This is a genomic window from Pseudomonas sp. ARP3, from assembly GCF_001029595.1.
In the GTDB taxonomy this organism is placed as follows: domain Bacteria; phylum Pseudomonadota; class Gammaproteobacteria; order Pseudomonadales; family Pseudomonadaceae; genus Aquipseudomonas; species Aquipseudomonas rhodesiae.
Map to the genome: position 1 here is coordinate 1 of NZ_LEKF01000023.1, position 57,671 is coordinate 57,671.

Here is a 57,671-nt window from a genome sequence, read left to right on the forward strand (position 1 = left end):
CTCCATCGGGGGCAAGCCCCCTCCCACAGTTTTGTTCCCTGTACATTCGCGGCAACGGCGGCTGCAAGGTGTGGGCCGTGAGAACCATAAGATGATGCTGGACCACTACCAGCAGACCAAGAACCTGTTGGTGAGCTACGACATCAACCCGTTGGGCTTCTTCTGATCCTCTAATTGCAATGCGATCAAGTGTGGGAGGGGGCTTGCCCCCGATAGCGGTGGGTCAGTGGCATAAATGTTGACTGACCCACAGCCATCGGGGGCAAGCCCCCTCCCACAGTATTGTTCCCTGTACATTCGCGACTAATGCAGTGCGGCATTTACTTCGAAAGTAGCATTCGCCCCCCCCAACCCCCCATGTATTAATGCCTTTACCGGAATCTTCCGGCACAACAAGAGGACTCTCCCATGTGGACCAAACCCGCCTTCACCGACCTGCGTATCGGCTTTGAAGTGACCATGTACTTCGCCAGCCGTTGATTCAACAGCCGGCCAGCCCAGTGCTGGCCGGTGCGCTATTGGGAATGACCCTTTGGTCTGATTGCAAACGCCTGCGGATCGGTTAGTGTGGAGCGCATCTTCCAAAAATAATAAGAACAGGCTTTCCAATGAGCCCAAACCTGAGCCTCCTGCGTAAATTCGTCTCGCCTGAAATCATCTTCGGTGCCGGTTGCCGGCATAACGTCGGCAACTACGCCAAAACCTTCGGTGCGCGCAAGGTGCTGGTGGTCAGCGACCCCGGTGTGATCGCCGCCGGCTGGGTCGCCGATGTGGAAGCCAGCCTGCAGGCCATCGGCATTGACTACTGCCTGTACAGCGCCGTATCGCCCAACCCGCGCGTGGAGGAGGTGATGCTCGGCGCCGAGGTGTACCGGGAAAACCATTGCGACGTGATCGTCGCCATCGGCGGCGGCAGCCCCATGGACTGCGGCAAGGCCATCGGCATCGTGGTGGCCCACGGGCGCAGCATTCTGGACTTCGAAGGCGTGGACACCATCCGCGTGCCCAGCCCACCGCTGATCCTGATCCCTACCACCGCCGGGACCTCGGCGGATGTGTCGCAGTTCGTGATTATTTCCAACCAGCAGGAACGCATGAAGTTCTCCATCGTCAGCAAGGCGGTGGTGCCGGATGTGTCGCTGATCGACCCGGAAACCACCGCCAGCATGGACCCGTTCCTGTCCGCCTGCACCGGCATCGACGCCTTGGTGCATGCCATCGAGGCGTTCGTCTCCACCGGTCATGGCCCGCTCACCGACCCCCATGCCCTGGAGGCCATGCGGTTGATCAACGGCAACCTGGTGCAGATGATCGCCAACCCCACGGACATTGCCCTGCGCGAGAAGATCATGCTCGGCAGCATGCAGGCCGGCCTGGCGTTTTCCAATGCGATCCTTGGCGCGGTGCATGCCATGTCCCATAGCCTCGGCGGCTTTCTCGACCTGCCCCATGGCCTGTGCAACGCGGTGCTGGTCGAGCATGTGGTGGCGTTCAACTACAACTCGGCGCCGGAGCGCTTCAAGGTGATTGCCGAGACCTTCGGCATCGACTGCCGGGGCCTGAACCATCGGCAGATCTGTGGGCGCCTGGTGGAACACCTTATTGCCCTGAAACACGCCATTGGCTTCCATGAAACCCTCGGTTTGCATGGCGTGCGCGTGGCGGATATTCCGTTCCTGTCCCAGCATGCGATGCACGACCCGTGCATCCTCACCAACCCGCGCGAGTCGAGCCAGCGTGACGTCGAGGTCGTGTATGGCGAAGCTCTCTGACGACCAGCAGCGCGCCCTCGCCGGGTTGCTCGGGCTGGGCGACCAGTCGGCGCGCAAGAGCCACTACCCCGAACTGACGGCACGCCTGGACGAACTGGAAGCCGAGCGTCGGCGCTATATCCGCCTCAACGATGAACTGGAACAGCGCGTGGCCGCGCGCACCGATGAATTGCTGGAGGCCAACCGCAACCTGCAACAGCAGATCGCCCAGCGTGAACAGGTGGAACGGCAACTGCGCGATGCCCGCGACGCCGCCGAGGCCGCCAACCGCAGCAAGGACAAATACCTCGCCGCCGCCAGTCACGACCTGCTGCAACCGCTGAACGCCGCGCGCCTGTTGATCGCCACCCTGCGCGAGCGGGCGTTGCCCAGTGTCGAGCAGGTGCTGGTGGAGCGGACCCATCAGGCCCTGGAAGGCGCCGAGGACTTACTCACGGATCTGCTCGATATCTCGCGGCTCGACCAGGCGGCGGTCAAGCCGGACGCGGCGGTGTATCGCCTGGAGGAACTGTTCGCACCGTTGATCTCGGAGTTTCAGTCGGTGGCCCAGGCGGCCGGGTTGAACCTGCGTGCGCGCACCGGGGGGTATGCGATCCATACGGACCTGCGTTTGCTGACGCGGATCTTGCGCAACTTCCTGAGCAACGCCTGCCGCTATACCGACGAAGGCTGCATCCTGCTCGGCGCCCGCCGTCGTGGCGATCGTCTGCGCTTGGAGGTGTGGGACACCGGGCGCGGGATCGCCGCCGACCGGCTGGAAGCGATCTTCCTGGAGTTCAACCAGCTCGATGTCGGCCGCGCGTCGGAACGCAAAGGTGTGGGCTTGGGGCTGGCGATTGTCGAACGCATCGCCGAGATTCTCGGCTACCCGGTGGCGGTGCGGTCATGGCCGGGGCGCGGTTCGATGTTCAGCATCGAGGTGCCCATCAGCGCAGAGATGCCACCCGCGATCAGCCAGTTGCCCACCCTGCCCACCACCGGTAACCCATTGCCGGGGCGGCGTTTGCTGGTGATCGACAATGAGATCAGCATCCTCGACAGCATGCGCGCGCTGCTGGGCCAATGGGGTTGCGACGTGGTCACCGCCACCGACCAGGCCGGCGCATTGCAGGCGCTGCAGGGCAGAGCGCCGGAGTTGATTCTGGCGGACTACCACCTCGACCACGGGGTGGTGGGCTGCCTGGTGGTCAAGCAGTTGCGCGAGCATTTCGGTCACAAGATCCCCGCCGTGATCATCACCGCCGACCGCACCGACCAATGCCGCCGCGCGTTGCGCCGGCTGGATGCACCGTTGCTGAACAAACCGGTCAAGCCCGGAAAGTTGCGCGCGGTACTCAGTCAATTGCTGGCCTAGAAGCTTGATACCTGTCAACACGTTGCAGCGGGCGTTACGGCAAGCTAAGGCCTGATCTAGAGGCCTGGAGTACGCCATGACCGCTGCACCTTTCAAATTGCCCCTGGGCCTGGTGATCGCCGTGTTGGCGATGGCCGGCGTGCTGCTGTTGCCGCTGCCCGCCGACCTGCCGGTGGCCGGGCAGCGCATGCTGGCGATCCTGGTGTTTGCCGTGGTGGTGTGGATCACCGAGGCGGTGTCCTATGAGGCCAGCGCGATCATGATCACCTCGCTCATGGCCTTTCTGCTCGGCACGGCACCCTCGCTGCAAGACCCCACGCACCTGATCGGCTCCAGCCCAGCCATCAGCATGGCGCTCACCGGCTTCGCCAACCCGGCGCTGGCGCTGGTGGCAGGGGCGCTGTTTATCGCGGCGGCCATGACCCATACCGGCCTGGATCGGCGCATCGCCCTGGTGACGCTAAGCCGTATCGGCACCAGCACTCGGCGCATCCTGCTGGGGGCGATCGCGGTGACGATCCTGCTCAGCCTGGTGGTGCCCAGCGCCACGGCGCGCAGTGCGTGTGTGGTGCCGATCATGATGGGGGTGATCGCCGCGTTCGGCGTGGACAAGCGCTCGAATATCGCCGCCGGGATCATGATCGTGGTGGCCCAGGGCACCAGCATCTGGAACGTCGGCATCCAGACCGCCGCGGCGCAGAACCTGCTGACCGTCGGTTTTATGGACAAGATGCTCGGCCAGCGCGTGTCATGGCTCGATTGGCTGATCGCCGGCGCGCCGTGGGCGCTGATCATGTCGGCGGTACTGCTGCTTCTGGTGCTCAAACTGCTGCCGCCGGAAACCGACAGCATCCCCGGCGGCAAGGAAGCCGTGGCCCAGTCCCTGGTGGAAATCGGCCCCATGACCGGCCCGCAGAAACGCTTGTTGGCGGTGTCGGTGCTGCTGCTGTTGGCGTGGGCCACAGAGGGGCGCCTGCATCCTTTCGACACCACCTCGACCACCTATGCCGGGTTGGTGTTCCTGTTGTTGCCGGGCATCGGTGTGATGACCTGGAAAGACGTGCAATCGCGCATTCCGTGGGGCACGGTGATTGTGTTCGGCGTGGGCATCAGCCTGGGTACGGCGCTGCTGACCACCCAGGCCGGGCAGTGGCTGGGTGCTGCGGTGGTGGCCCACACAGGCTTGGACCAGGTCGGACCGCTGGGGGTGTTTGCGATCCTTGGCGCGTTCCTGATCCTGATCCACCTGGGCTTTGCCAGCGCCACTGCATTGACCTCGGCGCTATTGCCGATCCTGATTGCGGTGCTGCAAACCTTGCCCGGCGAATTCAGCCGCTTGGGCATGACCCTGTTGCTGGGGTTTGTGATGAGCTACGGGTTTATCCTGCCGATCAACGCGCCGCAGAACATGGTGTGCCTGGGCACCGGCACATTTACCGCGCGCCAGTTTGCCAAGGTGGGGATTCTGGTGACGTTGATCGGGTATGGGCTGATGTTGGTGTTGGCGGCGACTTACTGGAGTTGGCTCGGTTGGATTTGATCTGGAGCCTGCCTCTAGATGCACTTGAGATCCAATGTGGGGGAGGGCTTGCCCCTCCCACTTTCTGACCCTACCCGCTTCAGACCTCCATTCCACCCCAAGATGGCAAGATGAACTCCGCTCAGGTTTACTGTTCTCTGAGTAGAGGTATTACCGACGCCCCCGTCGGGTCATCTAGGTCATTGAATGGACAAATACACCCCCCGCGCCTGGCAACCCCACGAACGCCCGAGCCTGCCCGGTTCGCCGTCGACGCCCTGGCACCCGACCTATAAGCGCTGGCTGTTCGCGATGGTCGGTGTGCTGGTGGCGATCACCGGCGGGCTGGGCAATTCGTTGGTGATCGCTAATCTGCAATACCTGCAAGGCGCGCTCGGTGCGACCACCGCGGAAATGGCCTGGCTGCCCGCCGCCTACGTAATGACCAACGTGTGCATGAACCTGCTGCTGGTGAAGTTTCGCCAGCAGTTCGGTTTGCGGGCCTTCACCGAAGTGTTTCTGGTGCTGTATGCGCTGGTGACGTTCGGCCACCTGTTCGTCAACGACCTCAACTCGGCCATCGCCGTGCGCGCGGCCCATGGCATGGTGGGCGCGGCCCTCAGTTCGTTGGGCTTGTATTACATGATCCAGGCGTTCCCGGCCAAATGGCGCTTGAAGGCGCTGGTACTGGGGTTGGGCACCGCGCAATTGGCGCTGCCGCTGGCGCGCTTGTTCTCCGAGGATCTGCTGCAGATCGCCGAATGGCGCGGCCTGTACCTGTTCGAATTGGGCCTGGCGCTGATCTGCCTGGGTTGTGTGTTCCTGCTCAAGCTGCCGCCCGGTGACCGTTTCAAGACCTTTGAAAAACTCGATTTCCTCACCTTCGCCATTCTTTCCAGCGGTGTGGCGCTGCTGTGTGCGGTGCTGTCCCTGGGGCGTATCGACTGGTGGCTGGAAGCGCCGTGGATCGGCATCGCCTCGGCCTGCTCCCTGGTGCTGATCATGGCTGGCCTGGCCATCGAACATAACCGCGCCAACCCGTTGCTGATGACGCGTTGGCTGGGCAGCGGCGTGATGATTCGCCTGGCGCTGGCGGTGATCCTGATTCGTATGGTGCTGTCCGAGCAGTCCACCGGCGCGGTGGGTTTTATGCAGATGCTCAATATGAGCTACGAGCAGATGCACACGCTTTACGTGGTGATGCTGGCCGGGGCGATCAGCGGGCTGGCGATCAGTGCGTTGACCATCAACCCCGCGCACCTGTTGATGCCGCTGGTGATCTCCCTGGCGCTGATGGCCACCGGGTCGGTGATGGACAGCTTTTCCAGCAACCTGACCCGGCCGCAGAACCTGTATGTCAGCCAGTTCCTGCTAGGCTTCGGCGGTACGTTCTTTCTGGGGCCGACCATGGTACTGGGCACCAAAAACGTGCTGACCAACCCGCGCAACCTGGTGAGTTTTTCGGTGATGTTCGGCATTTGCCAGAACCTCGGCGGGCTGATTGGCGCGGCGTTGCTCGGCACTTTCCAGGTGGTGCGCGAGAAGTTTCACTCCAGCATGATCGTCGAACACCTGACCCTGCTCGACCCCCGCGTGGCCGCGCGGGTGCAGAGCGGCGGTTCGGCCTACGGCGGGCTGGTGGCCGACCCGGAATTGCGCAACCTCATGGGCATTCGCAGCCTGGCCACGGCGGCCACCCGTGAAGCGAATGTGATGGCCTACAACGATGTGTTTATGCTGATTGCGATCATCGCGATCCTGACCATGCTGTGGATTTTTACCCGCAGCCTATGGCTGATGACGACCACCCAAGCGGCTACTCCTCCCGTTCAACCCAGCGGCGTTACTTCATGACCGAACCCTCGACCACGACCACCACCGCCATTGCTTCAACCCCGGAGGGCAGCACGCCGCCGGGTGCCGTGCCCACCGAGCTGCGCCCATTGCGGGTGCGCATCCTGTCCTCTCTGGGCTTTGCCGCGATTGCCATCGTCGGCGTGTTGATCGTGCTGTATGCCTGGCAATTGCCGCCGTTCAGCAGCGCGGTGGAAACCACCGAAAATGCCCTGGTGCGCGGTCAGGTGACGATTATCGGCCCGCAGCTCAGCGGCTATGTGTTCGAGGTGCCGGTGCAGGACTTCCAGTACGTCAAGGCCGGCGACCTGCTGGTGCGCCTGGATGACCGCATCTACCAGCAGCGCCTCGACCAGGCGCTGGCGCAACTGGCGGTGCAGAAGGCCGCGCTGGCCAATGTGGTGCAGCAACGCAACAGCGCCGAAGCCACGATCAAACTGCGTCAGGCAGCCTTGGCGGACAGCCAGGCCCAGGCGCGCAAAAGCACCGCTGACCTGCGGCGTAACCAGGAACTGATCAGCGATGGCTCGGTGTCCAAGCGCGAGTTGGACGTGACCCGCGCGGCGAATGCCCAGACTCAGGCGGCGGTCGCTCAGGCTCAGGCCAGCCTGGAAATCGCCCGGCAGGATTTGCAGACCGTGATCGTCAATCGCGGCTCCCTGGAAGCCGCCGTGGCCAGTGCCGACGCGGCGGTGGAACTGGCGCGGATCGACCTGTCCAATACCCGCATCACCGCGCCCCGTGACGGCCAATTGGGTCAAATCGGCGTGCGCCTCGGCGCCTACGTCAACTCCGGCGCGCAACTGATGGCGCTGGTGCCGAAGCAGTTGTGGGTGATCGCCAATATGAAAGAAACCCAGATGGACAATGTGCAGGTCGGCCAGCCAGTGACCTTTACCGTGGATGCGCTGAACCATCGCAAGTTTCACGGCACGGTGCAGCATATTTCCCCGGCCACCGGTTCCGAGTTCAGCCTGTTGCAGGCCGACAATGCCACCGGCAATTTTGTGAAGATTGCCCAGCGCGTGCCGGTGCGGATTACGGTAGACCCGGATCAGGCCGAGAGCGAACGCTTAAGGCCAGGGTTGTCGGTTGTCGTGAGTATCGACACGGCAGGGCGGCTCAAAAACAGCCCGCCCTGAAGGGGCTTGACCAATTGTGGGAGGGGCGGTGCGACGATTCGACTTGCCCCCGATTGCAGGGGTTCAATCACAGCATCTATGTCACTGGCCTGCCGCCATCGGGGGCAAGCCCCCTCCCACAATGGGGACATATTTCAGGCTGAAATCGAGGTGGGTTGATTGGCCTTGTTCCAGCAGCTTCAGGCCCGGCCTGCCCGGCAGGTGATGGGCATTTACCGGATGGCTCACCGGCTCTATGCAAAAGAATCCCAGCCCCGGTGGGCAGTACAGCAAGAAGTAATCGGCCCCCCTGGCCTGGCATTCCAATACATAGCCCAGCTCCGGCTGTTCGATCCGGCAAGCTCCGTCCCACTGGCAAAAACCGTTGTCCACCTGACGCTCGGGCAGCTCATTGAGCTGCCGGAAATCCCAGTCCGCCGGTATCGATGCCAACTCCGTCGCCAGCTTGGACGCATCACTCAGCCACACCTGCGCGGCCCTGGCCTGCAACCGCGTGCCTGGTCGGCGCGGAAAGTAGGGGTGCAAGCCCAAGCCGTGCCATGCCGGCTCCTCGGCCAAATGGGTGACGCGCAACGCAAGACTCAGCGCGCCCTCATGCAAGCGCACGCGCTGCTCGGCGCGATAAGCGAAGGGCGTGTCGCACTCCACCGCCAGCAGCACCTCATCCGCTGCCTGGCTCACCACCTGCCACGCCTGCTGCCAGGCAGAGCCGTGGATCGGCAGCGGGTCGGTCAGGCTGTTGGGCTTGAGCGCCAGCCAACCCAGGGGATTGTCGAAGCCGCCGTGGGCAATGCGATTGGACCAAGGCGCCAACGGATAGCAGCCCAGCCTGCCCGGCAGGCCGGTCGCAATGGCCTGCTCGTCGTTATGACGCAACAACGGCTGGCCGGTGGCGCGCACGCGCCAATTGACGAGGCTGCCGCCCACCGCTGGATTCAAGCTGAGGTGGGTCAACGCATCTTCAAGCTCAATCATCACAGCACCACGCTCGGCAGCCACAGCGACAGCGCCGGGATGTAGGTCACAGCCATCAGGATCAGAAACAGCACGGCATAGAAGGGCACCAGCGCTTTCACGGTTTTTTCGATGCTCACCTTGCCCACCGCTGCCCCGACGAACAGCACCGCGCCCACCGGCGGCGTAATCAGGCCGATGCCGAGGTTGACCAGCATAATCATGCCGAAGTGCACCGGGTCGACACCGATGCCGAGCACCACCGGCAGCAGGATCGGCGTGAGGATCAGGATCAGCGGCGCCATGTCCATCACCGTGCCGAGCAACAGCAGCATGATGTTGATGCACATCAGGATCACATAGCGGTTGTCCGACAGGGTCAGGAACAGCGTGGTGATCTTCGCCGGGATCTGCATCAGGGTCATGATGTAGCCGAAGCTGGCGGCAAACGCGATCAGGATCATCACGATGGAAATGGTGCGCACCGTGCGGTGCATCAGCTTGGGCAGCTCGCTCCATTTGTAGTCGCGGTAGATGAACATGGTGACGAAGAATGCCCACAGCACCGCAATCGCGGCCGACTCGGTGGCGGTGAAGATGCCCGAGAGGATACCGCCCAGGATGATCACCATGGCCATCAGGCCCCAGAGCGCGTCGGCGGCGATTTTCAGCGCCTGCTTGAGGGGGATGACTTCGCCCTTGGGGTAGTCGCGCTTCTTGGCGAAGATCAGGCACAGCACCATCAGACATGCGCTCATCAGCAGGCCGGGGACCACGCCGGCCATAAACAACGAGGCGATCGACACCGTGCCGCCGGCCGCCAGGGAGTAGAGCACCGAGTTGTGGCTGGGCGGGGTCAGCAGCGCCTGCACCGAGCCGCTGACGGTAACCGCGGTGGCGAACTCGCGGGGGTAGCCGCGACGTTCCATTTCCGGGATCAGCACCGAGCCCACCGAGGCGGTGTCGGCCACCGACGAACCGGAGATGGCGCCGAAGAAGGTCGAGGCCATGATGTTCACCAGCGACAGGCCGCCGCGCACGAAGCCCACCAGTACCCCGGCGAACGCCACCAGCCGCCGCGACATGCCGCCCTCGGCCATGATTGCCCCGGCGAGCACGAAGAACGGGATCGCCATCAGCGAAAACTTGTTCACGCCGCCGGCCACCTGAATCATCAGGGCCTGGAACGGAATGTCGATCCACCACGCGCCGATCAATGCTGATAGCCCCAGGGCGTAGGCCACCGGCATGCCGATCAGGATCAAGGCGATAAAGCTGCCCAACAGAATCAATGCGTCCATATCAGGCAGCCCCTTCGCTTTCTTCCACCAGGTCGAAGCGCACCACGCGCCGGTTGCTCTGGTCACCGAGCAGGAGTTTCTCCACCACGAATATCAGCGTGAGCAGCCCGCCGATGGGGATCGGCATATAGGTGATGCCCACGCGCAGGGTGGGGATGGCGCTCATGAATTGGTTCCAGGTCGACACGCACAGCTTGGCGCCCCAGACCGTCATAAACAGGCAAATACTGCCCATCAGCAGTTGCGTAAAAATACCGACGAGGCGGCGTTGGGCGGGAGGCAGGCGGTCGGTGATCATCGCCACCGACATATGGGCGCCGGCGCGGTAGCTGGCGGCGGCGCCGATGAAGGTGAACACCAGCATCAGCAGAATGGCGGTGGGCTCCGGCCAGCTGGAGCCGGTGCCGAGAACGTAGCGGGCGAAGATGCCCCAGGGAATGATCAGCGCGACCCCGAGTACCGCGAGGCCGGCGACCCAGATGCAGGTCATGTAAATGCGGTCGTTGATGCGCAGCAGTGAATTCTTCATGGCGTTCACCGTAACCGGGCGCGTCGATGTCGACCGCGCCGGGCCTTGTCAGGGAAGGGGAGCGTTACTGAACGGCGTCGATGCGCTTGATGATGTCGGCGTAGGCCGCGCCGTATTTCGCGCGGATCGGCGCGGTGGCGTCATAGAAGGGTTTTTTGTCGACGGTGATGAATTCCACGCCGGCGGCCTTGAGCTTTTCTTCGCTGCTGGCGGACTTTTTGTCCCACAGCACACGCTCATCGGCCTGGGCGGCCTTGGCGGCGTTTTTCACCATCGCCTGTTGCTCAGGGGTGAGCTTGTTCCAGGTGATTTTCGACATCACGATGGGCTCGGGCAGGATCAGGTGCTCGGTGAGGGTGTAGTACTTGGCGTTCTGGAAGTGGTTGTGTTCCAGCAGGGTCGGCGGGTTGTTTTCGGCGCCGTCGATCACCCCGGTCTGCAGGGCACTGAAGATCTCGCCGGTGTCCATGGCGATGCCGTTTGCGCCCATGGCATTGAAAGCATCGATGAACAGCGGGTTGCCCTGCACGCGGATCTTCATGCCTTTGAGGTCTTCGATCTTGCGCACCGGTTTCTTGGTGTAGAGGTTGCGCGTGCCGCCGTCCATCCAGGCCAGGGCCACCAGGCCGAACTCGGAGTCGGTGATTTTGGCGAGGATCTCATCGCCGATCTCGCCATCGATGACCTTGCGCATATGCGCCTGGTCGCGGAACACGAATGGCAGGTTGAACACGTTCACATCCGGCACCACCGGGCCGACGATGCCGAGGCTGACGCGGGTCATCTGCACGGCGCCGACCTGGGCCTGTTCGACCACCTCTTTTTCCGAACCCAGCACGCCGCCGGGGAAGTACTTGAAGGTCAGTTCGCCGTTGCTTTGCTGGGTCAGGGCCTTGCCCATGTTCTGTTCGGCGACCACGGTGGGGTAGCCGGCGGGGTGAACGTCGGCGAACTTGATTTCCAGCGCGTGGGCGGCGCTGCTGAGAAGAACGCTGAGGGGAAGTGCAGCGGCCAGCAAGGTGCGTTTGAAGTCCATGGGGGTCACTCCTGTCTTGTTATTGTTGTATTCAAGGCACAGCGATGCAGCTAGAGGGCGAAGGTGGGCTCCGGCAATCCGGTGACGCCGGGGTTGAGGGCGAACACGCCGCCGGCGATCGACTGGGGGCCCTGATCATCACGGATCGAGGTGACGAACAAAGTGTCCAGGCGGCTGCCGCCAAAGGCGCACATGGTGGTTTTTTTCACTGGCACGCTCAGGGAGCGGTCCAGGCGACCTTCGGGGGTGAAACGGTGGATCAGACCGGCGTCGTTGGCGCAGATCCAGTAGCAGCCATCGGCATCCACCGCTGCGCCATCCGGACGGCCGAGGTGGTTGTGCATGTCCACAAATACTCGGCGGTTGGACGGCGTGCCGCTGTCGACGTCGTAATCAAAGGCCCAGATCTGTTGCACCAATGGGTGCGAATCCGAGACGTACATCGTGCGCCCGTCCGGGCTGAACGCCAGGCCGTTAAGGGTGATGAAACCGTCCAGTTGGGCATGGGCCGCGCCGTCACCGGTGTAGCGGTAGAGAATGCCTGCGGCGGCGTTCGCACCCATGTCGAGCACCATGCTGCCGGCCCAGAAGCGTCCCTGGCGATCGCAGCGGCCGTCGTTCATGCGCATGTCCGGGCGTGGGTGCTCGACGCCGGCCAGCAGTTGGGTATCTAGATGCCCACCGGCTCGGGGGGTGAGTTGGAAAAAACCGCTCTCCATACCCGCGACCCAGCCGCCGGTTTCGGTGCGCGCAATGCAGGCCAGCATGGTGTCGGCATTCCAGCGCTGCACTTCACCGCTCTGGGCGCTCCAGCGTTGCAGGCCGCCGTGGGGGATATCGACCCAGTACAGCGCGTTTTCCTCCGGCACCCATACCGGGCATTCGCCCACGGCATTGCGGGCGTCGACGATTAATTCAGCAGTCATGGCCACTCATTCCCTTGGATTGGTAAACGCTCAGTCGCCAAACGGCCCAGCCGCGCAGAATGCGCCGCCCTGGTAGACCTTGGCCGGGTCGTTGTCGGCCACCGGCGGCTGGGCTTCGACCTGGGCGCGGAACACTTCGGAGTTGTCTTTGGGCACGAAGCCCAAGTGCGCGGCGTAGCGGTTGTCCCACCAGGTGTCGAGGTTGTCCGACATACCGTAGACCACGGTGTGGCCGACGTTGGGCGTGTACAGGGCGCGTTCGAGCAATTGGGTCAGGTCATCGAAGCTCAGCCAGGTGTGCATCATCCGGCGGTTCTGCGGCTCGGGGAACGAGGAGCCGATGCGGATGCTGACGGTTTCGATGCCGTAGCGATCAAAGTAAAAACTCGCCATGTCTTCGCCGTAGGACTTGGACAGGCCGTAGTAGCTGTCCGGGCGGCGCGGGGAGTGGGCGTCGATTTTTTCGTCTTGCTTGTAGAAACCGATCACATGGTTGGAGCTGGCGAAGATCACCCGTTTGACGCCATGGCGACGGGCGGCTTCGTAGATATGAAAAACCCCGCAGATATTCGCGCCGAGGACCTCCTCGAACGGACGCTCCACCGACACGCCGCCAAAATGCAGAATCGCGTCGACGCCTTCAACCAGGTGATGCACGGCCTGTTTGTCGGAAAGGTCGCAGGGCTGCACTTCTTCTTGGGCGTTGGCGGCGGGGGCCATTTCGGCGATGTCCGACAGGCGCAGCACCTGAGCGTACGGACGAAGGCGTTCGCGCAGGACTTTGCCCAGGCCGCCGGCGGCACCGGTAAGCAGCAGGCGATGGAAGGGAGCTGGGGTGGTGGTGGTCATGGGCATTCCAGATTTTTGTTGTAAGTTGTCGTATGACTATGTCGAAGTATTGTTAGGGAGTCCCTGGTTGTCAACGTCGATTCGGCTCGCCCCGATAGCGGTGGGTCAGCAAAGGCAGTATCGGCTGACCCGCGTCATCGGGGGCAAGCCCCCTACCACATGGGGTGGGCGTTAGTGTTCAGGTTCGGCAACCTTTAGAGCAACGAGATCGGGTAGCTGATGAATATCCGGTTCTCATCGAACTCGTTGGTGCTGAAATCCCGACGCATCGTGGAGTTGCGCCATTTCACGTTGAGGTTCTTCAGTGCGCCGCTCTGCACGGTGTAGGCCAGTTCCGATTCGCGGCCCCATTCCTTGCCGTCAGTGATCGTTCCGGTGTGCACGTTGCTGCCGCTGATATAGCGGTTCATCAAGGTCAGGCCGGGTACGCCGAGCACCGCGAAGTTGAAGTCGTGACGCAGTTGCCAGGATTTTTCCTTGGCGTTGTCATAGCTGGAGTTGTAGCTGTCGTTGGCCAGGGTGCCGCCGCTGGTGCCGTTGACGCGCATCCACACGCTGTCGCCGCTGAGTTTCTGCAGGCCCACGTAGAACGTGTTGCCGCCGTACTTGGCCGAGAGCAGGGCAAACGCGGTTTTGTTATCCAGGTCGCCGGCCAGGGCGCTGCCGTCTTCCTTGCCGTTGAAAAAACCGAGGTTGGCGCCCAGGGTCCAGTCGCCCAGCGGTTGGCTGTGGATGAGGTTGACGTATTGCTGTTGGTAGATATCGCTCAGTTCGGCGTACCACAGGCCGACTTGGGTGCGTTTGTCATTAAAGGTGTATTCGCCGCCGCCGAAGTTGAAGCGGTCCGACTTGAACGCGGTTTTGCCGTTCATGAACATGTCTTCCATGCTCGCGTCGTTGCGTGGGCTGTTGCCGCGAAATTGCCCGCCGTAGAGGGTCAGGCCGGCGATTTCATTGGAGGTGACCTGGCCACCGCGGAAGGTTTGCGGCAGTGAGCGACCATCGTCGGAGCGCAGGATCGGCAGCACCGGCATCCATTCGCCGACTTTCAATTCGGTCTTCGACAGTTTGGTTTTCAGCGCTACGCCCAAGCGCCCGAAGTTGTCGGCGGGGCGACCGTCGTCGTAGATCGGCAGCAACTGGGTGCCGCCGGTGCCTTTGCCGCCGTCGAGCTTCTGCGAATACAGGCCCAGCACATCGATCCCGAAACCCACCGTGCCTTGGGTGTAGCCGGACTTGGCGTCCAGAATGAAGTTCTGCGTCCACTCTTCAGCCTTGCCCTGGGCGTTGCCCGGGTTGGTGAAGTTACGGTTGAAATAGGCGTTGCGCAGGTTGAGCGTGGCCTTGGCGTCGTCGACAAAGCCATCGGCATGCGCGGCGAAGGGTAGGGTGATGCTCAGGCTGCCGAGGCCGACAAGGCCCAGACGTACGCAGGAATTGCGGGCGAATTGACTCACAGTGACGCTCCCTTTCTTTTGTTGTTTTTATTATTTGTTATACGTCGTCGTACAACATTGGGGCGAATATTTGCGGGGTTTTCCTGGAGTGTCAAGCAGAAGTTATACGATGACCAAGGTACGCAAGGTCAATGTGGAAGGGGGCGGCACGGGTATCAGTGAAAACATCCCTTGAGACTCCTTGTGGTGAGCGGGCCTGCTCAGCACAGAGTTATGTGTCAGCCTCTAAGACCTGTGTAGAAACCTATGGCTATCGCAGGCAAGTCGAATCGTCGCACCGCCCCTCCCGCATTTCAGCTAGCCAGGACCATCGGCGGTAAGGTGCCCAGCACCGAAACGGCCCCTACGGCACAAACACCGAGCAGCCACTCCAGCATCACGCTGCCTTTCAAACCGGCCAACTGCTGTTCGCCGCTATCCAGACGCAGCCGGTTCAGCAGTGCCAAGCACAACATACCCAGCACCAGCATCACCTTGATCAATAGAATCAGCGCAAACCCACTGAACAATGGCGTTGGCCACAGTTGCCCGGTGAGCACACGCACGTTGATCAACCCGCTCACCAGCAAACCGGCGACCAGCCCATAGCCGACGCCGCTGAAACGCCTGAGGATCGGCTCCAGCCGGTGACGCTGCGCTTGCCTGAGGATCAGCACCAGCAACAGCAACCCACCCAGCCAGGCGCCGACGCACAACAGATGCACCACTTGGTTGAGGATCAGCAGGCGCCCGCTCAGGCCGTCCAGCATGGCGCCATGGCCCACCGGGGCCAGGGTGGCCAGTAACAGCGCGAGCAGCGGCAGGCGCAGCGCCGGCCAGGGTTTGATCAGGGCGATCACCAGCAGCAGGTTCAGCAGCAGATGCCAGACCCACACCTGGCCGAAGAACGTCTTGCCCAGCACCAGGCCCACGGTACCGGGCTGCAGTGCGGCGTCCCAACTGCCGGCCATGCTTGCGGTAATCAGCAGCAACCAAGCCACGCCGGATACCAGCGCCGTCCAGGCCAGCCCACGGGTGAGGCGCAGCAACGTGCGCTCCAAGGCCGGCTGCGTGTCTTTGCCCAGCAGCCAGGGCCTGAAGGCACAAGCGCCGAACATCAGCAACACCACCATAAAATGCACGAACCGGCACAGCACCAGCAGGGTGGCCATGGGTTATTGGCCGACCTTGAAGCGATAAGTGCCTTCGCTTTTGTGGGTGTCGACGGAGACGGCATGCCACTCGACGGTGTAAGTGCCGGCCGCCAGCGGCGCGGCCGGTGTGACCACCAGGATTTTTTTATTGGCGTCCGGGGTTTCTAAGCCTTTGATGGCGACTTCAGTACCGTCCTTGCTCAGCGAAACCTTGCTGAACGTGGCCTCGACGCCTTCGCTGAACGTCAGCCGCAGGTCTTTGGGGGCGGTGACGGTGCTGTCCTCTGCCGGGTTGGCGCTTTTCAGGTGGGCGTGGGCAAATGCTGCCGAAGCCCCCAGCAGGGAAGCGAGCAGTGCGACAGCAGTCAGGGCTTTCTTGATCAACATGTTGCAATACCCAATCAAAGAGAGAAGCGCGCAGTGTACGAAGTTTCGAATGCGCCTGTCGCCGCGATCTAGAGCCGATGGTAGTCTTTAGGCCATGTTGTTGTCAGGGAGCCCTTATGGGCAATCACAAGAGTGGCATTCGCCGGGCAAACGTCGAAAAGATCCTGCTGGCGGCGGAGAAAATCTTCGCCGAGAAAGGCTATGGCAGCACCGCCATGGCCGACATCGCCGAAGAAGCGCAACTGCCGCGCTCCAACCTGCATTACTACTTCACCACTAAAAGCGAGCTGTACAGCGCCGTGCTGTTCGACCTGCTGGACGTGTGGAAACAGGACGCCCTTAGCTTTGAAACCTTTGACGACCCACGGGTGGTGCTAAGCAGCTACATCCGCGCCAAGATGCAGCGCTCGCGTACACGGCCGTACGGTTCGAAAGTCTGGGCCAACGAAATCATCCACGGCGCGCCGACCCTGGGTGAGGCGCTGGACGAAAGCCTGTACGACTGGGCCAAGATGAAAGAGGCGAAAATTCGCCAGTGGGTGGAAGACAAACGCATCTTGCCGGTGGAACCATCGAGCCTGTTGTACATGATCTGGGCTTCCACCCAGCACTACGCCGACTTCGATCACCAAGTGACGATTCTGAATGATCACCAGCCGTTGTCGGACAGGCAATTCGAGAAGGCGATTCAGACGGTGACCGGTGTGATATTGCGGGGGATTGGGTTGGAGCCTTGAGTATCGTGGTGGGGCTTGGGGCCTAATCGGGGGCTTGCCCCCGATTAGGCCAGAAGGGCTACACCGCCTCCCTGTACGGATTCCTCGGATCCTGCGTCCAATTCAAAAATGGCTTGCCCGTGTCGATGGGCACCATCTCAATGCAATCGGCCACCGGGCAGGTGATCTGGCACAGGTTGCAGCCCACGCACTCATCATCGATCACTTCGTATTTATGCGTGCCGTCCGCTTGTTTCAGGCTGGCGATGGCCTGGTGCGAGGTGTCTTCGCAAGCGATGTGGCAGCGCCCGCAGCCAATGCACGCCGCTTGATCGATCTTGGCGATGACTTGGTAGTTGATGTCCAGGTACTTCCAGTCCGTGGTATTGCCCACCGCGCGCCCGGAAAAATCCTGCAGGCTTGTGTAGCCTTGGCTGTCCATCCAGCGCGACAACCCGTCCTTCATCTCTTCGACGATGCGAAACCCATGCAGCATCGCCGCCGTGCACACCTGCACCGCGCCGCAGCCCAGGGCCACGAACTCGGCGGCGTCGCGCCAGGTGCCGATGCCGCCGATGCCGCAGATTGGCAAGCCTTGGGTCTGCGGATCGCGGGCAATTTCGGCGACCATGTTCAGGGCGATCGGCTTGACCGCCGAGCCGCAGTACCCGCCGTGGGTACTCTGGGTGCCGACGGTCGGCAGGGCAACCATGTGCTCCAGGTCGACGCTGGTGATGGAGTTGATGGTGTTGATCAGCGACACCGCATCCGCCCCGCCGCGATACGCCGCCCGTGCCGCCACGCGGATGTCGGTGATATTCGGCGTGAGCTTGACGATCACCGGCAACGAGCAATAGGTCTTGCACCAGCGCGTCACCTGTTCCACATATTCCGGCACCTGGCCCACCGCCGCGCCCATGCCGCGTTCGGGCATGCCATGGGGGCAACCGAAATTCAGCTCGATACCGTCGCAGCCGGTGGCTTCCACCAACGGCAGGATGTTTTTCCACGACGCTTCCACGCAAGGCACCATCAACGACACGATCAGCACGCGGTCGGGCCAATCCTTTTTCACCTGGGTGATTTCCCGCAGGTTGATTTCCAGGGAGCGGTCGGTGATCAGCTCGATATTGTTGATGCCCAGCACTTCGCGGTTGGCGCCAAAGTGGGCCGAGTAGCGGGACGACACGTTGACCGCCGCCGGGTCCTCGCCCAGGGTTTTCCATACCACGCCGCCCCAGCCCGCTTCGAACGCGCGGACCACGTTGTAGGCTTTGTCGGTGGGCGGCGCGGAGGCCAGCCAGAATGGGTTGGGGGCTTTGATACCGGCGAACACAATCGAGAGATCGGCCATTACGCAGCCTCCACATTCAGCATGAGTTGAGCGTGCATGGCCTCGGCGGCCAGCTTGCCATGTTGCACCGCCTGCACGGTGAGGTCCTGACCAAGGCTGACGCAGTCGCCGCCGGCATACACCCCGGGAATACTGGTACGCAGGTGCTCGTCGACGAAGATTCGCTCGCCCACCCGGTGCAGTTGTTGAGCCAACGGATCGTGTAGCGCGTCGCCGTCGAAGCCTTGGCCGATGGCTTTGAAGATTGCATCGGCGGCCAGCTCGAACGTCTCGCCGGTAGGTTGCAAGCGGCCGTCGTGCATCTGGGTGCGGGCAAAGCGCATCCCCCGCACACGGCCTTGGTCGTCCAGCAACACTTCTTCGGGCATGGCCCAGGTCAACAGGCGCACCTGGTTGGCCTTGGCGATGTCCTGCTCGTGGCCGGTGGCGCCCATGTCCGCCAGGCCACGGCGGTATACCAGGTTGACGTCGCGGGCACCGAGGCGGGCCATTTGCACGGCCATGTCGATAGCGGTGTTGCCGGCACCGAGCACGATGCAGCGGTCGGCCACGGGCAGTTGGGTGAGGTCTTGGGCCTGGCGCAATTCGCGGATGTAATCGGTGGCGGCGAGCAGGCCGGGGGCGTCCTCGTGGGGCAGGCCCAGTTGCTTGCTGGCGGCCAGGCCGAGGCCGAGGAATACCGCGTCGAACTGCTGGTGCAGTTCGCTCAGGGTCAGGTTGGCCCCCAGGCGCTGGCCGTGGCGGATCTCGATGCCGCCGATTTGCAGGAGAAAATCCAGTTCCTTCTGGGCGAAGTCGTCCACCAGTTTGTACTTGGCGATCCCATATTCATTCAGGCCGCCGGCCTTTTCCCGCGCTTCGAAAATCACTACATCGTGCCCGTGCATGGCGCTGCGATGAGCACAGGCCAAACCGGCCGGCCCGGCGCCGACCACGGCGATACGTTTACCGCTGGGCGCGGCGCGCTGGAAGGGGTGTTCGCTGAAGTGGGCGTTGTCCACCGCATAGCGCTGCAACAGGCCGATCAACACCGGTGCGCATTCTTCGGCGTTGTTACGGACACAGGCTTGCTGGCACAGGATCTCGGTGGGGCAGACCCGCGCGCAGCTACCGCCGAGGATGTTGGCCGAAAGGATCTTCTGCGCGGCGCCCTGCACGTTATCGGTGTGGATATTACGGATGAACGACGGAATATCGATCTCGCTGGGGCACGCGTTCACGCACGGCGCGTCGTAGCAATACAGGCAGCGCGAGGCTTCCAGGTGGGCCTGGCGCGCATTGAGCGGCGGCGCCAGGTCGGTGAAATGGCTGGCGAGGGTCGCGCCATCCTCAACGGGGTGGGGGAGGTGGGTCAGGGTCTGGATCACGGTGGTGGCCTCACGGTTTTTTTTGGATTGCCTCTAAGTGGGCATTTTTTGTTGCTTGTACTGGCCTTATCGGGGGCAAGCCCCCTCCCACAATTTGATTGTGAATACATTCAAGTGTGGGAGGGGGGTTGCCCCCGATAAAGGTCTCAGCGCTTCACAGCAATTGGCCTGGAATGCTCAGCCCGCTTGCTCAACTGCTCGAACACCGCCGGATACGCCGGCCGCTCCACATAGCGCCCGGCACCGCGCTCGGCGCGCAGGTCGCCATCGGCCCAGACCAACTTGCCCTGGCTGATGGTGTGGCTCGGCACACCGCGCACGGTCTTGCCTTCGAAGATGTTGAAGTCGACCTGTTGGTGGTGAGTCTTGGCGGAAATAGTGCGCGTGCCCTGTGGGTCCCACAGCACCAGATCGGCGTCGGCGCCCACGCGGATCGCGCCTTTGCGGGGGTAGAGGTTGAAGATCTTCGCGGTGTTGGTGGAGGTCAGCGCAACAAACTCCTGCATGGACAGGCGCCCGGTATTGACCCCTTCATCCCACAGCAGCGCCATGCGGTCTTCGATCCCGGCGGTGCCGTTGGGGATCTTGCTGAAGTCGTCGCGCCCGGCGGCTTTTTGCTCGGCGCAGAAGCAGCAGTGGTCGGTGGCGGTGGTGTGCAGGTTGCCGGATTGCAGACCGTGCCAAAGCGCCTCTTGATGCCCGCGTGGACGGAACGGCGGGCTCATCACGTAGCCGGCGGCGGTCTGCCAGTCGGGGTGCTGGTAGACGCTGTCGTCCAGCAACAGATGACCGGCAAGGACTTCGCCATAGACCGGCTGGCCCTTGCCACGGGCGTAGGTGATCTCATCCAGGGCTTCCCGGGTGGACACATGCACCAGGTACAACGGTGTGCCGATGGTTTCGGCGATACGGATCGCCCGGCTGGCCGCTTCGCCTTCCACCTGGGACGGCCTAGACAGCGGGTGCGCTTCCGGCCCGGTGATGCCCTGGGCCATCAGTTTGCGTTGCAGGTGATACACCAGCTCGCCGTTCTCCGCATGCACGGTGGGGACCGCGCCCAGTTCCAGGCAGCGTTCGAAGCTGGCGACCAGGGTGTCGTCGGCCGCCATGATCGCGTTCTTGTAGGCCATGAAGTGCTTGAAGCTGTTGATGCCGTGGTGGCTGACCAGCTCGGCCATTTCCTCGCGCACCTGTTCGCTCCACCAGGTGATCGCGACATGGAAGCCGTAGTCGGCCGCCGATTTTTCCGCCCAGCCACGCCACTGGTTGAAGGCCTCCAGCAACGACTGCTGCGGGTTGGGAATCACAAAGTCGATGATCGACGTGGTGCCACCGGCCAAACCCGCCGCCGTGCCGCTGAAAAAATCTTCGCTGGCTACAGTGCCCATGAAGGGCAGTTGCATATGGGTGTGGGGGTCGATACCGCCGGGCATCAAGTATTGGCCGCTGCCGTCGAGCACTTCGGTGCCGGCGGGGACGTCCAAGTTAGAGCCAATGGCGCGAATTAGACCGCCTGCGCATAAAACATCGGCGCGGTAACTTTCATCATGGGTAATAACGGTGGCGCCACGGATCAACAGCGACATGTCGAGTTCCTCACAGGCTTGACCGGCTTGTGCCAGTTCTAAGTGTTGTAATGCTACGTGCCGAGGTCAGGTGTTATTCCTGACAGCAGTGACAGGAATAGAAACTAGCCCGAGTTTTTCGATTGGGCAAGAATATTTTTTATAAGCTTATTCTGTTAATAACCTATTGATATTAAAGAAAAAAATATTGAAATCACCAAAATGTAGCGGGCGCTCACCATTTTGACGCACTTGACAGGTTTGCAAACTGAGCAACATTTCTTATTGCAAATCAGGCGCTTGAGATATGCCGCTTGACGGGAATGACAAATGAAAATAATTGTGTTGCACCAGATTGAGTCCGGTTGGTTCGGGCAACTTGCGTAATGCCTGAATGAATTCAGCAGCAAGTAACCGGGGCTCAATCGGAAAGTTGATAAACATCAGCACGTTATATAAGCGGTGAGGGCGCAGCGGCGGTCAACGGCACGAATATTGAGTGCAGTGGCGGCTGGCCGGGCCTGTGATGTCATGTTGTTTACGAGGTACTCCGGCCATCTCCTGCGTTGCAGGGGGTGAGCAACAATAATTCGAAAAAACCGTGGAGCGGCCATGCAACAGAACAGATCGCAAGTCATTGAGCGCAACGGCCTGTACGAACTCGACGCCGGCCCCGACGTCCTCGACAGCCCTCGCTACAACCACGACATGGCACCGACCAAGGTGCATGAACGAACCTGGAACAAATGGCATATCACCGCGCTGTGGGTCGGCATGTCGATCTGCGTGCCGACGTACACCCTGGGTGGGGTGCTGACGGCGTATTTCGGCTTGTCGGTGGGCGAGGCGCTGATTGCGATCCTGCTGGCCAATATCGTGGTGTTGTTGCCGCTGACCCTCAACGCGTTCCCCGGCACTAAGTACGGCATTCCGTTTCCGGTGCTGCTGCGTTCCTCGTTCGGCATCCTCGGTTCCAACGTGCCGTGCCTGATTCGCGCGCTGGTGGCGTGCGGCTGGTTCGGCATCCAGACCATGTTCGGCGGCCTGGCGATTCACCTGTTCCTGGGCTCGATTTTCGAGGGCTGGAAGGCCCTGGGCGGCACCGGTGAAGTGATCGGGTTCATGATGTTCTGGACCTTGAACCTGTGGGTGGTGCTGCGCGGCGCCGAGTCGATCAAGCGCCTGGAAACCCTGTCGGCGCCGCTGCTGGTGGCGGTGGGCATTGGCTTGTTGGTGTGGGCGATGCCGAATGTGTCCATCAGCGAATTGATGGCGATCCCGCCCAAGCGCCCCGAAGGCGCGAGCCTGAGCGGTTATTTCATGGCCGGCCTGACTGCGATGGTGGGCTTTTGGGCCACCTTGTCGCTGAACATTCCCGATTTCAGCCGCTATGCCAAGAGCCAGAAGGACCAGATCCTCGGGCAGATTTTCGGCCTGCCGCTGACCATGTTCCTGTTCGCCGCCCTCGGCGTGATCATGACCGCCGCTTCGGTAAAACTGGTGGGGGTGAGTGTGTCTGATCCTGTCACGCTGATCGGCCATATCCAGAGCCCGGTGTGGGTGGCCATTGCCATGGCGCTGATCATCATCGCCACGCTGTCCACCAACACCGCGGCCAACATTGTTTCGCCCACCAACGACTTCCAGAACATCGCGCCCAAACTGATCAACCGCACCACCGCAGTGATCCTCACCGGCCTGGTGGGGCTGGCGCTGATGGCCCATGAACTGCTCAAGAAGCTCGGTTTGATCGTCTCGGATGTGAGCCTGGAGACCGTATATTCCAACTGGCTGCTGGGCTATTCGAGCCTGCTGGGGCCGATCGCCGGGATCATGGTGGTGGACTATTTCATCACCCGCAAACAACAACTGGACCTGGCCGGCCTGTACCGCGATGACGTGTATCCGGCGTGGAACTGGAGCGGGTTTATCGCCTTTGGTGTACCGGTGGTGCTGACCTTGCTGGCCTTGGGCAGCGATGCGTTCAGCTGGTTCTACAGCTATGGCTGGTTCACCGGCTCGGCGTTGGGCGGGCTGTTGTATTACGGCCTGAATGCCAAGCGCGGGGCCAGCCCGGTGGTCGTCAAAGTCAATTCATAACAAATACAGCCTGAGGAGATCCCCATGAACGCGGCCCTCGACGTTCTGCAATCGGCCCACCCGCATGTCAACCGTGACCGCCTGTGGCAGTCGCTGATGGACCTGGCCAAACTGGGCGCCACGCCCAAGGGCGGCGTGTGTCGCCTGGCCCTTACCGACCTTGATCGCAAGGCCCGCGACCTGTTCGTGCAGTGGTGCGAAGAGGCCGGCTGTACGGTCAGCGTCGACGGCATCGGCAATATTTTTGCCCGTCGCCCAGGGCGCAACCCGGACCTGCCACCGGTGATGACCGGCAGCCATATCGACACCCAGCCTACCGGCGGCAAGTTCGATGGCTGCTTTGGTGTGCTGGCCGGCGTGGAAGTGCTGCGCACCCTCAACGACCTCAAGATCGAAACCGAGGCGCCGCTGGAAGTGGTGGTGTGGACCAACGAGGAAGGCTCGCGCTTTCCGCCATGCATGATGGGCTCCGGGGTGTTCGCCGAGAAATTCACCCTGGCCGATACCCTGGCCAAGGTTGACGCGGAGGGCGTCAGTGTTGGGGAGGCGTTGAACGCGATTGGCTACGCGGGAACTCGTCCCGAAAGCGGGCATAAAGTCGGCGCGTATTTCGAGGCGCATATCGAACAAGGGCCGATTCTGGAGGATGAGAAAAAAACCATCGGCGTGGTACTCGGCGCCCTCGGGCAAAAGTGGTTTGACCTGAAACTGCGCGGCGTCGAAGCCCATGCCGGGCCGACGCCGATGCACCTGCGCAAGGACGCCTTGGTCGGCGCGGCAGCGGTGGTGGCGGCGGTGAATGCGGCGGCGCTGGGGCATCAACCCCACGCCTGCGGCACCGTCGGTTGCCTGCAGGCTTATCCGGGGTCACGCAACGTCATCCCCGGCGAAGTGCGCATGACCCTGGACTTCCGGCACCTGGAACCGGCGCGTTTGGATTCGATGATTGCCCAGGTGCGCCAGGTGATCGAAGACACCTGCGCCAAACACGGGTTGAGTTTCGAGATGGAACCCACGGCTGACTTTCCGCCGTTGTACTTCGACAAAGGTTGCGTCGAGGCGGTGCGTAACGCGGCGAACGGCCTGGGCCTGTCGAATATGGACATCGTCAGCGGGGCAGGGCACGACGCAATTTTCGTCGCCGAACTGGGCCCGGCGGGGATGATCTTCGTCCCGTGCGAAGGCGGCATCAGCCATAACGAAATCGAGAACGCCGCGCCGGATGATTTGGCGGCGGGGTGTGCGGTGTTGTTGCGTGCCATGGTGGCCGCTTCAGCCGCCATCGCCAGCGGCAAACTCGCGGCTTGAAATGCGGGTAAAAAATGTGGGAGGGGGCTTGCTCCCACATTTGGACTGTGCATGACGTTAAACCCAGATGGCATCCCACAGTGGGTAGTCGCCAATCCGCTCGACCAGACCCGCTCGCAATGGATTAGCCACCACATACCGGGCCATTTTTACCAAGTCATCGTCCTTGCGAAGTGCCCGGTCATGAAAGCTCTCTTGCCAGAGCCGGCCCTTGCGACCACTCAGGCCATTGACGGTCCTGGTGCTTTTTGACTTCACCTGGCACATCAAGTCCGCCAGCGAGCCTTTTTTCAGTTCAAGCAACCAATGGAAATGGTCCGGCATGATCACCCATGCCAGAGAGTTGGCCAGCCCTTGGTACTGGGCTAAGCGAAATTGCCAGACCACCAGGCGACCGAGGTGGAAATGGCTGAATATCGGTACGCGTTCGTGGGTATTGGTGGTGATGAGGTAGATGCGGCCCGGCTCGCTGAAGCGGCCGATACGCAGGCGGTGTGAAGCGGGTAGATCTGCCATTCCTTGGCCCCTCTTTAGATGTGCTTTGAGAGGCTAGATCGGTGAGCAGGAGGCTGAGGGGCAGGCTTTTGGCAGGATGTGTCTGGAAGGCCGCCATCGGGGGCAAGCCCCCTCCCACATTGGTTCGGCGGCGCTTATACATTATGTGTCTGACACTGGATCAGTGTGGAGGGCGGCTTGAACCCGGTATTTCAGTAGCTGATTCACCGCCATCGGGGGCAAGCCCCCTCCCAAATTTGTTCGGCGGCGCTTATACATAATGTGTCTGACACTGGATCAGTGTGGAGGGCGGCTTGAACTCGGTATTTCAGTAGCTGATTCACCGCCATCGGGGGCAAGCCCCCTCCCACATTGGTTCGGTGGCGCTTATACATAATGTGTCTGACACTGGATCAGTGTGGAGGGCGGCTTGAACTCGGTATTTCAGTAGCTGATTCACCACCATCGGGGGCAAGCCCCCTCCCAAATTGGTTCGGCGGCGCTTATACATTATGTGTCTGACACTGGATCAGTGTGGAGGGCGGCTTGAACCCGGTATTTCAGTAGCTGATTCACCGCCATCGGGGGCAAGCCCCCTCCCACATTTGTTCGGCGGCGCTTATACATAATGTGTCTGACACTGGATCAGTGTGGAGGGCGGCTTGAACTCGATATTTCAGTAGCTGATTCACCACCATCGGGGGCAAGCCCCCTCCCACATTGGTTCGGCGGCGCTTATACATTATGTGTCTGACACAGGATCAGTGTGGAGGGCGGCTTGAACCCGATATTTCAGTAGCTGATTCACCGCCATCGGGGGCAAGCCCCCTCCCACATTGGTTCGGCGGCGCTTATACATTATGTGTCTGACACTGGATCAGTGTGGAGGGCGGCTTGAACCCGGTATTTCAGTAGCTGATTCACCACCATCGGGGGCAAGCCCCCTCCCACATTGGTTCGGTGGCGCTTATACATTATGTGTCTGACACTGGATCAGTGTGGAGGGCGGCTTGAACCCGGTATTTCAGTAGCTGATTCACCACCATCGGGGGGCAACCCCCCCTTCCATATGCGGTTCTGCGGTGTTCATACATTGTGTGTCTGGCGCGGGACCCATGTGGGAGGGGGCTTGCCCCCGATGGCTTTATTCCATTCACAGCATAATTAACCGACATCACCGAGCTGTGCCTTTGCCCCCGATCAAGCTCCAGGCTGCCAACCCCCGCCCAGGGCGGTGATCAAGCCGACGCTCGCCTGCAACTGGCGTGTCTGCACTGCCTGCAATGTCCGCTGCGCCTGTAGCGCCGCAGTCTGCGCGGTGACCACATCCAGGTAACTCACGGCGCCTGCCTGATAGCTGTTCATCGCCAATGATTGCGTATGCTGCGCCGCGTCCGCCGCCGCCTGTTCATCCTGCGCTTGCTGCTGCAAGTCCCGCAGTTGCGCCAAGTTGTCTTCCACCTCGCGTATGGCCTTCAACACCTGGCTGCGATACTGCGCCGATGCCTCTTCGAACTCGGCCTTGGCCTGGCGTTCGTTGGCGCTCAAGCGCCCACCGTCAAGGATCGGCAGGTTCACCAACGGCCCCAACGCCCAATACCGATTGCCGGCCGAGAGCAGATTGCCAACGCCTTGGGTCTGCCCGCCGATCAAGCCGGTCAAGCTGAAATCCGGATACCACGCCGCCTTGGCCACGCCGATGTTGGCGTTGGCGGCAAACACCCGGCGCTCTGCTGCGGCGATATCCGGACGACGTTGCAACAGCTGGCTGGGCAGTTGCGAGGGGATTGCCGGCAGTGCAATCAGTTGCGCAGTGGGCGCTAGGGTGAAGTCACTGGCCGCTACACCGATCAATTCTGCGAGCGCATGTTCGATGAGGTTGCGTTGCCCGCGTACGTCATCAAGCTGGGCGCGGGCTTCGGACAGTTGGTTCTGGGCGCGGGTCAGGTCCAACTCCGAGGCGATCTGACCTTCGTAGCGGCTGCGGGTCAGTTGCAAGGCTTGGCTGAAATCCTCCAGGGAGCTGTTGAGGATGCGCGCCTGGGCATCCAGCCCATTGAGCTGTACGTACAAGGTTGCCAACTGGCGTTGCAGGCTCAGGCGCGCCACTGCCAGATCGTCTGCGGACGCCTGGGCCTGGGCGTCACCGGCGGCGACCTGGTTGCGGATTCTGCCCCAGAGATCCAGGTCGTAACTCAACGAAAAACCCGCCGTGTTGCTGTTGTACACCGACGGTTGTGTAGTCCCCCGCAACGGACGCGAATCCGACTGCCGCTGGCGCAAGGGCTGCGCGCTGGCGTTGATCTGTGGGAACAGCCCCGCGTGCAGTTGGCTGGCATATGCCTGGGCCGCATCGAAGTGCGCGAGCGCCGCCGCCAGGTCCGGGTTGGCCTGGAGCAGTTGCTGTTGCAGGTGATCCAGCGTCGCGTCGTGGTAGAGCGTCCACCACTGCGCTGCCAGTTGGTCGTTGGGTTGTGCGCTATGCCACGGGCCTGCGCTGGTCTGTTCGCGGTAATGGGCCGGCAGCTCCAGCGCCGGCGTGGTGTAGCCGGGCGCCATGGAGCAGCCTTGCAAGCCCAGCAGCACCAGCGCGGCGAGCGGTTTAAGCCTTGGGCGCATGTGCACCTCCGGCGGCGGCCAGTTGTACCGGGTCGCCTTCGCGCAGGGCGTCGGGCGGGTTGTCCACCACGCGGTCGGCAGCGTTGAGGCCCTGGTCGATCACCAGCCGATCGCCCAGGTCCAGGCCGATATGGATGCTTTGCAGGTGCACATGATTGTGCCCGTCCAGCATCGCCACCTGGGTGCCTTTGGCGCGGAAGATCAGGGCACTGGCGGGGATGCTCACGCCATGGGTGTCCGCCGGGATCGGCAGGGTGGCTTCGGCATAGTCGCCGGGCAGCAGTTCGCCGTTGGGGTTGTCCGCGACAAATTGCGCGAGCAGCGTACCGGAACGCCGATCGATGGCGGTGGAGTCGCCGATCAACCGCGCCTTGAAGTGCATGCCGGGGTGCTCTGGCACGCTCAACTCGGCTTCCAGGCCCGGATGGATAACCGCGGCGTAGTTCTGCGGCACCGGTACATACAGGCGCAACTGGTGGGTGTCGGCAATGTTGAACAGCTCCGGATCGCTGTCGGTATCGGCCTTGATCAGCTGGCCGATATCGGTATTGCGTGCGGTGATTGTGCCGGCGAACGGCGCGCGCAGGGTCTTGTAGCTTTGCAGTGCCGACAACCGCGCAACGTCTGCAGCGGCGGCCTGGGCGTTGGCCTTGGCCGCCGCCGCGTTGGAGGTTTTCTCATCGGCTTCCTGACGCGATACCGAATGGCTGGCCAAAAGGTTTTGCCAGCGCGTCGCGGTGGTCGCTGCAAGGTGCGCGTTCGCCTGTTCCTGAACCAATCGCGCATGGGCCTGGGCCAGTTGTTGATCGAGGTCGGGGCTGTCGATTTCGGCCAGCACTTGCCCGGCCTTTACCTGGCTGCCGATGTCGACCTTCCAGTCCTTCAGGTAACCGCTGACTCGTGCATGAATCGGTGCGGTGCTCCAGGCTTCCAGGTGCGCGGGCAGGCGCAGGGTGTCGCCGGCGGCATTGTGTTGCGGTTGGAATACGCTGACATGGGGGATGGCAGCGGCCTGGGTCCAGGCGCTGACCGACTGTGCGTGCAGCGTACGGGCATGCAAGCCGTTGGCGACCAACAGGGCGGCCAGGGTCAGGCCGCCGACACCCAGGAGCATCAGGCGCTTGCGCGAGGGTTTTTGATCAGACGACATGGGGCGTTTCTCCAGCAGTGGCGCGAGTAGGGTGACGCCCGTGGACCAGGCTGAAGACCACGGGTACAAACAACAGGGTGGCGGTGGTGGCGAGAATCAGGCCGCCGATCACGGCGCGGCCCAGGGGCGCGTTCTGCTCCTCGGACAGGGCCAGGGGCAGCATGCCGATGATCATCGCCAAGGCGGTCATGCACACCGGCCGGAAACGCGTGTAGCCGGCCTCCAGTGCGGCTTTCAAGGCATCGCCGTGTTCGGCCAGGCGTTCCCGGCAGAAACTCACCACCAGGATCGAGTTGGCGGTGGCCACGCCCATGCACAGGATCGCGCCGGTCAAGGCCGGCACCGACAATGAGGTGCCGCTGAGAAACAGCATCCACACGATCCCCGCCAAGGCCGCCGGCAGGGCGGTGATGATCACGAACGGGTCGACCCACGACTGGAAGTTGACCACGGTCAGCAGATAGATCAGCACCACCGCGCCGAGCAGGCCAAAACTCAGCCCACTGAAAGCTTCATGCAGCGCATCGATCTGCCCATGCAGGCTCACCGTTGCGCCTTTGGGCCGCATGGACGCGGTGTCGTCCAGCACCTTTTGCACGTCACGCGCCACGCCGCCGAGGTCGCGCCCTTGCACATTGGCGTACAGGTCGAGGGTTGGTTCGATGTTGTAGTGGGTCACCACCGCCGGGCTTTGCACGCGGGAGATGCTTGCCACGCCGCCGAGGATCTGCGACTGGCCGTTCGCGCCGGTCACTGGCAAGGCTTCCAGCGACGGCAGGCTGTCCAGCCGATATTGCGGGGTGGCGGCGACGATGGAATAGGACACACCGTTGGCCGGGTTGAGCCAGAACGTCGGCGCAATCTGTGAACTGCCGGCCAGTGATGCGACCATGCTGTTGGTTACGTCGCGCTCGGTAATGCCCAGGCCGTTGGCGCGCAGGCGGTCGACATTGACCTGTAACGATGGGTAGCCGGTGGACTGCTGGATGCGCAGATCGGCGATGCCCGGAACGTGTTGCAGGCGGCGTTCCAGCTCCAGCGCGTAGGCGCGGTTTTCGGCGTCGTTGTGCCCGGAGATTTTTACGTCCAGGGGCGCCGGCGCGCCGAAGTTGAGGATCTGGCTGCTGATGTCCGCCGGCAGGAATGCGAAGTGGCTGCCGGGAAAGCTTTGCGGCAGGGCTACACGCAGTTTTTTCACATAGTCGGCGGTGGGCGCGTGGTGTTTTTTCAGGGTGACTTGGATATCGCCATCCTGCGGCCCGATGGTGCCGCTACTGCTATAGGCCATGTCGATGCCGCTCAGCGGAATACCGATATTGTCGACGACGGTATCCAGTTCTTCGGCGGGAATGATTTCGCGAATCCGCGCTTCGATGCGGTCGAAGGCGGCGGCGCTTTCTTCGATGCGCGTACCCAGCGGCAGGCGCACGTGCAGGGCCAGCGCACCGGCATCGGTTGCCGGGAAAAAGTCCTGGCCCAGGCTGGGCAACAGCAGGAACGAGGCGAGTACACAGGCGAGAAAACCCACGATAAAGCGCTTGCGGTTGCCCAGGGCCAGTGTCAGCAAACCATGGTAGGTGTCGCGGATATTCGAGAAGTGGCGCTCGAAACCTTGTTGGAAATTCAGTACGGCCTGCAGCGCAACATTGCGTGGCTTCTGGTGCTGCTCGCCCTCATGGTGGTTGATGAATTCATCTTCGGGATGGTGCCCTGCGCCTTGTTCCGGTGTGTGCGGTTTGAGCAGAAACATCGCCAGTGTCGGCACCAGGGTGCGCGACAGAATGAACGAACTGGCCATGGCAAAAATCACCGCCAATGCCATCGGCCGGAACAGATAACCGGCGATGCCTTGCAGCAGAAACATCGGTACGAACACGATGCAGATGCACAGCAGCGAGACGAACGCCGGGCCGACGATTTGCGCGGCGCCATCAAGAATCGCAGCCTTCACCGCCTTGCCTTGTTCCAGGTGCCAATTGATGTTTTCGATGGTCACCGTGGCGTCGTCCACCAGGATCCCCACCGCCAACGCCAGCCCGCCTAAGGTCATGACATTGAGGGTTTGCCCGGTAACCGCCAGCAGCGCAATGGCTGACAGCACGGCCAGGGGAATCGATACCGCAATGATCAGCGTGGAGCGCCAACTGCCGAGGAACAGCAGGATCATCGCGCTGGTCAGCAGTGCAGCAATGATGCCTTCCTGGGCGACGCTGCCCACCGATTGCTTGACGAACACCGAGGCGTCGCCCAGCAGCGAAGTTTTGAGTGACGGTGGCAGGGTTTCATCGATGCGCGGCAACATCTGGCGGATGCCGTCGATGATCGACAGGGTGGAGATACTGCCGTTTTTCAGCGCCGGCATCAGCACCGCACGATGGCCGTCGACGCGCACGATATTGGTCTGCGGCGGTGAACCGTCGCGCACATGGGCGACCTGGCCGATGGTAATCAGCGCACCGTCGACGGTCTTGATCGGCAGGTTGTTCAGCTCATCGATGGCCTTGGGGCTGTTATTGAGCAGGATTGTGTATTCGTCGGTGCCGAGTTTGGCGGTGCCTACCGGAATGATTTGATTCTGCAATGCCAGCGCCGTGCCCACGTCCTGGGCCGACAAGCCTTTGGCGGCCAGCGCCTGCGGGTCGAGGTCGAGTGTGATCTGGCGTTGCTTGCCGCCCATCGGGGTTGGCATCGCCAGGCCGGGCAGGGCGCTGAGGGGCAGGCGGATATTGTTCTGCACCAGGTCGCGGATCTTGGCTTCCGACAGTGTCGGGCTGGAAAACGCCATTTGCAGGATGGGCACCGTGGACGCGCTGTAGTTGAGGATCAGCGGCGGCGTGATGCCGGGCGGCATCTGCTTGAGCACGGTTTGTGATACGGCCGTGACCTGGGCGTTGGCGGTGCGGATATCCACGCCAGGCTGGAAGAAAATCTTGACGATGCCCATGCCGGGCAGCGATTGCGACTCGATGTGTTCGATGTCATTGACGGTGGTGCTCAAGGAACGTTCGTAGGTGTAGATCACCCGACCGGCCATGGCATCCGGCGACAGACCGTTGTATTGCCAGACCACAGCCACCACGGGAATGCCGATATCCGGAAAAACATCGGTGGGTGTGCGCAGGGCCGCCATCGGCCCGATGATGCAAATGAATATGGCCAGCACGATAAACGTGTACGGCTTGTGCAGTGCGGTCTTTACCAGCCCGAGCATGCGTGGATCTCCAACAGAGCAAGGATTGCAAACCCCGGCAGTCTTGCCCGACCTACCTAACACGCACCTTTCAGCCAGGTGAAGGAACATTTAGGTAAGCGCTGAAGATCGTTTCATAGGCTTTCATTTGTTCCAGGCCTGGCAGCTGCCCAAGCTTGTAGCCCATCGAATGTACGATCCAAGGAGCGCTGCCATGTCACTCAAACCGTTTTTATTGATCCCCGCCCTGAGCGCCGTATTGCTGTTATCGGCCTGTGCCGGGCCGATGCCCAAGGCGGACCCGAGCGAGGCCTGGATCGGCCTTAAAGAGGAAGCGCCCAATGACCTGCTGGCCGAACGTGTAGACGGCAAGCGCGTGGACGATGGACGCTTCTTCGAGGTGACACCGGGGGACCATCGCTTGGACGTGACGCTGTTCGAGGACGAACCCGGTGACGACAATCAGCAAGACTGCCAGGGTCGTGTCGAATACAAGCATTTCAAGGCGGGCGAGCACTACACCTTGGTGGAGTCCAGCCTGGGGATGACCGTACGTGCAACCCTAAAGGATGCACAAGGTCACGAAGTGGCGGCGACACAGGACTTCAATTGCATGCCTGGTTAAGCGTGACGCACCACCGCTTTGTGAGGCTTGGCGGGTTTGACGTGGGGGTGATGGTGCCGGCGGGTAATGCGCAACACTCCCCACAACATGGCGCCGGCTACCGCCAGCCAACCGCAGATCAACAGGAAAATCGTTGTTGCAAGGCTCATTTGGGCCTCCTTCGCCCCGCAGGGGGCACACACAGTCTTCTCAATGGACAGTCTAGCTACCTGGCGGTTGCCTGCTATTGACCAATGGTCGTGTCTGTCCAACGAGTTCGCTATATCCAGGCCCGACACAAACGTGATTGGGCTATGATCAGCGCCCTCACCGACGGCTGATCAAGAGAGTAGAAAAGTGCGGTTACGGTCGAATCTTCCAACGTCCCTGCTGCTGGCCTTCACCCTGGGGCTCACCGCGTGTGCCGGGCAACCCTCAAAACTACCGGGCCTGCCTGAACGGGTCGAACTCAATGGCGTGCCGACCTTTCGCAGCGAGGTCTATCAAAGCGGCCCTGCTGCATTAGCCAGCATGCTGTCGCAACAAGGCATTGTGATGACACCGGGGCTGCTGGATAAACCGCTGCATTTGCCGGGCGGCGAGGCAAACCTGGAGCGCACGATGCCGCAATTGGCGCGCGAATATGGGCTGATGGTGTACCCGTTGGAGGCCAAATTGACCGCCGTGCTGGCGCAGGTGGCCGCAGGTTATCCGGTGATGGCGCGCCTCGGCGGCGGGCTCTGGTCCGACGCGCGGTATGTCGTGGTGGTGGGCTTCAATCAGCAAAAGAGCACGGTGTTACTGCGCTCGGGCATGGACCGGCGGCTATTGATGAGCTTCAGCGATTTTGAATCGAAATGGGCCAGTGCCGGACATTGGGCGATCCTCACCCAGCGCCCGAGCCAGTTGCCGGCCAATGTGGATGCGCAGCGCTGGCGCGAGGCGGCCGATGCCACGGCCCAGGCCGGGCAGGAGCGGGCGGCAGCGCAGGCGCTTAAAGTCTTGGCGGATCACCGATAACAATGGGGGCAGGGCGCAAAGCCCCTCCCATCGGTTCTTCGGTGTTATTCAGCGCCGGACCTCGGCGGAATTCGCGCGGTTTTTCAGATTTTTGTCGGCTTTGTAGCGCAACGCGACATCCGGCACCGCGCCGCCCTTACCGGTCTCGACCCAACTGCGGATACGGCTGGCGTCGGCGAAGTGGGTGTACTTGCCGAAAGCATCGAGGATCACCAGCGACACCGGTCGATTGCCCATGCTGGTGACCAGCACCAGGCAATGGCCGGCTTGGTTGGTGAAGCCGGTCTTGGTCAGCTTGATATCCCAGTTGGCGCGGTTGATCAGATGGTCAGTGTTGGAGAAACCCAGGGTGTAGTTGGGCTTGCGGAAGGCTACGGTCTTTTCCTTGGTGGTGCTCAACTGGCTCAACATCGGGTACTTGCGCGCAGCGGCCAACAGCTTGCTCAAGTCGCGAGCGGTGGATACGTTGTGGATCGACAGGCCAGTGGGTTCGACATAGTGGGTGCTGGTCATGCCGAGGGCCTTGGCCTTGGCGTTCATCGCCGCGATAAACGCCGAATAGCCGCCCGGATAGTGGTGGGCCAGGCTGGCGGCGGCACGGTTTTCCGAGGACATCAGGGCGATCAGCAGCATTTCTTTGCGCGGCATTTCGCTGCCGATCTTCACGCGGGAGAACACACCTTTCATTTCGGGCGTATCGGTGATGTTGATATCGATGTACTCGTCCATGTTTTGCTTGGCTTCGAGGACGATCAGGCCGGTCATCAGCTTGCTCACAGACGCAATGGGCACCACCACGTCGGGGTTGCTGGCATAGATGACTTTGTTGGTTTGCAAGTCGACCAGCATGGCGCTGCCGGAAGCTATTTGCAGTTTGGAAGGATCGCGGGGCGCCAGAGCGGTTTCGGCGGCGTGCGCGACAGTGCCTGTGAATGCGAAAAATAGGCTGATGATGGAAAGACGAATTTTCACGCGGATGAACTCGCTAAAAAGTAAGAAATACCGTTAGGAAAACGGGTTTTTGATAAATGGCGTTACATTTTAGGAGTATGGATCAGAAACTGTCGAATGTTCTTACAGAACCAGACGAAAGTGCTTAAAAACAAAAGAAAAAACAGGTTTTATTCCGGCTAATAAAAAGCCCCGCGATAAGGCGGGGCTTCTTCAGTACATGCGGTTATTAATCGTGCAGGGTTTCCGCGGCGTACAGGGTATTTTCCAGCAGGCAGGCGCGGGTCATCGGGCCGACGCCGCCTGGCACCGGCGTGATCCAGCCGGCGCGGGGCAGGGCGGTGTCGTAGACCACGTCGCCCACCAGCTTGCCGTCTTCCTGACGATTGATGCCGACGTCGATAACGATGGCGCCCTCTTTGATCCACTCACCTTTGACCAGGCCCGGCTTGCCGGCGGCAACCACCACCAGGTCGGCGCGTCCGACGTGGCCGGCGAGGTCCTTGGTGAAACGATGGGTCACGGTTACGGTGCAGCCGGCCAGCAACAGCTCCATGGCCATCGGGCGACCGACGATGTTCGAGGCGCCCACCACCACGGCATCGAGACCGTACAGGTCTACACCGGTGCTTTCCAGCAGGGTCATGATGCCTTTGGGGGTGCAGGGGCGCAGCAGCGGGATGCGCTGTGCCAGGCGCCCGACGTTATAAGGATGGAAACCGTCGACGTCTTTGTCCGGGCGAATGCGCTCAAGCAATTTGGACGCGTCCAGGTGATCCGGCAGGGGCAGTTGCAGTAGCACACCGTCTATCGTCGGGTCCTCGTTGAGGCTGTCGATCAGGTCGGTCAGGGCCTGCTGGGTGGTCTGCGCAGGCAGGTCGTAGGCCTTGGAAATAAAGCCGACCTCTTCACAGTCTTTACGCTTGTGCGAGACATAAACCTGAGACGCAGGATCGCTGCCGACCAGGATCACCGCGAGTCCCGGTGTGCGCAGGCCTTGCTGGCTGCGCTCTGCGACCCGTTTGGCGATCTGCTGGCGCAGGCTGGCGGCGATTGATTTGCCGTCGATAAGTTGTGCAGTCATTACGCGTGATTAACCATCGAGAGGGGGAAGAAAAGTGCGCGCATTCTCGCACGCTAAGACGTGAGGGCAAAGGCGGTTGGTCTGCAAATTGCCCTAACTCCTTAAATAAAATGAATTTTTTTTAAAAAAGATTTGACGGGTTTCAGGGGGCTCTATACTATTCGTCGCACTTGTCGGGCACAGCCTAGCACTGGTTAAGAAGGTCAAGCAGAATCACTGTTCTGTAAGGCTGGAAGCACTTAGTTTGTAATCCTCCAAGAGTACAGATTAATAAGGCGCCCGTAGCTCAGCTGGATAGAGCATCCGCCTTCTAAGCGGATGGTCGCAGGTTCGAGTCCTGCCGGGTGCGCCATTAGGCAGCTTTGGCACAAGTAGCGCTATATGGTGGGCGTAGCTCAGTTGGTAGAGCACGGGATTGTGACTCCCGTTGTCGAGGGTTCGATCCCCTTCGTCCACCCCATATTTTAAAGGCGCCAGATTTTACAGTCTGGCGCCTTTGCTTTAAGAGCTTCAAGCGCGGATGTGGTGGAATTGGTAGACACACTGGATTTAGGTTCCAGCGCCGCGAGGCGTAAGAGTTCGAGTCTCTTCATCCGCACCAATTAAAGCGTTGTTCGGTCGTAGGATCGGGCAGGGCTCGACAAAGAAGTGGTTTGGTTTCTTTGTTAACGCAATATGGTGGGCGTAGCTCAGTTGGTAGAGCACGGGATTGTGACTCCCGTTGTCGAGGGTTCGATCCCCTTCGTCCACCCCATATTCGAAAGGCGCCAGATTTAACAGTCTGGCGCCTTTTTTGGTTTTGGCGGTTCGGATCGTGGGCGGCCGTAGCTACCGGGTCGCAGTGTCAGGGATGGAAGTGATGGCCTCTCCTATATATAGAAGAGGCGGCACAGAGCCCTGGCATGATTGGCTGTATTTGTCAGCGGGGCGAGGTGCAGCAGTGCTCTCGTGCCGATAAATTGCCGGCTGTTTGCGAGCATATTTCCAGTAGGGTGACTTCTTGAGTTTGACCCACTAGAATGCATGCCCTTGATTGGGGTCGGAAATGGCCGGCTAACGTCTGTGCAACGAGGAATATCCATGCAAGTTTCTGTTGAAAATACTACTGCTCTCGAGCGCCGCCTGAGCATCACCGTGCCGGCAGAGCGTATCGAGACTGCGGTCAACAAGCGTCTGCAGCAGACTGCCCAGAAGGCCAAGATCGCTGGTTTCCGTCCAGGCAAAGTGCCGATGAGCGAAATCAAGCGTCGTTTTGGTGCCGATGCGCGTCAGGAAGCTGTTGGTGACGTCATTCAGGCTTCTTTCTACGAAGCCGTTGTCGAGCAAAAGCTGAACCCAGCCGGCTCGCCTTCGATCGAGCCTAAGTCCCTGGAAGCAGGCAAGGACCTGGAATACGTAGCCGTATTCGAAGTGTTCCCTGAATTCGAAGTTGCCGGCTTCGAGGGTATCGCTATCGAGCGCCTGAGCGCTGAAGTGGCCGATTCCGATCTCGACAACATGCTGGAAATCCTGCGCAAGCAGAACACCCGTTTTGAAGTGGTCGAGCGTGCCGCCCAGAACGAAGACCAACTGAACATCGATTTCGTTGGCAAGGTTGACGGCGAAGTATTCGCTGGCGGTTCTGCCAAGGGCACTCAACTGGTGTTGGGTTCCAACCGCATGATCCCTGGTTTCGAAGATGGCCTGGTTGGCGCTAAAGCCGGCGAAGAGCGCGTTTTGAACCTGACCTTCCCGGCTGACTATCAGAACCTGGACCTGGCCGGTAAAACCGCCGAGTTCACCGTGACCGTCAACAGCGTTTCCGAGCCTAAGCTGCCAGAGCTGAATGAAGAGTTCTTCGCTCAGTTCGGTATTAAAGAAACCGGCATCGAAGGTTTCCGCGCCGAAGTTCGCAAGAATATGGAACGTGAGCTGCGCCAGGCCATCAAGTCCAAGGTGAAGAACCAGGTCATGGACGGTCTGCTGGCCGCCAACCCGATCGAAGTACCTAAGGCTCTGCTGTCCAATGAAGTGGATCGCCTGCGCGTTCAAGCCGTTCAGCAGTTTGGTGGCAACATCAAGCCTGATCAACTGCCTGCCGAGCTGTTCGAAGAGCAAGCCAAGCGTCGCGTAGTGCTGGGTTTGATCGTGGCTGAAGTGGTCAAGCAATTCGACCTCAAGCCTGACGAAGATCGCGTTCGTGAAATGATCCAGGAGATGGCTTCGGCCTATCAGGAGCCTGAGCAGGTCGTGGCTTGGTACTACAAGAACGACCAGCAGCTGAACGAAGTACGTTCGGTTGTGCTGGAAGAACAAGTTGTGGATACTGTTCTGCAGAAGGCTAAGGTGACCGATAAAGCGGTCTCTTACGAAGAAGCAGTCAAACCGGCGGAAGCAGCACAAGCCGACTGATTGTCCAACTCGTTGGAAATACAACCATAAGCCAGCCTCGCGCTGGCTTATGCGTTTTCAAGACATGACTATTTGGGAGTAACTGCAGAGCATGTTCCGTAATTCCTATATTCAGCAGAACTCTGATATCCAGGCCGCCGGCGGCCTGGTCCCGATGGTTGTCGAGCAGTCCGCTCGTGGCGAACGCGCCTACGACATCTACTCGCGCCTGCTCAAGGAGCGAGTGATCTTTCTGGTTGGTCCGGTAGAGGACTACATGGCCAACCTGATTTGCGCGCAACTGCTGTTCCTTGAAGCGGAAAACCCGGACAAGGACATCCATCTTTACATCAACTCGCCGGGTGGTTCGGTGACTGCGGGCATGTCGATCTACGACACCATGCAGTTCATCAAGCCAAACGTGTCGACCACTTGTATCGGCCAGGCGTGCAGCATGGGCGCATTCCTGCTGACTGCGGGTGCTCCGGGCAAGCGTTTCTGTCTGCCGAACTCCCGCGTGATGATTCACCAGCCATTGGGTGGTTTCCAAGGTCAGGCGTCGGATATCGAGATCCACGCCAAGGAAATCCTCTTCATCCGCGAGCGTTTGAATACGCTGATGGCCAAGCACAGTGGTCGCACGCTGGAAGAAATCGAGCGTGATACCAACCGTGACAATTTCATGAGTGCGGAAATGGCGCGTGAATACGGGTTGATCGACGCAGTGATTGACCACCGCCCCGCATAATATAAGCCGCTCAAAATAAGGTGGGTCGGCGTAGCCGATCATCGGCGGGCTTGAAAAAGCCCGCATAAGCCTTCATCTTGTGTTGCAAGCCTATCGGATTTGGATCGAACGAATGACTGACACCCGCAACGGCGAGGACAACGGCAAGCTGCTCTATTGCTCCTTCTGTGGCAAAAGCCAGCATGAAGTACGCAAATTGATTGCCGGCCCCTCGGTCTTTATCTGCGACGAGTGCGTCGACCTGTGCAATGACATCATCCGCGAGGAGGTGCAGGAAGCCCAGGCCGAAAGCAGCGCGCATAAATTGCCTTCGCCCAAAGAAATCAGCGGCATTCTTGACCAGTATGTGATCGGTCAAGAGCGTGCCAAGAAGATTCTGGCCGTAGCGGTGTACAACCACTACAAGCGCTTGAATCAGCGTGACAAGAAAGGTGAAGAGGTCGAACTCGGCAAGAGCAACATCTTGCTGATCGGTCCTACAGGTTCGGGTAAGACCCTGCTTGCGGAGACCCTCGCTCGCCTGCTGAACGTTCCCTTCACCATCGCTGACGCGACCACCCTCACCGAGGCTGGCTACGTGGGCGAGGACGTCGAGAACATCATTCAGAAACTGCTGCAAAAATGTGATTACGATGTCGAGAAGGCCCAGATGGGTATTGTCTACATTGACGAAATCGACAAGATTTCGCGCAAATCCGACAACCCGTCCATTACTCGAGACGTGTCCGGCGAGGGTGTGCAGCAAGCGCTGTTGAAACTGATTGAAGGCACGGTTGCATCCGTACCGCCGCAAGGTGGCCGCAAGCACCCGCAGCAGGAATTCCTTCAGGTTGATACGCGTAATATTCTGTTCATCTGTGGCGGTGCGTTCTCCGGTCTGGAAAAGGTTATTCAAAACCGTTCTACCCGTGGCGGCATCGGTTTCAGCGCAGAAGTGCGCAGCAAGGAAGAAGGCAAGAAAGTGGGCGAGTCCCTGCGTGAAGTCGAGCCTGACGATTTGGTCAAGTTCGGTCTGATCCCGGAATTCGTCGGCCGTCTGCCGGTCCTGGCTACGTTGGATGAGCTGGATGAGGCTGCTCTGATTCAGATCCTCACCGAGCCGAAAAACGCCCTGACCAAGCAATACGCCAAGCTTTTCGAAATGGAAGGTGTAGACCTCGAGTTCCGTACCGATGCGCTCAAATCTGTAGCGAAGCGGGCACTGGAGCGTAAGACCGGTGCGCGCGGTTTGCGCTCGATCCTCGAAGGTGTGTTGCTCGACACCATGTATGAAATCCCCTCGCAGTCCGAGGTGAGTAAAGTGGTGATCGACGAAAGCGTTATAGAAGGTAAGTCCAAGCCACTGTATATCTATGAAAACAGTGAGCCGGCTGCCAAGGCTGCGCCAGACGCGTAAGCGTTTCGCGGTTTCGGTACAGACAAAGGGGCCTCCAGGGGCCCCTTTGTTTTTTTGTAGGTTTTTACTGCGTTTAACTGCCGGCAATAAGCTTGTTTTTTTTGCATGCAGCCCCCATCTTGGCTTCATGCTTACTTTTGAACTGTCATAGAGGCGAAATCATGAAGACCACCATCGAATTGCCTCTCCTGCCGTTGCGTGATGTTGTCGTCTATCCGCACATGGTTATCCCGCTGTTCGTGGGGCGCGAGAAGTCTATCGAAGCCCTCGAGGCCGCGATGACGGGCGACAAGCAGATCCTGCTGTTGGCCCAGAAAAATCCAGCTGATGATGATCCAGGCGAAGACGCCCTGTACCGGGTCGGCACTGTTGCTACTGTTCTGCAATTGCTCAAACTGCCGGACGGCACCGTCAAGGTGCTGGTGGAAGGCGAGCAACGCGGCGCGGTGGAACGCTTCATGGAGGTGGATGGCCACCTACGTGCCGAGGTGGCGTTGATCGATGAGATCGAGGCCCCGGAGCGCGAGTCTGAAGTGTTCGTACGCAGTCTGCTCTCGCAATTCGAGCAGTATGTACAGTTGGGCAAGAAAGTCCCGGCTGAAGTCCTATCTTCTCTTAATAGCATTGATGAACCCAGCCGCCTGGTCGATACCATGGCTGCCCATATGGCGCTGAAGATCGAGCAGAAGCAGGACATCCTCGAAATCATCGACCTGCCGGCTCGCGTCGAACATGTGCTGGCGTTGTTGGATGCTGAAATCGACCTGCTGCAGGTTGAAAAGCGCATTCGTGGCCGCGTTAAAAAGCAGATGGAGCGCAGCCAGCGTGAGTACTACCTGAATGAGCAGATGAAGGCCATTCAGAAAGAGCTCGGCGACAGCGAGGAAGGCCACAACGAAATCGAAGAGCTGAAAAAGCGCATCGATGCCGCGGGTCTACCTAAAGATGCTTTGACTAAAGCCACCGCCGAGCTGAACAAGCTCAAGCAAATGTCGCCGATGTCGGCCGAAGCCACCGTGGTGCGCTCCTATATCGACTGGCTGGTGCAGGTGCCGTGGAAGGCTCAGACCAAGGTGCGCCTGGACCTGGCCCGCGCCGAAGACATTCTCGACGCCGACCACTACGGCCTTGAAGAGGTTAAGGAGCGCATCCTTGAATACCTCGCCGTACAGAAGCGCGTGAAGAAAATCCGCGGGCCGGTGCTGTGCCTGGTCGGGCCGCCTGGCGTGGGCAAGACCTCTCTGGCCGAATCCATCGCCAATGCCACCAACCGTAAATTCGTCCGCATGGCCCTGGGTGGCGTGCGGGATGAAGCGGAAATTCGTGGCCATCGCCGCACCTATATCGGTTCGATGCCAGGAAGATTGATTCAAAAGATGACCAAAGTCGGCGTGCGCAATCCGCTGTTCCTGCTCGATGAAATCGACAAAATGGGCAGCGACATGCGTGGCGATCCGGCCTCGGCCTTGCTCGAGGTTCTCGATCCTGAGCAAAACCACAATTTCAACGACCATTACCTCGAAGTCGATTACGACTTATCCGACGTCATGTTCCTGTGCACCTCCAACTCCATGAATATTCCGCCAGCGCTGCTGGATCGGATGGAGGTGATTCGTCTGCCGGGTTACACCGAAGACGAGAAGATCAACATCGCGGTCAAGTACCTCGCGCCCAAGCAGACATCGGCCAATGGCCTTAAGAAGGGCGAGATTGAGTTCGAGGTCGAAGCGATTCGCGACATCGTGCGTTACTACACCCGCGAGGCCGGTGTGCGGGGGCTTGAGCGCCAGATCGCGAAGATCTGCCGCAAGGCGGTCAAAGAGCATGCTCTGGAAAAACGCTTCGCGGTGAAGGTCACGTCCGACTCCCTGGAGCACTTCCTGGGCGTGCGCAAATTCCGTTACGGGCTGGCTGAACAGCAGGATCAGGTCGGGCAGGTGACGGGTTTGGCGTGGACTCAGGTGGGTGGTGAGCTGCTGACCATTGAAGCTGCCGTGATCCCTGGCAAGGGCCAGTTGATCAAGACCGGTTCCCTGGGGGATGTGATGGTCGAGTCCATCACCGCCGCGCAGACCGTGGTGCGCAGTCGCGCTCGGAGCCTGGGGATCCCCTTGGACTTCCACGAGAAGCACGACACCCATATCCATATGCCGGAAGGGGCAACCCCGAAGGATGGTCCAAGCGCCGGCGTGGGCATGTGCACCGCGCTGGTGTCGGCATTGACCGGTATTCCGGTACGCGCTGATGTAGCCATGACCGGGGAAATTACTCTGCGTGGTCAAGTATTGGCCATTGGTGGTCTGAAAGAGAAATTGCTTGCCGCGCACCGGGGTGGAATCAAGACCGTGATCATTCCTGAAGAGAATGTTCGCGACTTGAAGGAAATTCCTGACAATATCAAGCAAGATCTTCAGATTAAACCCGTTAAATGGATTGACGAGGTCCTGCAAATTGCGCTGCAATACGCGCCGGAGCCCTTGCCGGATGTGGCCCCGGAGATAGTTGCTAAGGACGAAAAACGAGAGTCTGATTCCAAGGAAAGAATTAGCACGCATTAATGCGAATAAGCCTGGAGGCTTCCTTGACAGCTTTTTAGAGCCCTTGTTATAAAGCGGCTCTTAAGTGTCTGTAGGCCATTCAGCACTGGTTTTTGCTTTCACCAAAAAACTTAGAATCATACTCAATAGATATATAAGGGGACTTAGAGTGAACAAGTCGGAACTGATTGATGCTATCGCTGCATCCGCTGATATCCCGAAAGCTGCTGCTGGCCGTGCGCTGGATGCAGTAATCGAATCCGTCACTGGCGCTCTTAAGGCCGGCGACTCCGTGGTACTGGTAGGCTTCGGTACTTTCTCTGTGACTGACCGCCCAGCTCGCACTGGCCGCAACCCACAGACTGGCAAAGCACTGCAAATCGCTGCTGCCAAGAAACCAGGTTTCAAAGCCGGTAAAGCCCTGAAAGAAGCCGTCAACTAAGTTTCGATCAAGCCTTACCTACCCGGGTCAGACGCAGGTCTGGCCTGGCAGCGGAGCGGCAGCTGACCCACGTATCCATTGGGTCGCCACGCCGGGGGTGTGGGTTCAAACCCCCGTCCGCTCCGCCAGTTACGAGAAGGCGCATCCTCGGATGCGCCTTTCTTCTATCCGGACTCTACCCACGCTCCACGGTTGCCAATTTTTGAAGTTCAACCGTTTCTGGGGGACGCATGCTGCAAAATATCAGGGACAATTCACAAGGCTGGATTGCCAAGACCATTATCGGGATCATCGTCGCATTGATGGCGTTCACCGGTATCGAAGCGATTTTCCAGGCTTCGACCAACACCAAGCAGGACGTGGCCAAGGTCAACGGTGAAACCATCACCCAGACCGAACTGAGCCAGGCCGTCGACATGCAACGGCGCCAGCTGATGCAACAGCTGGGCAAAGATTTCGATGCTTCGCTGCTGGACGAAAAACTGCTGCGCGAGGCGGCCCTCAAGGGCCTTATCGATCGCAAGCTGCTGCTGCAAGGTGCCGCCGATTCCAAGTTTGGCTTCTCTGAAGCCGCGCTGGATCAGGTGATCCTGCAGACACCGGAATTCCAGGTGGATGGCAAATTCAGTCCAGAACGATTTGATCAGGTGATTCGTCAGCTGGGCTATACCCGTTTGCAATTCCGTCAGATGCTGACGCAAGAAATGCTTATCGGCCAGGTTCGCGCAGGTATTGCCGGCAGTGGTTTCGTTACCGACGCCGAGGTGCTGGCTTTTGCCCGTCTGGAGAAACAGACCCGCGATTTCGCCACCGTCAACATCAAGGCCAATCCTGCAGCGGTGAAGCTGACCGACGAGGAGGTCAAGGCCTACTACGATCAGCACGCCAAAGAGTTCATGACCCCTGACCAAGTGGTCATTGATTACCTTGAGTTGAAGAAGTCGTCCTTCTTTGATCAGGTCAACGTCAAGGACGACGAGCTGCAGGCGGCTTATCAAAAGGAAATCGCCAACCTCGCTGAACAGCGTCGTGCCGCGCATATCCTGATTGAAGTCAACGACAAGGTCACCGACGCTCAGGCGAAAGCGAAGATCGAAGAAATCCAGGCACGCCTGGCCAAAGGTGAGAAGTTCGAAGCCTTGGCCAAGGAGTTCTCCCAGGACCCTGGTTCGGCCAGCAACGGCGGCGACCTCGGTTTCGCCGGCCCTGGCGTTTACGATCCGGATTTCGAAACCGCCCTGTACGCTTTGAACAAAGACCAGGTCTCGGTACCGGTGCGCACCACCTTTGGCTGGCACTTGATCAAGCTGCTGGGGGTTGAAGCACCTGAAGTGCCGACTTTCGCCAGCTTGAAGGACAAGCTGACCCGCGAGCTGAAGACTCAGCAGGTCGAGCAGCGTTTCGTCGAAGCCACCAAGCAGTTGGAGGATGCGGCATTCGAAGCGTCCGACCTGACTCAGCCGGCGTCTGACCTCAAGCTCACTGTGCACACCTCGGCGCCATTTGGCCGTGACGGCGGTGAAGGGGTCGCGGCTAACAGGGCAGTGGTGACCGCCGCATTCAGCCCGGAAGTGCTGGATGAAGGCGCTAACAGTAGCGCCATCGAGCTGGACCCTGAAACCATCATCGTGCTGCGTGCCAAGGAGCACCGCAAACCAGCGCAATTGCCGCTGGAGAGCGTTGCCACGGCAATCCGTGCACAGATGACCAAGGAGCGCGCCAGCGCGGCGGCCAAGACCCATGCCGACGAGCTGATTGCCAGTCTGCGTGATGGCAAGACCCCGCTGAACCAGCCGATTGACGGTCAGGCGTGGAAAGTTACCGAAGCGGCTACCCGTGGCCAGGAAGGGATTGATCCTGCCGTGCTGCAAGCCTTGTTCCGCATGCCAAAACCTGCGTCCAAGGACAAGCCGACCTTCACCACCGTGACCCTGGCCGATGGTAGCCTGATGATCGTGCGGTTGAACGGTGTCAACGAAGCCGCCGCTCCATCGGACGAAGAAAAGGCGCAGTACCGCCGCTTCCTCGCTTCCCGTGTCGGTCAACAGGACTTCGCGGCTTACCGTAAACAGTTGGAAACCAAGGCTGACATCAAGAAATATTGATGCCGGCTTGAACAAGAAGCCCCCGGCCTGAAAAGTCCGGGGGCTTTTTCGTGGGCGTTCGTTCAGGAGGGCGTAGTCAACCTGTGACGTTTTACCGACAGGAATACGCGCGCCTGCCCCTCGTTCTGTTGCACAATACCGCCCAGATCGTTTTCCTCAGGATTATCAATGTCGACATCATTTCACTTGCGCAGCCTCGGGTTGGCGTTGGTGTTGGCGGGCGCCGCGGGCTGCTCGTCACCCAAGACCGCTATTTATGAACATGAGAACTTCGACGATTCCGGCACCTTTTCCCGGGACTACCCGGTCAGCGATGTGGCGGCGTGCGAAGCCGCACGGCGTGCGTTGCTGAGCCAGGGCTACATCATCACCAGCAGCGACCCAAAACTGGTGGTGGGCAACAAGAGCTTCCAGCAGAGTGGCGAAACCCATTTGCAGATCAGTTTCAACGTGGTGTGTGCCGACGACGGCAAAGGCAAGAAACATTCAACGATGTTTGCCAACGCCTTGCAGGACCGCTACGCGCTGAAGAAGGTCAACAACTCGGCGAGCCTGGGAGTGGGGGTGCTGGGTTCGGTGTCGATGCCGATCGGCTCCACCGATGACTCCATGGTCAAGGTCGCCAGTGAAACGGTGTCCGCGCCCAAGTTCTATGAGCGCTACTTTGCGCTGGTGGACGTGTTCCTGCCCCAGGAAGTGAAGAAGGCCGAGCATATTCCGGAGAAGCCGAAGGCTGAACTGGGGGTGCCGGAGCCTAAAACCGAACCGGCCGCCGAGAAAGTCGAGGCTCCCAAGGATCAGCCTGCTGTGCCTGCCGCCTCGCAACCGCTCGCTCCACCGGCAGAACCCGCGCCGATTGCGCCTCAGGCGGCGCCCGAAGCAGCCCCCGCGCCAGAACCTACGCCTGCTCCCGCGCCGACCAATCCCGACCTGCCCGCGCCGACAGAAGCCATTCCCCCGCTGCCTACGCCTGCACAGTAATCAACACGCTACGGGATCGACGCTGATCCCGTAGCGGCGAGTGCCTCCACTGCCTCCCTGGGCTAAATCACCGACCTGCTGCTACGTTTAATCCTCAAGTGCAGAAACGTCATGGCGCTGACTTTTTTTCGTCATCACGGCACTTTAGGCTGAGTATTCGGGTCATTTGCTAAGGCCGCTCTACGCCGGCTTTTCTCATACAAAACAGGGAGCACACCATGGACGATTATCAAGAAGAGCTGTTGGAGTATCAGGCGTTTGAACTGGACCCTTTGGATCCGGCCGACGATGCCACCGAGCTGTAACACCGACCTCAGGCGGAATGCCGCTGACTGCGGCGAAACTCCCCTGGGGTCTGGTTGTTCCATCGCCTGAACGCGCGTTGAAAGGCCTGGGCTGAGGCAAACCCGAGCAAGTAGGCGATTTCGCCGAAGGCCAGTTCCGTATCGCGGATATAGGTCATGGCCAGGTCGCGGCGGGTGTCATTGAGAATCGCGCGAAACTGGGTGCCTTCTTCCGTCAGTTTGCGTCGCAGGGTCCAGGTCGGCAGCTTCAAGCGTGCCGCCACTTCTTCCAGGTCGGGTTCCCGACCGCCATTGAGCATCGGCCCGAGCAAACGGGTAATGCGCTCGCTCAGGCTGCGAGTGCGCGTCAACTGCTCCAACTCCCGTTCGCACAATTGCAGCAACAGGTGCCAGGTACTTGGGCAATGTTGCGGGTTGCGCAAGGCCAGGGTGGCTTGGCTCAGACGCAGTTGGTTCAGGTCAGCACCGAAATGCACAGGGCTATCGCCCAGCAGGCTATAGCGTTCGCTGTAGTCGGGGGCTTGAAATTCGATCTCGATCCGCTGGGCCTGCACCGATTGCTGGGCCAGGCTGGACAATTGATGCAGCCAGCCAGCGATGATCGAGTCGACCACAAAGCGGTTGTAGGCGTTATATGGGCTGATGGAATAGAAGCGCAGCCAAGCGCCTTGGGCGTCCTCGTGAAAGCTCGATTGCCCCCGGTAGTTGGAGCCGTACAGCGGTTCAAAGCGCGTCAGCGTGCGTGCGGCCTCGCGCACGGTGGGTGCTTGGGCGGCGGTGACACCGGCGAGTCCAGCCTGGCTCAGACGGCTGAGCTGGCCCATGCGCAGGCCCAGGGCAGGGTCGCCAGTGAGCTGTATGGCGGCGTGGCCCAGACGCATATAGCGGGGTATAGATAAGCGCGCGCCGGCTTCGGCCAACCGCGCCGGGTCGAGGCCGTATTGCAGCAGCAGGGGTTGCGGGTCCAGGCCATGGCTGTGCACCGCGTCGGCCAAGGTGTGCACGAAGCCCACCGACAAGTCCCCCAGGCGCACTGGTTTCACGGCGTTACAGCCAGATATTCAGCATGCGCGCGCCACGGGCGTCGCCATCGGCGCTGATCTGCCCGTTGCTGCTGAGAAAGCTGTGCCCTGCAGTGCCCAGGTCCCAGAACTGCCCGCGTAGAAACACGCTCATGCCGGCGCTGGCCTGGCTGACGGGTTGCTGGCTGATCAACGTGAGTCGACGCCAAGCCTCGCCCTCACTGAGTTCCTCGGGCTTGAGGCTGACTTCCGGCGGCGTGGAAACGCTCTTGAAGCCGCGCCATGGCCGGTCCCAGGTGTCACGGCCTGTGACCAGCGCCGGTACGGCGATCAGATGGGCACCGTTTTCGTTGAGCTTGCGGTAGTTATCCGGGTACCAGCTGTCGCTGCCCACTAACACGCCCAATCGACCGGCCGGCGTATCTACCACGCTAACCACGTTTTCATCGCCGGGCTGGATAAATTCGCGCTCGTCGTAGATCGGGTAGAGCTGGCGCTGGGGATCGCCGATGGGCAAGCCGTCCGCAGCGAATACCACGCTGGCGTTGTACAGGGCGCCGTGGCCGATCTGCAGTTGCCGTTGGCTGATGCTCGGGTTGGGCAGGGCGATGGAGCCGGCCACCAGGGTCACGCCGAACTCTTTGGCCAGCCCGCCGAACAGTACCTGATAGTCGCGAGCCATGGCGGGCGCTTTCATGCGTAGGTAGGCGTCGTCCATGCGGTCGGCGCCGGTGGCGCTGATCCAGGCGCGCACGAACTGCACCGGGTTGCTGATCGACAGCCAGTTCATCGCCTCCTTGAGGTGCAGCGCTTGATAGACCTCGTTCTTTTCGCCGGTGAGCATCAGCCAGGTGCCGATGTGTTCGGGCAGCACCACAATGGTCTTGTCGTTGATCAAGCCTTGGTCGCGGGCGTTTTGCAGATACGCGGCGAGTTTCAGGTGCAGGCGTTCCAGGCTCTGGTAGTCGGCGGGGAACAACTCCGGCTGGATGCCTAGCAGGTTGCCTCGGTCGGCTGGTACGCCTTCGTTGACGGCCAGGGTGATGCGCAGGTCCGACAGGTAATGCGCCACAGGGCGCTCCTGGGTCCAGACCAGATACGCGGTGACGGCGGCAACCAGGGCCAGGGTGACGGTGAACGCTAGAAGTTTACGCATGGGCAACAGACAACAGACCGGGTGCTGGGTTCGGCGGCTAGGGTAGGGCCCATGCCTTGGCTTGCCAAGGGGTGCTGTACATTTGGATCAATAACTTGTCAGTTTCAGTCATTGAGCAGTAGGTAACCGCCTCTTAGTCTGTGGGCATAAACCGATGGTCGGCCATTCGAGCCGGCCACGTCCCGTGATGACCTGCCGTGGAGCTGTACCATGACCGCCGCTGCTTACCCGCACCTGCTGGCCCCGTTGGACCTGGGCTTTACCACCTTGCGCAACCGTACCCTGATGGGTTCGATGCACACCGGCCTGGAAGAAAAACCCGGCGGCTTCGAGCGCATGGCCGCCTATTTTGCCGAGCGCGCCCGGGGTGGTGTGGGCTTGATGGTCACCGGCGGTATTGGCCCCAACGATGAGGGTGGTGTGTACGCCGGCGCGGCCAAGTTGACCACCGAGGAAGAAGCCCAGAAGCACAAAATCGTGACCCAAGCGGTGCATGCGGCGGGCGGTAAGATCTGCATGCAGATCCTCCACGCCGGGCGGTATGCCTACAGCCCCAAGCAAGTGGCACCGAGCGCGATTCAGGCGCCGATCAACCCGTTCAAGCCCAAGGAGTTGGACGAGGAAGGCATCGAAAAACAGATCCAGGATTTCGTCACTTGCTCGCGGCTGGCTCAGGTCGCCGAGTACGACGGCGTTGAAATCATGGGCTCTGAAGGCTACTTCATTAACCAGTTCCTCGCCGCGCACACCAACCACCGCACCGACCGTTGGGGCGGCAGCTACGAGAACCGCATGCGCCTGGCCGTTGAAATCGTGCGTCGTGTGCGCGAAGCGGTGGGGCCGAATTTCATTATTATCTTCCGCCTGTCGATGCTCGACCTGGTGGAAGGTGGCAGCACCTGGGAAGAAATCGTGCAACTGGCCAAGGCCATCGAGCAGGCCGGTGCGACCATCATCAACACCGGTATCGGCTGGCACGAAGCACGCATCCCGACCATTGCCACTAAAGTGCCGCGTGGCGCGTTCAGCAAAGTCACCGCCAAGTTGCGCGGTGCGGTGCAGATCCCGCTGATCACCACCAACCGCATCAATACTCCGGAGATTGCCGAGCGCATCCTCGCCGAAGGCGATGCCGACATGGTGTCGATGGCGCGGCCGTTCCTTGCCGACCCCGAGTTCGTCAACAAGGCGGCCGCCGGGCGTGCCGATGAGATCAACACCTGCATCGGCTGCAACCAGGCGTGCCTGGATCACACCTTCGGCGGCAAGCTGACCACCTGCCTGGTCAACCCCCGTGCGTGCTACGAAACCGAGCTTAACTACCTGCCGGTCAAACAGATCAAGAAAATTGCCGTGGTCGGTGCCGGCCCCGCCGGTCTGGCGGCGGCGACGGTGGCCGCCGAGCGTGGGCACCAAGTGACCCTGTTCGATGCCGCCAGCGAGATCGGCGGTCAGTTCAATATCGCCAAACGCGTACCGGGCAAAGAAGAATTCTTCGAAACCCTGCGCTACTTCAAACGCAAATTGCAGACCACCCATGTCGAGGTGTGCCTCAATACCCGCGTGGACGTGGCGCAACTGGTGGCCGGCGGCTATGACGAAATCATCCTGGCCACCGGCATTGCGCCGCGCACCCCGGCCATCCCAGGGATCGACAACCCCAAGGTGCTGAGCTACCTGGACGTGATCCTCGAACGCCAGCCGGTCGGCCAGCGCGTGGCGGTGATCGGCGCCGGCGGCATTGGCTTCGACGTATCGGAGTTCCTGGTGCATCAGGGCGTGTCCACCAGCCTGGACCGTGAGGCGTTCTGGAAGGAATGGGGCATCGACACCCAACTGCAGGCCCGTGGCGGTGTGGCCGGTATCAAGCCCCAGCCCCATGCGCCGGCGCGAGAAGTGTTCCTGCTGCAACGCAAGGCTTCCAAGGTCGGCGATGGCCTGGGCAAGACCACTGGTTGGATCCACCGCACCGGCTTGAAGAACAAGCAGGTGCAGATGCTTAACAGCGTCGAGTACCTGAAGATCGATGACCAAGGCCTGCATATCCGTATCGGCGCCGAGGGCGAGCCGCAGTTGCTGGCGGTGGACAACATCGTCATCTGCGCCGGTCAGGACCCGCTGCGCGACTTGCAGGACGGCCTGGTCGCCGCCGGGCAGAACGTGCACCTGATCGGCGGCGCAGACGTGGCGGCCGAGCTGGACGCCAAGCGCGCGATCAACCAAGGTTCGCGCCTCGCCGCCGAGCTGTAAGGCCCTGAGCGGGGCGGTGCTAGACTACCGCCCCGTTTGCCAGGCAGATCCACCCCCATGGGCCCCTTCGATTGGCTTCCCATCGCTCCCCTTGAACCATTGCACCTCGATTGGCTGAACGGCATCGAGCTGGCTGTGCTGCGCCTGGACCGTATAGACCCCCTGATCAGCGGCAACAAGTGGTTCAAACTCACCGAGCATTTGAGGCAGGCAGAGCAGGCCGGTGCCCGTGGCATCATCAGCCTGGGCGGGGCTTACTCCAACCATTTGCATGCCTTGGCGGCAGCGGGTGAGCGCTTTGGTTTCGCCACTGTCGGCCTGTTGCGCGGCCATCCTCAAGACACCCCCACCGTCCTCGACCTGAAAGCCTTTGGCATGCACCTGCATTGGCTGGGCTACGCCGGCTATCGCGCGCGCCACGGGGCGGACTTCTGGCTGCCGTGGCGTGAGCAATACCCGCAGTTGTATCCGGTGCCCGAAGGCGGCGGCGGGCTCGCCGGTGCGATGGGTTGCGCGGTGCTGGTGGAACAGGTCCGTGGGCAATTGAGCAAGCTGGGTTGGAACGCTTACGACGCTTGGTGGCTGGCCGCCGGCACGGGGACGACCCTGGCAGGTTTGGCCCTGGCGGAAGCGGGCGCGCACCCGGTGTACGGTGCGATGGCGGTGCCGGATGATCACGGCGTGGCCCAGAATGTGGAGGCGATTGTGGCGGGTGGCTACGAATTGCTGGAGGCCAGCCGCGGTGGGTTCGCCAAGGTCGACGCGGCATTGCTCGACTTTATGCAAACCACCGAACGCGCCACTGGCCTGCCGCTGGAGCCGCTCTATACCGGCAAGGCGCTGTTGGCGTTGAAGCAGCAGATCGAGGCCGGGCGGTTCTCGCCCGGCACGCGTCTGATCTTTGTGCACACCGGTGGCTTGCAGGGCCGTCGCGGGTTCACAGGTTAGCGCGCTTACCCGGCATCATCCGCAGCGCGGTGTTATCGCGAATCACATAGTGGTGCACGATTCCCGCCAGCGCATGCAGGCCGATCAGCCAGTAGCCGATTTTGCCGAACAGCACATGCCAACCTTCGATCTCTTTGGCCAACGCCTTGTTTTCAGCGATCAGCGGTGGCAGCTCAAGACCATAGAACATCACTGAATGCCCTTCGGCGCTGACGATCAGCCAACCGGCAATCGGCATGCCGATCATCAAGGCGTACAGCGCCCAGTGCATCAGTGTGGCCAGCAGGCTCTGCCATGGCGGCGGGGTGGGGATGATCTTTGGCGCGACCCCCAGGCTCCGGGCGAACAGGCGCAGCCACACCAGCACGAACACGGTAAGGCCGAACATAAAGTGCATTTCCACGATCAACGTGCGTGCGCCGCTGCCCTTGGGGAACTGCCCGCGTAGCTCAATGCAGGCGTAAACCACCGCCAGCAGCACCACCATCAACCAGTGCAGCGCAATCGACATGGTGCTGTAGCGCGTATCGGAATTTTTCCACGGCATCGCTGGGATCCTCATCGGTCAGGGCATGCCTTCGTTCTTTTGTGACGAAGTATTTCTACTGTAAGCCTGTTTCCAACGATTTGCCCGCTGCGATGGCCGTTGTTTTGACCTCAATCAGTGGCTTTGCGGTATTTCGCCGCGGGCCAGGCGTTGGTTGATGTCGGCGATGACCGCCGGCAGGTCGGTAATGGTGTCGATCAAGTAGTGGGGCCGCGAGCCTTCGAACATCGCTTCGATTCGCCTGCGTTCGCTGGCCAGCGTGGCGGCGTCGAGGGCGCGAAATTGCGCATAGGTCAGCCCCAGCGCATTGCCGGAGCAGGTCAGCGCCACGGTCCACATGCCGGCGCGGCGGCCTTCGAGGATGCCCGGTACGGTGTCGTCGACTTTTACGCACGCTGCCACGTCGTCAATGCCCAGGGCGATCACATTCGCCAGGGCCTGGGCGGGCCATGGGCGGCCATTGGGTACTTCGTCAGTGGCGACCACATGGTCGGCGACGTAGCCGTTGCGCGCGGCCAGGGCGACCACTTTGTCCATCACCTGCTTGGGGTAGCCGGAGCAGGAGCCGATCTTGATGTTCTGGGCACGCAGTGTGGCGATGGTGTCGAGCGCGCCGGGGATCAGCGCCGAATGCTCGGCGATCTTCTCGATCTGCAGGGGCATAAAGCGCTTGTAAATGGCCGTCACGTCGTCATCGGTGGGCGTGCGCCCGAATGCTTGGCGGTAGCGCTCGGCCACCTGCGGCTGATTGCACAGGGTGCGGATATGGTCCCACTTGCCCATGCCCATCGGACCACGGGCTTCGTCGATGGACACCTGCACGCCGAACTCGGCGAAGGCCTCGACAAAAATCTGCGTGGGCGCGAAGGAGCCGAAGTCGACCACGGTGCCGGCCCAATCCAGGATCGCGGCCTGGAGTTTGGTGGGGTTTTGATAGTTCATGCGGGTACTCCAGACGCAGAGAGAAGAGGGATGTCCATGGCGCGCAATACCTGGGCGATGGTGGTTACGGCGGCGCGCATGTCGGTAGAGTCGACATGGCCGATGCAGCCGACGCGAAAGGTTTCCACCTGGGTCAATTTGCCGGGGTAGAGGATGAAACCCTTGGCCTTGACCCGTTCGTAGAACTCCTTGAACTGGTAGCGCGAGTGTTGCGGGGCGTGGAAGGTGACGATGATCGGTGCTTGGATCGCCGCCGGTAGAAAGCTGCGCAGGCCCAGTTCGGCCATGCCCTCAAGCAGCGTCTGACAATTGTGCGCGTAGCGCTGATGGCGCGCGGGCAGACCGCCTTCTTCGTGGTATTGCAGCAGCGCTTCGTGCAGGGCCGCCACCACATGGGTGGGCGGGGTGAAGCGCCATTGGCCGGTTTCGGCCATGTAACGGTGCTGCTCGAAAAGGTCCATCGCCAGGGAGTGGCAGTTGCCTTGAGCAGTGGCCAGCGCCTGTTTATCGACAAAGACAAAACCCATGCCCGGCACGCCTTCCAGGCACTTGCCTGAGGCCGCTATCAGCGCGTCGAACGGCACTTCGCGGGCATCGATCGGCAGCGCACCGAAGGAACTCATGGCGTCGACGATCAAGCGCTTGCCGTGGCTTTTTACCACCTGGGCGATGGCCGGCAGCGGGTTGAGAATGCCGGTGCTGGTTTCGCAATGGATCAGCGCGACATGGCTAATCGACGGATCGGCGTGCAGCAGGCGGTCCACATCGGCGGCGGTGGTGGGTTCGTCCTCGGCGGTTGCAAAGGTGCTGAATGCACGGCCGAGCACTTCGCATATCTTCGCCAGGCGTTTGCCGTAGGCGCCGTTGACCAGCACCAGCACCTTGCCATCCCGTGGCACCAAAGTGCCGATTGCTGCCTCGACGGCGAAGGTGCCGCTGCCCTGCAAGGGCACGCAGTGGTGGCTGTCGGCGCCATGAATGATTGCCAGCAACTGCGCACGGACGCTGGCGGTGAGTTGGTTGAAGCGCTCATCCCAGGAACCCCAGTCCACCAGCATGGCCTGGCGGGTGCGGGCAGACGTGGTCAGGGGGCCTGGGGTCAACAGCATCGGCGTAGGGAGCATTGTGGGTTCTCTTCAGCGTTGGGTTGAATCTACGGCGCTTACGTTGCGGTTTGGCGTGATATCAATCAAATTGTTTGTTGTTATGCGAGCTATCAGCGAGGCCGATAAGCATGAACCTGTTTCAACTGCGTGCATTCGATGCCGTGGCCCGCGAGGGCAGTTTTACCCGTGCGGCGGCGCGGCTGTTTATCAGCCAGCCAGCGGTAACCGGGCATATCAAGGCCCTGGAGGAGCACTATCAGATTCCGCTGTTGCGCCGCACGGCGCGGCGGGTCGAGTTGACAGAGGAGGGCGCGCGGCTGGCGGCGATCACCCGGGCGATCTTCGGTCTGGTGGACGAGGCCCAGGCCCTGCTCGAAGCCAATCGCCAGTTACTCAGCGGGCGCCTGGAAGTGGCGGCGGACGGTCCGCACCTGGTCATGCCGATGATCGCCAGCCTGCGCGCGCGGTACCCGGGCATCACCGTCAACCTGCGGCTGGGCAATGCTCAGGAGACCTTGGCCGCGCTGTTGGCCGAGCATGCCGATGTGGCGGTGCTGACCGAGGTGGAACCCCGCCCTGGCATGCATTTACAGCCCTTGGGCGAATCGCATATCTGCGCCTTGGTCCCGTCCAACCACCCGTGGACGGAACTGCCCAACGGCATCGAGCTGAAGCAACTCGATGAGGTGATCATGGTGCTGCGCGAGCCCAGTTCGATCACCCGCCGCACCTTTGATGCCGCCTGCCAAGCCGCCGCTGTGCAGCCCAAGGTACTGCTGGAGCTGGATAGCCGTGAGGCGGTGACCGAGGCGGTCGCCGCACAATTGGGCGTCGGCGTGGTGTCGTCGATGGAGGTCAGCCAGGACCCGCGGGTGCGGGCGGTGCCGATCCGCGGCGCGGGGTTACTGAACCGGCACAGTCTCGGCTGCATGGAGCGACGCCGTTCCCTGCGCCTGATCCAAGCGTTTTTCGAGCTGGCGCCGTGACGGTTTTTTGGTGGAACGATGCGTTCTCGCGCTATAAACTCTGCCCCCAAAGCGCCGGCCAGTAGACGTTTCGGCGCGATGGACGAGAAGAGAGCGAGTCATGGGCGCACAGTGGAAAGTCAAACATAAAGAAGCGGCAGCCAATGCCAAGGGCAAAATCTTCGGCAAGCTGGTGAAAGAAATCACCATCGCCGCGCGCAACGGTGCCGACACCGCGACCAACGCCCACCTGCGTCTGGTGGTGGAGCAGGCCAAAAAAGCCTCGATGCCCAAGGAAACCCTGGACCGCGCCATCAAGAAAGGCGCCGGTCTGCTCGGCGAAACCGTGCAATACCACCGCGTGACCTACGAAGGGTTCGCGCCCCATCAGGTGCCGCTGATCGTCGAGTGTGTGACCGATAACATCAACCGCACCGTGGCGGAAATCCGCGTGGCATTCCGCAAAGGCCAACTGGGCGCTTCCGGTTCGGTAGCCTGGGACTTCAACCACGTCGGCTTGATCGAAGCCTCGCCGGACAGCCCGGACGCCGATCCTGAAATGGCCGCCATCGAAGCCGGCGCCCAGGATTTCGAGGACGGCGAAGAAGAAGGCACCACCCTGTTCATCACCGAAACCACCGACCTCGACGCCGTGCAGAAAGCCCTGCCGGAGCAAGGCTTCACCGTGCTATCGGCCAAGCTGGGCTATATCTCGAAGAATCCGGTGAGTGGTTTGACTGACGAGCAGATGGCTGAAGTCGAAGCCTTCCTCGAAGGCTTGGACAACCACGACGACGTGCAGGACATGTTCGTCGGCCTGGCGGGCTGATCGACGGCTGAGCAAGGTGGGAGGGGCGGTGCGACGATTCGACTTGCCCCCGATTACGGTGTGTCAGTGAAAGCGGGGCTGACTGTCGCACCGCCCCTCCCACATTTTGATCCAGTAATTTTCTATCCGAGCTGTTTTGAAGCCCCTCTGACATTGCCTTAATTAGTCAAAGTTGCAGATGGCGTGCAGCAACGCCTCGATCTCTTCGAACCCCGGCCGCGCCAGCACGTCCGGCTGACAGCAGCGCGCCTGCAACGCCGCCAGTGCCGCATCTACGGGTTCCCCCTCGATCCGCTCCAACAATTCCCCCAACAACACCCCGAAGGCTCGCACTTCGATGCGCTGCAATGCCCGGGTTTCCACGGTGTCCGCCGCGGCATGGAATGACGCCGCGCCAAAATCCCCCAGCAAACAATCGCCCGTCGCGTTCCACAGAATATTGTGGGCGTACAGGTCGCCATGGGTGATGCCGTGACGGTGTAAATGCGCCGCCACCGAAGCCATGCCACGGGCTATACGCAGTGCGACATCGGCGCTGAAGCGGGTGTCGGGCGCGTAGATATCGCGCGTGCAGGACGCCAGGCTGGGCAGGGCGGCCAGGTTGCGGTAGCTCGGCTCGATCAGGTCCATCACCAAGGCGGCCTGGTCATCGGGGTGGCCGACCACGCGACCTTGCACCTTGATCAGGTTGGGATGCCGCCCGGCGGCGATGCACGCCTGCATTTCGTGCAGCGGTGAACCGTCGCTGGTAATCGTGCCTTTGTAGAGCTTGACCGCCACCGGCAGGGCCTGGGGTTTCCACAAGGCTTTGTGGATCACGCCGGAAGCCCCTTCGCCAAGGACATCGGCCAATGCCAATTCGCCCCAGGGAATATCCGGCGTGGTGTCGTCTGCCTGGACTTCCACTGCCATTTCCACTGGGTTGCCGGCATAAGCCAGCCAGGTCAGGCTTGGCAGTGACAGCAGCCAGTCCGGCAGGTGGGTGAGGCGATTGGAGGCGATGCGGATCAGCTCCAGGTTGTGGCACTGAGCCAAGCTGCGTGGCAGTTGCTCCAGTTGATTGCCGGCCAGCATCAGCTTTTGCAGCAATGGCCGTTCACCCAACGCCTCGGGCAACTGGCGAATGCAGTTGTCGGTGAGGATCAGCCAGCGCAGCTGCGGCGGTAGGGCGGCGGCGGGCACTTGGCTGATCCGGTTGGCCTTGAAGCCGATCATGCTCAATTTCGCGCACTGACCCAGGCAGGTCGGCAGTTCGGTGAAGGCGTTGTCCGAGCAGAACAGCACGC

47 protein-coding genes, 4 tRNA genes and 1 pseudogene (1 of these 52 running past the window's edge) are annotated in these 57,671 nt (G+C 60.9%); 27 read left to right on the top strand and 25 right to left on the bottom strand.

Annotated elements, in window-relative coordinates; genetic code table 11:
- Positions 1 to 64 precede the first annotated feature (64 nt).
- From ABX75_RS29785 to ABX75_RS22290, 7 genes and pseudogenes are all read left to right on the top strand, one after another.
- Positions 65 to 166: pseudogene (locus ABX75_RS29785) on the top strand (hypothetical protein); the annotation flags it as partial.
- A gap of 242 nt (positions 167 to 408) precedes the next feature.
- Complete coding sequence (pqqA, locus tag ABX75_RS28700; RefSeq protein ID WP_010209364.1) at positions 409 to 480, top strand: pyrroloquinoline quinone precursor peptide PqqA; 72 nt, start codon at positions 409 to 411, stop codon at positions 478 to 480.
- Positions 481 to 608: 128 nt separating this feature from the next.
- On the top strand, positions 609 to 1,772 hold the full coding sequence (gene ercA / locus ABX75_RS22270) for an alcohol dehydrogenase-like regulatory protein ErcA (protein WP_034098911.1): 1,164 nt from the start codon (positions 609 to 611) through the stop codon (positions 1,770 to 1,772).
- Positions 1,756 to 3,126: a hybrid sensor histidine kinase/response regulator gene (locus tag ABX75_RS22275; protein ID WP_034098910.1), complete on the top strand. Its 1,371-nt coding sequence runs from the start codon at positions 1,756 to 1,758 to the stop codon at positions 3,124 to 3,126. Before ercA ends, ABX75_RS22275 begins: the two co-directional genes overlap by 17 nt.
- Positions 3,127 to 3,202: 76 nt before the next feature.
- Positions 3,203 to 4,666: a DASS family sodium-coupled anion symporter gene (locus tag ABX75_RS22280; protein ID WP_047882671.1), complete on the top strand. Its 1,464-nt coding sequence runs from the start codon at positions 3,203 to 3,205 to the stop codon at positions 4,664 to 4,666.
- Positions 4,667 to 4,852: 186 nt separating this feature from the next.
- On the top strand, positions 4,853 to 6,499 hold the full coding sequence (locus ABX75_RS22285; RefSeq protein WP_034098906.1) for an MFS transporter: 1,647 nt from the start codon (positions 4,853 to 4,855) through the stop codon (positions 6,497 to 6,499).
- Positions 6,496 to 7,641: an HlyD family secretion protein gene (locus tag ABX75_RS22290; protein WP_047882672.1), complete on the top strand. Its 1,146-nt coding sequence runs from the start codon at positions 6,496 to 6,498 to the stop codon at positions 7,639 to 7,641. The genes ABX75_RS22285 and ABX75_RS22290 overlap by 4 nt, the downstream gene beginning before the upstream one ends.
- An 81-nt stretch (positions 7,642 to 7,722) precedes the next feature.
- Here the strand turns inward: ABX75_RS22290 and ABX75_RS22295 are convergent, their stop codons facing one another.
- From ABX75_RS22295 to copC, 9 genes are all read right to left on the bottom strand, one after another.
- A complete protein-coding gene (locus ABX75_RS22295) occupies positions 7,723 to 8,616 on the bottom strand; it encodes an aldose 1-epimerase (RefSeq protein ID WP_047882673.1) in 894 nt (297 codons plus the stop codon).
- Positions 8,616 to 9,896 carry a TRAP transporter large permease gene (locus ABX75_RS22300; RefSeq protein WP_034098900.1) on the bottom strand — a complete coding sequence of 427 codons (1,281 nt, stop codon included), beginning with the start codon at positions 9,894 to 9,896 and terminating at the stop codon, positions 8,616 to 8,618. The genes ABX75_RS22295 and ABX75_RS22300 overlap by 1 nt, the downstream gene beginning before the upstream one ends.
- Position 9,897: 1 nt before the next feature.
- Complete coding sequence (locus ABX75_RS22305; RefSeq protein WP_047882674.1) at positions 9,898 to 10,425, bottom strand: TRAP transporter small permease; 528 nt, start codon at positions 10,423 to 10,425, stop codon at positions 9,898 to 9,900.
- A gap of 64 nt (positions 10,426 to 10,489) precedes the next feature.
- Positions 10,490 to 11,461, bottom strand: a complete 972-nt coding sequence (locus tag ABX75_RS22310) for a TRAP transporter substrate-binding protein (protein ID WP_034098896.1) — start codon at positions 11,459 to 11,461, stop codon at positions 10,490 to 10,492.
- A 50-nt stretch (positions 11,462 to 11,511) separates the two neighbouring features.
- Positions 11,512 to 12,387 carry an SMP-30/gluconolactonase/LRE family protein gene (locus ABX75_RS22315; RefSeq protein WP_047882675.1) on the bottom strand — a complete coding sequence of 292 codons (876 nt, stop codon included), beginning with the start codon at positions 12,385 to 12,387 and terminating at the stop codon, positions 11,512 to 11,514.
- 30 nt (positions 12,388 to 12,417) lie between these two features.
- Positions 12,418 to 13,236: an NAD(P)-dependent oxidoreductase gene (locus ABX75_RS22320; RefSeq protein WP_040268787.1), complete on the bottom strand. Its 819-nt coding sequence runs from the start codon at positions 13,234 to 13,236 to the stop codon at positions 12,418 to 12,420.
- A 194-nt stretch (positions 13,237 to 13,430) separates the two neighbouring features.
- The gene (locus tag ABX75_RS22325; RefSeq protein ID WP_047882676.1) at positions 13,431 to 14,693 is read right to left on the bottom strand and encodes an OprD family porin; all 1,263 of its coding nucleotides are present in this window, start codon (positions 14,691 to 14,693) and stop codon (positions 13,431 to 13,433) included.
- A gap of 293 nt (positions 14,694 to 14,986) precedes the next feature.
- The gene (gene copD / locus ABX75_RS22330) at positions 14,987 to 15,844 is read right to left on the bottom strand and encodes a copper homeostasis membrane protein CopD (protein ID WP_034115383.1); all 858 of its coding nucleotides are present in this window, start codon (positions 15,842 to 15,844) and stop codon (positions 14,987 to 14,989) included.
- 3 nt (positions 15,845 to 15,847) lie between these two features.
- Positions 15,848 to 16,213, bottom strand: coding sequence for a copper homeostasis periplasmic binding protein CopC (copC, locus tag ABX75_RS22335; RefSeq protein ID WP_047882677.1), 366 nt, complete (start codon positions 16,211 to 16,213; stop codon positions 15,848 to 15,850).
- Between the two features lie 116 nt (positions 16,214 to 16,329).
- Between copC and ABX75_RS22340 the strand changes: the two genes are divergently transcribed.
- The gene (locus tag ABX75_RS22340) at positions 16,330 to 16,950 is read left to right on the top strand and encodes a TetR/AcrR family transcriptional regulator (protein WP_034098883.1); all 621 of its coding nucleotides are present in this window, start codon (positions 16,330 to 16,332) and stop codon (positions 16,948 to 16,950) included.
- Positions 16,951 to 17,008: 58 nt separating this feature from the next.
- Here the strand turns inward: ABX75_RS22340 and preA are convergent, their stop codons facing one another.
- The 3 genes from preA to hydA all read right to left on the bottom strand — a co-directional run bounded on the left by preA (position 17,009) and on the right by hydA (position 21,236).
- Entirely contained in the window at positions 17,009 to 18,283 is a 1,275-nt protein-coding gene (gene preA / locus ABX75_RS22345) for an NAD-dependent dihydropyrimidine dehydrogenase subunit PreA (protein ID WP_047882678.1), read from the bottom strand.
- Positions 18,283 to 19,650: an NAD(P)-dependent oxidoreductase gene (locus tag ABX75_RS22350; protein ID WP_047882679.1), complete on the bottom strand. Its 1,368-nt coding sequence runs from the start codon at positions 19,648 to 19,650 to the stop codon at positions 18,283 to 18,285. Before ABX75_RS22350 ends, preA begins: the two co-directional genes overlap by 1 nt.
- Before the next feature lie 146 nt (positions 19,651 to 19,796).
- Positions 19,797 to 21,236 carry a dihydropyrimidinase gene (gene hydA, locus ABX75_RS22355; RefSeq protein WP_047882680.1) on the bottom strand — a complete coding sequence of 480 codons (1,440 nt, stop codon included), beginning with the start codon at positions 21,234 to 21,236 and terminating at the stop codon, positions 19,797 to 19,799.
- Between the two features lie 591 nt (positions 21,237 to 21,827).
- Here hydA and ABX75_RS22360 point away from each other — a divergent pair.
- Positions 21,828 to 23,315 (top strand): NCS1 family nucleobase:cation symporter-1, encoded by a 1,488-nt coding sequence (locus ABX75_RS22360; RefSeq protein WP_034115381.1) that lies wholly within the window; start codon positions 21,828 to 21,830, stop codon positions 23,313 to 23,315.
- Between the two features lie 24 nt (positions 23,316 to 23,339).
- Entirely contained in the window at positions 23,340 to 24,623 is a 1,284-nt protein-coding gene (locus ABX75_RS22365) for a Zn-dependent hydrolase (protein ID WP_034098873.1), read from the top strand.
- A 57-nt stretch (positions 24,624 to 24,680) separates the two neighbouring features.
- Here ABX75_RS22365 and ABX75_RS22370 read toward each other — a convergent pair whose 3' ends face one another.
- From ABX75_RS22370 to ABX75_RS22385, 4 genes are all read right to left on the bottom strand, one after another.
- Positions 24,681 to 25,139 carry a transposase gene (locus tag ABX75_RS22370; protein ID WP_034098871.1) on the bottom strand — a complete coding sequence of 153 codons (459 nt, stop codon included), beginning with the start codon at positions 25,137 to 25,139 and terminating at the stop codon, positions 24,681 to 24,683.
- 1,179 nt (positions 25,140 to 26,318) lie between these two features.
- The gene (locus ABX75_RS22375) at positions 26,319 to 27,737 is read right to left on the bottom strand and encodes an efflux transporter outer membrane subunit (RefSeq protein WP_047882681.1); all 1,419 of its coding nucleotides are present in this window, start codon (positions 27,735 to 27,737) and stop codon (positions 26,319 to 26,321) included.
- Positions 27,721 to 28,887 (bottom strand): efflux RND transporter periplasmic adaptor subunit, encoded by a 1,167-nt coding sequence (locus ABX75_RS22380; protein ID WP_047882682.1) that lies wholly within the window; start codon positions 28,885 to 28,887, stop codon positions 27,721 to 27,723. Before ABX75_RS22380 ends, ABX75_RS22375 begins: the two co-directional genes overlap by 17 nt.
- A complete protein-coding gene (locus ABX75_RS22385; RefSeq protein ID WP_047882683.1) occupies positions 28,877 to 32,098 on the bottom strand; it encodes an efflux RND transporter permease subunit in 3,222 nt (1,073 codons plus the stop codon). The genes ABX75_RS22380 and ABX75_RS22385 overlap by 11 nt, the downstream gene beginning before the upstream one ends.
- A 193-nt stretch (positions 32,099 to 32,291) precedes the next feature.
- Between ABX75_RS22385 and ABX75_RS22390 the strand changes: the two genes are divergently transcribed.
- The gene (locus tag ABX75_RS22390; protein WP_034098864.1) at positions 32,292 to 32,702 is read left to right on the top strand and encodes a hypothetical protein; all 411 of its coding nucleotides are present in this window, start codon (positions 32,292 to 32,294) and stop codon (positions 32,700 to 32,702) included.
- On the opposite strand, the gene ABX75_RS29500 is transcribed toward ABX75_RS22390, so the two are convergent.
- Positions 32,699 to 32,851 (bottom strand): hypothetical protein, encoded by a 153-nt coding sequence (locus ABX75_RS29500; RefSeq protein ID WP_167389900.1) that lies wholly within the window; start codon positions 32,849 to 32,851, stop codon positions 32,699 to 32,701. The two genes, ABX75_RS22390 and ABX75_RS29500, sit on opposite strands and share 4 nt — an antisense overlap.
- Before the next feature lie 187 nt (positions 32,852 to 33,038).
- Here ABX75_RS29500 and ABX75_RS22395 point away from each other — a divergent pair, with 187 nt between their 5' ends.
- Positions 33,039 to 33,701, top strand: a complete 663-nt coding sequence (locus tag ABX75_RS22395) for a peptidase C39 family protein (RefSeq protein ID WP_047882684.1) — start codon at positions 33,039 to 33,041, stop codon at positions 33,699 to 33,701.
- Between the two features lie 48 nt (positions 33,702 to 33,749).
- On the opposite strand, the gene pbpG is transcribed toward ABX75_RS22395, so the two are convergent.
- Together pbpG and folD are read right to left on the bottom strand one after the other, a co-directional pair.
- Positions 33,750 to 34,673, bottom strand: coding sequence for a D-alanyl-D-alanine endopeptidase (pbpG, locus tag ABX75_RS22400; RefSeq protein WP_047882685.1), 924 nt, complete (start codon positions 34,671 to 34,673; stop codon positions 33,750 to 33,752).
- 208 nt (positions 34,674 to 34,881) lie between these two features.
- Positions 34,882 to 35,736 (bottom strand): bifunctional methylenetetrahydrofolate dehydrogenase/methenyltetrahydrofolate cyclohydrolase FolD, encoded by an 855-nt coding sequence (gene folD / locus ABX75_RS22405; RefSeq protein WP_034098858.1) that lies wholly within the window; start codon positions 35,734 to 35,736, stop codon positions 34,882 to 34,884.
- 275 nt (positions 35,737 to 36,011) lie between these two features.
- Here folD and ABX75_RS22410 point away from each other — a divergent pair.
- The 11 genes from ABX75_RS22410 (at position 36,012) to ABX75_RS22460 (ending at position 46,315) form a co-directional block, all read left to right on the top strand.
- Positions 36,012 to 36,088, top strand: a tRNA-Arg gene (locus ABX75_RS22410).
- A 32-nt stretch (positions 36,089 to 36,120) separates the two neighbouring features.
- Positions 36,121 to 36,196 (top strand) — tRNA-His (locus tag ABX75_RS22415).
- Positions 36,197 to 36,252: 56 nt separating this feature from the next.
- Positions 36,253 to 36,337, top strand: a tRNA-Leu gene (locus tag ABX75_RS22420).
- A 77-nt stretch (positions 36,338 to 36,414) separates the two neighbouring features.
- Positions 36,415 to 36,490 (top strand) — tRNA-His (locus tag ABX75_RS22425).
- A 326-nt stretch (positions 36,491 to 36,816) separates the two neighbouring features.
- Positions 36,817 to 38,127 carry a trigger factor gene (gene tig, locus ABX75_RS22430; protein ID WP_034138643.1) on the top strand — a complete coding sequence of 437 codons (1,311 nt, stop codon included), beginning with the start codon at positions 36,817 to 36,819 and terminating at the stop codon, positions 38,125 to 38,127.
- A 91-nt stretch (positions 38,128 to 38,218) separates the two neighbouring features.
- Positions 38,219 to 38,854 (top strand): ATP-dependent Clp endopeptidase proteolytic subunit ClpP, encoded by a 636-nt coding sequence (gene clpP, locus ABX75_RS22435; RefSeq protein WP_034098854.1) that lies wholly within the window; start codon positions 38,219 to 38,221, stop codon positions 38,852 to 38,854.
- A 112-nt stretch (positions 38,855 to 38,966) separates the two neighbouring features.
- A complete protein-coding gene (gene clpX, locus ABX75_RS22440) occupies positions 38,967 to 40,250 on the top strand; it encodes an ATP-dependent Clp protease ATP-binding subunit ClpX (protein ID WP_034098852.1) in 1,284 nt (427 codons plus the stop codon).
- 161 nt (positions 40,251 to 40,411) lie between these two features.
- A complete protein-coding gene (gene lon / locus ABX75_RS22445; protein ID WP_034114270.1) occupies positions 40,412 to 42,808 on the top strand; it encodes an endopeptidase La in 2,397 nt (798 codons plus the stop codon).
- A 148-nt stretch (positions 42,809 to 42,956) separates the two neighbouring features.
- Positions 42,957 to 43,229 (top strand): HU family DNA-binding protein, encoded by a 273-nt coding sequence (locus ABX75_RS22450; protein ID WP_003174819.1) that lies wholly within the window; start codon positions 42,957 to 42,959, stop codon positions 43,227 to 43,229.
- A gap of 230 nt (positions 43,230 to 43,459) precedes the next feature.
- Positions 43,460 to 45,334, top strand: a complete 1,875-nt coding sequence (locus ABX75_RS22455) for a SurA N-terminal domain-containing protein (protein WP_034114268.1) — start codon at positions 43,460 to 43,462, stop codon at positions 45,332 to 45,334.
- 168 nt (positions 45,335 to 45,502) lie between these two features.
- Positions 45,503 to 46,315, top strand: a complete 813-nt coding sequence (locus ABX75_RS22460; RefSeq protein WP_034098847.1) for a DUF2242 domain-containing protein — start codon at positions 45,503 to 45,505, stop codon at positions 46,313 to 46,315.
- A 313-nt stretch (positions 46,316 to 46,628) separates the two neighbouring features.
- Here the strand turns inward: ABX75_RS22460 and ABX75_RS22465 are convergent, their stop codons facing one another.
- Entirely contained in the window at positions 46,629 to 47,663 is a 1,035-nt protein-coding gene (locus ABX75_RS22465; protein ID WP_034098845.1) for an AraC family transcriptional regulator, read from the bottom strand.
- A 4-nt stretch (positions 47,664 to 47,667) separates the two neighbouring features.
- Entirely contained in the window at positions 47,668 to 48,798 is a 1,131-nt protein-coding gene (locus ABX75_RS22470) for a carbon-nitrogen hydrolase family protein (protein ID WP_040268774.1), read from the bottom strand.
- Between the two features lie 210 nt (positions 48,799 to 49,008).
- Between ABX75_RS22470 and ABX75_RS22475 the strand changes: the two genes are divergently transcribed.
- Together ABX75_RS22475 and ABX75_RS22480 are read left to right on the top strand one after the other, a co-directional pair.
- A complete protein-coding gene (locus ABX75_RS22475; RefSeq protein WP_047882686.1) occupies positions 49,009 to 51,048 on the top strand; it encodes an NADPH-dependent 2,4-dienoyl-CoA reductase in 2,040 nt (679 codons plus the stop codon).
- 57 nt (positions 51,049 to 51,105) lie between these two features.
- Positions 51,106 to 51,996 (top strand): 1-aminocyclopropane-1-carboxylate deaminase/D-cysteine desulfhydrase, encoded by an 891-nt coding sequence (locus ABX75_RS22480; RefSeq protein WP_047882687.1) that lies wholly within the window; start codon positions 51,106 to 51,108, stop codon positions 51,994 to 51,996.
- Here ABX75_RS22480 and ABX75_RS22485 read toward each other — a convergent pair.
- The 3 genes from ABX75_RS22485 to ABX75_RS22495 all read right to left on the bottom strand — a co-directional run bounded on the left by ABX75_RS22485 (position 51,986) and on the right by ABX75_RS22495 (position 54,609).
- Positions 51,986 to 52,543 (bottom strand): cytochrome b, encoded by a 558-nt coding sequence (locus ABX75_RS22485; protein ID WP_034098839.1) that lies wholly within the window; start codon positions 52,541 to 52,543, stop codon positions 51,986 to 51,988. The genes ABX75_RS22480 and ABX75_RS22485 overlap by 11 nt on opposite strands.
- A gap of 114 nt (positions 52,544 to 52,657) precedes the next feature.
- Entirely contained in the window at positions 52,658 to 53,485 is an 828-nt protein-coding gene (gene phnX, locus ABX75_RS22490; protein WP_040268768.1) for a phosphonoacetaldehyde hydrolase, read from the bottom strand.
- Positions 53,482 to 54,609: a 2-aminoethylphosphonate--pyruvate transaminase gene (locus tag ABX75_RS22495; protein ID WP_047882688.1), complete on the bottom strand. Its 1,128-nt coding sequence runs from the start codon at positions 54,607 to 54,609 to the stop codon at positions 53,482 to 53,484. The genes phnX and ABX75_RS22495 overlap by 4 nt, the downstream gene beginning before the upstream one ends.
- Before the next feature lie 110 nt (positions 54,610 to 54,719).
- Between ABX75_RS22495 and ABX75_RS22500 the strand changes: the two genes are divergently transcribed.
- Complete coding sequence (locus ABX75_RS22500) at positions 54,720 to 55,577, top strand: LysR substrate-binding domain-containing protein (protein ID WP_047882689.1); 858 nt, start codon at positions 54,720 to 54,722, stop codon at positions 55,575 to 55,577.
- Positions 55,578 to 55,677: 100 nt separating this feature from the next.
- Positions 55,678 to 56,385, top strand: a complete 708-nt coding sequence (locus ABX75_RS22505; protein ID WP_034098834.1) for a YebC/PmpR family DNA-binding transcriptional regulator — start codon at positions 55,678 to 55,680, stop codon at positions 56,383 to 56,385.
- A gap of 162 nt (positions 56,386 to 56,547) precedes the next feature.
- Here the strand turns inward: ABX75_RS22505 and ABX75_RS22510 are convergent, their stop codons facing one another.
- Positions 56,548 to 57,671: the 3' portion of a protein kinase gene (locus ABX75_RS22510; RefSeq protein WP_047882702.1), read on the bottom strand. The gene runs 184 nt beyond the window's last position; the window shows 1,124 of its 1,308 coding nt (coding positions 185-1,308); its start codon lies beyond the right edge, outside the window — the gene reads right to left on this strand; its stop codon occupies positions 56,548 to 56,550.

Bases quoted from the DNA above. Each gene is read 5' to 3' on its own strand.
- ercA (WP_034098911.1), top strand. From the start codon at position 609: ATGAGCCCAAACCTGAGCCTCCTGCGTAAATTCGTCTCGCCTGAAATC.
- ABX75_RS22275 (WP_034098910.1), top strand. From the start codon at position 1,756: ATGGCGAAGCTCTCTGACGACCAGCAGCGCGCCCTCGCCGGGTTGCTC.
- ABX75_RS22280 (WP_047882671.1), top strand. From the start codon at position 3,203: ATGACCGCTGCACCTTTCAAATTGCCCCTGGGCCTGGTGATCGCCGTG.
- ABX75_RS22285 (WP_034098906.1), top strand. From the start codon at position 4,853: ATGGACAAATACACCCCCCGCGCCTGGCAACCCCACGAACGCCCGAGC.
- ABX75_RS22290 (WP_047882672.1), top strand. From the start codon at position 6,496: ATGACCGAACCCTCGACCACGACCACCACCGCCATTGCTTCAACCCCG.
- ABX75_RS22295 (WP_047882673.1), bottom strand. From the start codon at position 8,616: ATGATTGAGCTTGAAGATGCGTTGACCCACCTCAGCTTGAATCCAGCG.
- ABX75_RS22300 (WP_034098900.1), bottom strand. From the start codon at position 9,896: ATGGACGCATTGATTCTGTTGGGCAGCTTTATCGCCTTGATCCTGATC.
- ABX75_RS22305 (WP_047882674.1), bottom strand. From the start codon at position 10,425: ATGAAGAATTCACTGCTGCGCATCAACGACCGCATTTACATGACCTGC.
- ABX75_RS22310 (WP_034098896.1), bottom strand. From the start codon at position 11,461: ATGGACTTCAAACGCACCTTGCTGGCCGCTGCACTTCCCCTCAGCGTT.
- ABX75_RS22315 (WP_047882675.1), bottom strand. From the start codon at position 12,387: ATGACTGCTGAATTAATCGTCGACGCCCGCAATGCCGTGGGCGAATGC.
- ABX75_RS22320 (WP_040268787.1), bottom strand. From the start codon at position 13,236: ATGACCACCACCACCCCAGCTCCCTTCCATCGCCTGCTGCTTACCGGT.
- copD (WP_034115383.1), bottom strand. From the start codon at position 15,844: ATGGCCACCCTGCTGGTGCTGTGCCGGTTCGTGCATTTTATGGTGGTG.
- copC (WP_047882677.1), bottom strand. From the start codon at position 16,213: ATGTTGATCAAGAAAGCCCTGACTGCTGTCGCACTGCTCGCTTCCCTG.
- ABX75_RS22340 (WP_034098883.1), top strand. From the start codon at position 16,330: ATGGGCAATCACAAGAGTGGCATTCGCCGGGCAAACGTCGAAAAGATC.
- preA (WP_047882678.1), bottom strand. From the start codon at position 18,283: ATGGCCGATCTCTCGATTGTGTTCGCCGGTATCAAAGCCCCCAACCCA.
- hydA (WP_047882680.1), bottom strand. From the start codon at position 21,236: ATGTCGCTGTTGATCCGTGGCGCCACCGTTATTACCCATGATGAAAGT.
- ABX75_RS22360 (WP_034115381.1), top strand. From the start codon at position 21,828: ATGCAACAGAACAGATCGCAAGTCATTGAGCGCAACGGCCTGTACGAA.
- ABX75_RS22365 (WP_034098873.1), top strand. From the start codon at position 23,340: ATGAACGCGGCCCTCGACGTTCTGCAATCGGCCCACCCGCATGTCAAC.
- ABX75_RS22370 (WP_034098871.1), bottom strand. From the start codon at position 25,139: ATGGCAGATCTACCCGCTTCACACCGCCTGCGTATCGGCCGCTTCAGC.
- ABX75_RS22375 (WP_047882681.1), bottom strand. From the start codon at position 27,737: ATGCGCCCAAGGCTTAAACCGCTCGCCGCGCTGGTGCTGCTGGGCTTG.
- ABX75_RS22380 (WP_047882682.1), bottom strand. From the start codon at position 28,887: ATGTCGTCTGATCAAAAACCCTCGCGCAAGCGCCTGATGCTCCTGGGT.
- ABX75_RS22385 (WP_047882683.1), bottom strand. From the start codon at position 32,098: ATGCTCGGGCTGGTAAAGACCGCACTGCACAAGCCGTACACGTTTATC.
- ABX75_RS22390 (WP_034098864.1), top strand. From the start codon at position 32,292: ATGTCACTCAAACCGTTTTTATTGATCCCCGCCCTGAGCGCCGTATTG.
- ABX75_RS29500 (WP_167389900.1), bottom strand. From the start codon at position 32,851: ATGAGCCTTGCAACAACGATTTTCCTGTTGATCTGCGGTTGGCTGGCG.
- folD (WP_034098858.1), bottom strand. From the start codon at position 35,736: ATGACTGCACAACTTATCGACGGCAAATCAATCGCCGCCAGCCTGCGC.
- tig (WP_034138643.1), top strand. From the start codon at position 36,817: ATGCAAGTTTCTGTTGAAAATACTACTGCTCTCGAGCGCCGCCTGAGC.
- clpP (WP_034098854.1), top strand. From the start codon at position 38,219: ATGTTCCGTAATTCCTATATTCAGCAGAACTCTGATATCCAGGCCGCC.
- clpX (WP_034098852.1), top strand. From the start codon at position 38,967: ATGACTGACACCCGCAACGGCGAGGACAACGGCAAGCTGCTCTATTGC.
- lon (WP_034114270.1), top strand. From the start codon at position 40,412: ATGAAGACCACCATCGAATTGCCTCTCCTGCCGTTGCGTGATGTTGTC.
- ABX75_RS22455 (WP_034114268.1), top strand. From the start codon at position 43,460: ATGCTGCAAAATATCAGGGACAATTCACAAGGCTGGATTGCCAAGACC.
- ABX75_RS22460 (WP_034098847.1), top strand. From the start codon at position 45,503: ATGTCGACATCATTTCACTTGCGCAGCCTCGGGTTGGCGTTGGTGTTG.
- ABX75_RS22470 (WP_040268774.1), bottom strand. From the start codon at position 48,798: ATGCGTAAACTTCTAGCGTTCACCGTCACCCTGGCCCTGGTTGCCGCC.
- ABX75_RS22475 (WP_047882686.1), top strand. From the start codon at position 49,009: ATGACCGCCGCTGCTTACCCGCACCTGCTGGCCCCGTTGGACCTGGGC.
- ABX75_RS22480 (WP_047882687.1), top strand. From the start codon at position 51,106: ATGGGCCCCTTCGATTGGCTTCCCATCGCTCCCCTTGAACCATTGCAC.
- ABX75_RS22485 (WP_034098839.1), bottom strand. From the start codon at position 52,543: ATGCCGTGGAAAAATTCCGATACGCGCTACAGCACCATGTCGATTGCG.
- phnX (WP_040268768.1), bottom strand. From the start codon at position 53,485: ATGAACTATCAAAACCCCACCAAACTCCAGGCCGCGATCCTGGATTGG.
- ABX75_RS22495 (WP_047882688.1), bottom strand. From the start codon at position 54,609: ATGCTCCCTACGCCGATGCTGTTGACCCCAGGCCCCCTGACCACGTCT.
- ABX75_RS22500 (WP_047882689.1), top strand. From the start codon at position 54,720: ATGAACCTGTTTCAACTGCGTGCATTCGATGCCGTGGCCCGCGAGGGC.
- ABX75_RS22505 (WP_034098834.1), top strand. From the start codon at position 55,678: ATGGGCGCACAGTGGAAAGTCAAACATAAAGAAGCGGCAGCCAATGCC.